Annotated in this window: 60 protein-coding genes, 2 pseudogenes and 1 riboswitch (1 of these 63 cut by a window edge); of the genes and pseudogenes, 18 read left to right on the plus strand and 44 right to left on the minus strand. The window is 34.9% G+C overall.

Annotated features, from left to right (window positions below; translation table 11 throughout):
* Together FS802_RS24025 and FS802_RS24030 are read left to right on the plus strand one after the other, a co-directional pair.
* Positions 1–727: the 3' portion of a YdcF family protein gene (locus FS802_RS24025; protein WP_000273522.1), read on the plus strand. Its footprint begins 308 nt before the window's first position; only the last 727 of its 1,035 coding nucleotides appear in the window; the start codon falls outside the window, past its left edge; the stop codon is at positions 725–727.
* A gap of 188 nt (positions 728–915) precedes the next feature.
* A complete protein-coding gene (locus FS802_RS24030) occupies positions 916–1,788 on the plus strand; it encodes a YitT family protein (RefSeq protein WP_000411242.1) in 873 nt (290 codons plus the stop codon).
* A 95-nt stretch (positions 1,789–1,883) separates the two neighbouring features.
* On the opposite strand, the gene FS802_RS24035 is transcribed toward FS802_RS24030, so the two are convergent.
* The 5 genes from FS802_RS24035 to FS802_RS24055 form a co-directional block, all read right to left on the minus strand.
* Entirely contained in the window at positions 1,884–2,102 is a 219-nt protein-coding gene (locus FS802_RS24035) for a hypothetical protein (RefSeq protein ID WP_088123596.1), read from the minus strand.
* 98 nt (positions 2,103–2,200) lie between these two features.
* Positions 2,201–3,016, minus strand: coding sequence for a DUF4247 domain-containing protein (locus tag FS802_RS24040; protein WP_098654852.1), 816 nt, complete (start codon positions 3,014–3,016; stop codon positions 2,201–2,203).
* A 12-nt stretch (positions 3,017–3,028) separates the two neighbouring features.
* The gene (locus FS802_RS24045; protein WP_000051753.1) at positions 3,029–3,535 is read right to left on the minus strand and encodes a DUF4178 domain-containing protein; all 507 of its coding nucleotides are present in this window, start codon (positions 3,533–3,535) and stop codon (positions 3,029–3,031) included.
* A 21-nt stretch (positions 3,536–3,556) separates the two neighbouring features.
* Positions 3,557–3,961, minus strand: coding sequence for a DUF350 domain-containing protein (locus tag FS802_RS24050; protein WP_000220323.1), 405 nt, complete (start codon positions 3,959–3,961; stop codon positions 3,557–3,559).
* A gap of 79 nt (positions 3,962–4,040) precedes the next feature.
* Positions 4,041–4,706: a PspA/IM30 family protein gene (locus tag FS802_RS24055; protein WP_000110287.1), complete on the minus strand. Its 666-nt coding sequence runs from the start codon at positions 4,704–4,706 to the stop codon at positions 4,041–4,043.
* Between the two features lie 402 nt (positions 4,707–5,108).
* Here FS802_RS24055 and FS802_RS24060 point away from each other — a divergent pair, with 402 nt between their 5' ends.
* The gene (locus FS802_RS24060) at positions 5,109–5,687 is read left to right on the plus strand and encodes a lipoprotein BA_5634 family protein (RefSeq protein ID WP_098654851.1); all 579 of its coding nucleotides are present in this window, start codon (positions 5,109–5,111) and stop codon (positions 5,685–5,687) included.
* Positions 5,688–5,726: 39 nt separating this feature from the next.
* Here FS802_RS24060 and FS802_RS24065 read toward each other — a convergent pair whose 3' ends face one another.
* From FS802_RS24065 to FS802_RS24075, 3 genes are read right to left on the minus strand one after another with little or no spacing between them, the layout of a single operon-like run.
* Positions 5,727–5,894: a FeoB-associated Cys-rich membrane protein gene (locus FS802_RS24065; RefSeq protein ID WP_000989597.1), complete on the minus strand. Its 168-nt coding sequence runs from the start codon at positions 5,892–5,894 to the stop codon at positions 5,727–5,729.
* 16 nt (positions 5,895–5,910) lie between these two features.
* Positions 5,911–7,899: a ferrous iron transport protein B gene (gene feoB / locus FS802_RS24070; RefSeq protein WP_098654850.1), complete on the minus strand. Its 1,989-nt coding sequence runs from the start codon at positions 7,897–7,899 to the stop codon at positions 5,911–5,913.
* Complete coding sequence (locus tag FS802_RS24075; RefSeq protein WP_000060521.1) at positions 7,896–8,123, minus strand: FeoA family protein; 228 nt, start codon at positions 8,121–8,123, stop codon at positions 7,896–7,898. The genes feoB and FS802_RS24075 overlap by 4 nt, the downstream gene beginning before the upstream one ends.
* A gap of 194 nt (positions 8,124–8,317) precedes the next feature.
* A riboswitch (TPP riboswitch) is annotated at positions 8,318–8,419 on the plus strand.
* Between the two features lie 86 nt (positions 8,420–8,505).
* Between FS802_RS24075 and thiT the strand changes: the two genes are divergently transcribed.
* Positions 8,506–9,120: an energy-coupled thiamine transporter ThiT gene (thiT, locus tag FS802_RS24080; protein ID WP_098654849.1), complete on the plus strand. Its 615-nt coding sequence runs from the start codon at positions 8,506–8,508 to the stop codon at positions 9,118–9,120.
* Positions 9,121–9,328: 208 nt separating this feature from the next.
* On the opposite strand, the gene FS802_RS24085 is transcribed toward thiT, so the two are convergent.
* The 6 genes from FS802_RS24085 to FS802_RS24110 all read right to left on the minus strand — a co-directional run bounded on the left by FS802_RS24085 (position 9,329) and on the right by FS802_RS24110 (position 14,014).
* On the minus strand, positions 9,329–11,182 hold the full coding sequence (locus FS802_RS24085; protein ID WP_098654848.1) for a sensor histidine kinase: 1,854 nt from the start codon (positions 11,180–11,182) through the stop codon (positions 9,329–9,331).
* Positions 11,179–11,868: a response regulator transcription factor gene (locus FS802_RS24090; protein ID WP_000041861.1), complete on the minus strand. Its 690-nt coding sequence runs from the start codon at positions 11,866–11,868 to the stop codon at positions 11,179–11,181. The genes FS802_RS24085 and FS802_RS24090 overlap by 4 nt, the downstream gene beginning before the upstream one ends.
* 39 nt (positions 11,869–11,907) lie before the next feature.
* A complete protein-coding gene (locus tag FS802_RS24095) occupies positions 11,908–12,528 on the minus strand; it encodes a class D sortase (protein WP_000771570.1) in 621 nt (206 codons plus the stop codon).
* An 88-nt stretch (positions 12,529–12,616) separates the two neighbouring features.
* On the minus strand, positions 12,617–13,105 hold the full coding sequence (locus tag FS802_RS24100; protein ID WP_098654847.1) for an LPXTG cell wall anchor domain-containing protein: 489 nt from the start codon (positions 13,103–13,105) through the stop codon (positions 12,617–12,619).
* Positions 13,106–13,282: 177 nt separating this feature from the next.
* Entirely contained in the window at positions 13,283–13,615 is a 333-nt protein-coding gene (locus FS802_RS24105) for a hypothetical protein (RefSeq protein ID WP_098654846.1), read from the minus strand.
* 183 nt (positions 13,616–13,798) lie between these two features.
* Complete coding sequence (locus FS802_RS24110; RefSeq protein ID WP_002096247.1) at positions 13,799–14,014, minus strand: hypothetical protein; 216 nt, start codon at positions 14,012–14,014, stop codon at positions 13,799–13,801.
* A 160-nt stretch (positions 14,015–14,174) separates the two neighbouring features.
* Between FS802_RS24110 and hpt the strand changes: the two genes are divergently transcribed.
* Together hpt and FS802_RS24120 are read left to right on the plus strand one after the other, a co-directional pair.
* Positions 14,175–14,702, plus strand: coding sequence for a hypoxanthine phosphoribosyltransferase (gene hpt, locus FS802_RS24115; protein WP_001019292.1), 528 nt, complete (start codon positions 14,175–14,177; stop codon positions 14,700–14,702).
* Positions 14,703–14,784: 82 nt separating this feature from the next.
* Complete coding sequence (locus tag FS802_RS24120; RefSeq protein ID WP_098654845.1) at positions 14,785–15,687, plus strand: diacylglycerol/lipid kinase family protein; 903 nt, start codon at positions 14,785–14,787, stop codon at positions 15,685–15,687.
* 78 nt (positions 15,688–15,765) lie between these two features.
* Here the strand turns inward: FS802_RS24120 and FS802_RS24125 are convergent, their stop codons facing one another.
* The gene (locus FS802_RS24125) at positions 15,766–16,446 is read right to left on the minus strand and encodes a DUF7003 family protein (RefSeq protein WP_098654844.1); all 681 of its coding nucleotides are present in this window, start codon (positions 16,444–16,446) and stop codon (positions 15,766–15,768) included.
* 182 nt (positions 16,447–16,628) lie between these two features.
* Between FS802_RS24125 and FS802_RS24130 the strand changes: the two genes are divergently transcribed.
* Positions 16,629–17,588: an Rpn family recombination-promoting nuclease/putative transposase gene (locus FS802_RS24130; RefSeq protein ID WP_098654843.1), complete on the plus strand. Its 960-nt coding sequence runs from the start codon at positions 16,629–16,631 to the stop codon at positions 17,586–17,588.
* 39 nt (positions 17,589–17,627) lie between these two features.
* Here the strand turns inward: FS802_RS24130 and FS802_RS31900 are convergent, their stop codons facing one another.
* The 3 genes and pseudogenes from FS802_RS31900 to FS802_RS24145 form a co-directional block, all read right to left on the minus strand.
* Positions 17,628–17,846: a hypothetical protein gene (locus FS802_RS31900; protein WP_098654874.1), complete on the minus strand. Its 219-nt coding sequence runs from the start codon at positions 17,844–17,846 to the stop codon at positions 17,628–17,630.
* Between the two features lie 43 nt (positions 17,847–17,889).
* Entirely contained in the window at positions 17,890–18,069 is a 180-nt protein-coding gene (locus tag FS802_RS24140; RefSeq protein WP_002096244.1) for a hypothetical protein, read from the minus strand.
* 74 nt (positions 18,070–18,143) lie between these two features.
* A pseudogene (locus FS802_RS24145) lies at positions 18,144–18,499 on the minus strand (YxeA family protein).
* Between the two features lie 216 nt (positions 18,500–18,715).
* Here FS802_RS24145 and FS802_RS24150 point away from each other — a divergent pair.
* On the plus strand, positions 18,716–19,174 hold the full coding sequence (locus FS802_RS24150) for a helix-turn-helix transcriptional regulator (protein ID WP_048541088.1): 459 nt from the start codon (positions 18,716–18,718) through the stop codon (positions 19,172–19,174).
* 489 nt (positions 19,175–19,663) lie between these two features.
* Positions 19,664–19,843, plus strand: a complete 180-nt coding sequence (locus tag FS802_RS24160) for a cold-inducible protein YdjO-related protein (protein ID WP_000289929.1) — start codon at positions 19,664–19,666, stop codon at positions 19,841–19,843.
* Positions 19,844–20,377: 534 nt separating this feature from the next.
* On the opposite strand, the pseudogene FS802_RS31775 reads toward FS802_RS24160, so the two are convergent.
* The 10 genes and pseudogenes from FS802_RS31775 to FS802_RS24210 form a co-directional block, all read right to left on the minus strand.
* A pseudogene (locus tag FS802_RS31775) lies at positions 20,378–20,491 on the minus strand (LPXTG cell wall anchor domain-containing protein); the annotation flags it as partial.
* 145 nt (positions 20,492–20,636) lie between these two features.
* Positions 20,637–21,293: a YkyA family protein gene (locus FS802_RS24170; RefSeq protein WP_000221147.1), complete on the minus strand. Its 657-nt coding sequence runs from the start codon at positions 21,291–21,293 to the stop codon at positions 20,637–20,639.
* A 17-nt stretch (positions 21,294–21,310) separates the two neighbouring features.
* The gene (locus FS802_RS24175; protein ID WP_098654842.1) at positions 21,311–22,132 is read right to left on the minus strand and encodes a peptidoglycan-N-acetylglucosamine deacetylase; all 822 of its coding nucleotides are present in this window, start codon (positions 22,130–22,132) and stop codon (positions 21,311–21,313) included.
* Positions 22,133–22,215: 83 nt separating this feature from the next.
* Positions 22,216–24,078: an FtsX-like permease family protein gene (locus tag FS802_RS24180; protein ID WP_098708253.1), complete on the minus strand. Its 1,863-nt coding sequence runs from the start codon at positions 24,076–24,078 to the stop codon at positions 22,216–22,218.
* A gap of 640 nt (positions 24,079–24,718) precedes the next feature.
* The gene (gene mreC, locus FS802_RS24185) at positions 24,719–25,480 is read right to left on the minus strand and encodes a rod shape-determining protein MreC (RefSeq protein ID WP_001198151.1); all 762 of its coding nucleotides are present in this window, start codon (positions 25,478–25,480) and stop codon (positions 24,719–24,721) included.
* A 200-nt stretch (positions 25,481–25,680) separates the two neighbouring features.
* Complete coding sequence (locus tag FS802_RS24190) at positions 25,681–26,034, minus strand: YxeA family protein (protein WP_000724320.1); 354 nt, start codon at positions 26,032–26,034, stop codon at positions 25,681–25,683.
* 112 nt (positions 26,035–26,146) lie between these two features.
* Complete coding sequence (locus FS802_RS24195) at positions 26,147–27,655, minus strand: sensor histidine kinase (RefSeq protein WP_001225801.1); 1,509 nt, start codon at positions 27,653–27,655, stop codon at positions 26,147–26,149.
* Positions 27,639–28,340, minus strand: coding sequence for a response regulator transcription factor (locus tag FS802_RS24200; protein ID WP_000033681.1), 702 nt, complete (start codon positions 28,338–28,340; stop codon positions 27,639–27,641). The genes FS802_RS24195 and FS802_RS24200 overlap by 17 nt, the downstream gene beginning before the upstream one ends.
* A gap of 28 nt (positions 28,341–28,368) precedes the next feature.
* Complete coding sequence (locus FS802_RS24205) at positions 28,369–28,983, minus strand: DedA family protein (RefSeq protein ID WP_098654840.1); 615 nt, start codon at positions 28,981–28,983, stop codon at positions 28,369–28,371.
* A complete protein-coding gene (locus tag FS802_RS24210; RefSeq protein WP_001176096.1) occupies positions 28,983–29,561 on the minus strand; it encodes a class I SAM-dependent methyltransferase in 579 nt (192 codons plus the stop codon). The genes FS802_RS24205 and FS802_RS24210 overlap by 1 nt, the downstream gene beginning before the upstream one ends.
* A gap of 308 nt (positions 29,562–29,869) precedes the next feature.
* On the opposite strand from FS802_RS24210, the gene FS802_RS24215 reads away from it, so the two are divergent.
* Positions 29,870–30,328: a hypothetical protein gene (locus FS802_RS24215; protein WP_001064712.1), complete on the plus strand. Its 459-nt coding sequence runs from the start codon at positions 29,870–29,872 to the stop codon at positions 30,326–30,328.
* Between the two features lie 67 nt (positions 30,329–30,395).
* Here the strand turns inward: FS802_RS24215 and FS802_RS24220 are convergent, their stop codons facing one another.
* Both FS802_RS24220 and FS802_RS24225 read right to left on the minus strand, forming a co-directional pair.
* Positions 30,396–32,345: an ABC transporter permease gene (locus tag FS802_RS24220; protein ID WP_000176143.1), complete on the minus strand. Its 1,950-nt coding sequence runs from the start codon at positions 32,343–32,345 to the stop codon at positions 30,396–30,398.
* Positions 32,332–33,102: an ABC transporter ATP-binding protein gene (locus FS802_RS24225; protein ID WP_000859659.1), complete on the minus strand. Its 771-nt coding sequence runs from the start codon at positions 33,100–33,102 to the stop codon at positions 32,332–32,334. The genes FS802_RS24220 and FS802_RS24225 overlap by 14 nt, the downstream gene beginning before the upstream one ends.
* 306 nt (positions 33,103–33,408) lie before the next feature.
* Between FS802_RS24225 and FS802_RS24230 the strand changes: the two genes are divergently transcribed.
* Entirely contained in the window at positions 33,409–34,281 is an 873-nt protein-coding gene (locus FS802_RS24230) for an AraC family transcriptional regulator (RefSeq protein WP_098720515.1), read from the plus strand.
* A 42-nt stretch (positions 34,282–34,323) separates the two neighbouring features.
* Here FS802_RS24230 and FS802_RS24235 read toward each other — a convergent pair whose 3' ends face one another.
* Positions 34,324–34,962 carry an SdpI family protein gene (locus FS802_RS24235; protein ID WP_098654837.1) on the minus strand — a complete coding sequence of 213 codons (639 nt, stop codon included), beginning with the start codon at positions 34,960–34,962 and terminating at the stop codon, positions 34,324–34,326.
* Positions 34,959–35,231 carry an autorepressor SdpR family transcription factor gene (locus FS802_RS24240; protein WP_001070536.1) on the minus strand — a complete coding sequence of 91 codons (273 nt, stop codon included), beginning with the start codon at positions 35,229–35,231 and terminating at the stop codon, positions 34,959–34,961. Before FS802_RS24240 ends, FS802_RS24235 begins: the two co-directional genes overlap by 4 nt.
* A 209-nt stretch (positions 35,232–35,440) precedes the next feature.
* On the opposite strand from FS802_RS24240, the gene FS802_RS24245 reads away from it, so the two are divergent.
* The 6 genes from FS802_RS24245 to FS802_RS24270 all read left to right on the plus strand — a co-directional run bounded on the left by FS802_RS24245 (position 35,441) and on the right by FS802_RS24270 (position 44,002).
* Complete coding sequence (locus tag FS802_RS24245) at positions 35,441–36,136, plus strand: response regulator transcription factor (RefSeq protein WP_000276736.1); 696 nt, start codon at positions 35,441–35,443, stop codon at positions 36,134–36,136.
* A gap of 2 nt (positions 36,137–36,138) precedes the next feature.
* Entirely contained in the window at positions 36,139–37,161 is a 1,023-nt protein-coding gene (locus FS802_RS24250) for a sensor histidine kinase (protein WP_000765339.1), read from the plus strand.
* Between the two features lie 94 nt (positions 37,162–37,255).
* A complete protein-coding gene (locus FS802_RS24255; RefSeq protein WP_000145074.1) occupies positions 37,256–39,235 on the plus strand; it encodes an FtsX-like permease family protein in 1,980 nt (659 codons plus the stop codon).
* 68 nt (positions 39,236–39,303) lie between these two features.
* Entirely contained in the window at positions 39,304–41,259 is a 1,956-nt protein-coding gene (locus tag FS802_RS24260) for an ABC transporter permease (RefSeq protein ID WP_000145019.1), read from the plus strand.
* A gap of 20 nt (positions 41,260–41,279) precedes the next feature.
* Positions 41,280–42,032 carry an ABC transporter ATP-binding protein gene (locus FS802_RS24265; RefSeq protein ID WP_000393250.1) on the plus strand — a complete coding sequence of 251 codons (753 nt, stop codon included), beginning with the start codon at positions 41,280–41,282 and terminating at the stop codon, positions 42,030–42,032.
* Positions 42,029–44,002 carry an FtsX-like permease family protein gene (locus tag FS802_RS24270; RefSeq protein ID WP_070169183.1) on the plus strand — a complete coding sequence of 658 codons (1,974 nt, stop codon included), beginning with the start codon at positions 42,029–42,031 and terminating at the stop codon, positions 44,000–44,002. The genes FS802_RS24265 and FS802_RS24270 overlap by 4 nt, the downstream gene beginning before the upstream one ends.
* A 54-nt stretch (positions 44,003–44,056) precedes the next feature.
* Here FS802_RS24270 and FS802_RS24275 read toward each other — a convergent pair whose 3' ends face one another.
* The 7 genes from FS802_RS24275 to FS802_RS24305 all read right to left on the minus strand — a co-directional run bounded on the left by FS802_RS24275 (position 44,057) and on the right by FS802_RS24305 (position 50,530).
* Entirely contained in the window at positions 44,057–44,248 is a 192-nt protein-coding gene (locus FS802_RS24275) for a YjcZ family sporulation protein (protein WP_001290386.1), read from the minus strand.
* Positions 44,249–44,418: 170 nt separating this feature from the next.
* A complete protein-coding gene (gene gntP / locus FS802_RS24280) occupies positions 44,419–45,744 on the minus strand; it encodes a gluconate permease GntP (RefSeq protein ID WP_000356181.1) in 1,326 nt (441 codons plus the stop codon).
* Between the two features lie 113 nt (positions 45,745–45,857).
* Complete coding sequence (locus tag FS802_RS24285) at positions 45,858–46,583, minus strand: GntR family transcriptional regulator (protein ID WP_000539289.1); 726 nt, start codon at positions 46,581–46,583, stop codon at positions 45,858–45,860.
* A complete protein-coding gene (locus FS802_RS24290; RefSeq protein ID WP_078182833.1) occupies positions 46,583–47,599 on the minus strand; it encodes a sugar kinase in 1,017 nt (338 codons plus the stop codon). The genes FS802_RS24285 and FS802_RS24290 overlap by 1 nt, the downstream gene beginning before the upstream one ends.
* Complete coding sequence (dagF, locus tag FS802_RS24295) at positions 47,592–48,347, minus strand: 2-dehydro-3-deoxy-phosphogluconate aldolase (RefSeq protein WP_000181913.1); 756 nt, start codon at positions 48,345–48,347, stop codon at positions 47,592–47,594. The genes FS802_RS24290 and dagF overlap by 8 nt, the downstream gene beginning before the upstream one ends.
* Position 48,348: 1 nt before the next feature.
* Positions 48,349–49,452, minus strand: a complete 1,104-nt coding sequence (locus FS802_RS24300) for a DgaE family pyridoxal phosphate-dependent ammonia lyase (RefSeq protein ID WP_000510126.1) — start codon at positions 49,450–49,452, stop codon at positions 48,349–48,351.
* The gene (locus tag FS802_RS24305) at positions 49,430–50,530 is read right to left on the minus strand and encodes an amidohydrolase/deacetylase family metallohydrolase (protein WP_078182834.1); all 1,101 of its coding nucleotides are present in this window, start codon (positions 50,528–50,530) and stop codon (positions 49,430–49,432) included. The genes FS802_RS24300 and FS802_RS24305 overlap by 23 nt, the downstream gene beginning before the upstream one ends.
* Positions 50,531–50,725: 195 nt before the next feature.
* Between FS802_RS24305 and FS802_RS24310 the strand changes: the two genes are divergently transcribed.
* Positions 50,726–51,955: a translocation protein TolB gene (locus FS802_RS24310; protein ID WP_144525520.1), complete on the plus strand. Its 1,230-nt coding sequence runs from the start codon at positions 50,726–50,728 to the stop codon at positions 51,953–51,955.
* A gap of 86 nt (positions 51,956–52,041) precedes the next feature.
* On the opposite strand, the gene FS802_RS24315 is transcribed toward FS802_RS24310, so the two are convergent.
* The 5 genes from FS802_RS24315 to FS802_RS24335 all read right to left on the minus strand — a co-directional run bounded on the left by FS802_RS24315 (position 52,042) and on the right by FS802_RS24335 (position 57,530).
* Positions 52,042–52,902 carry a M15 family metallopeptidase gene (locus tag FS802_RS24315; protein ID WP_098708246.1) on the minus strand — a complete coding sequence of 287 codons (861 nt, stop codon included), beginning with the start codon at positions 52,900–52,902 and terminating at the stop codon, positions 52,042–52,044.
* A 91-nt stretch (positions 52,903–52,993) separates the two neighbouring features.
* Entirely contained in the window at positions 52,994–54,091 is a 1,098-nt protein-coding gene (locus FS802_RS24320; RefSeq protein ID WP_001085282.1) for a HAMP domain-containing sensor histidine kinase, read from the minus strand.
* On the minus strand, positions 54,084–54,782 hold the full coding sequence (locus FS802_RS24325) for a response regulator transcription factor (RefSeq protein WP_000790344.1): 699 nt from the start codon (positions 54,780–54,782) through the stop codon (positions 54,084–54,086). The genes FS802_RS24320 and FS802_RS24325 overlap by 8 nt, the downstream gene beginning before the upstream one ends.
* 195 nt (positions 54,783–54,977) lie before the next feature.
* Positions 54,978–56,084 carry an o-succinylbenzoate synthase gene (menC, locus tag FS802_RS24330; protein WP_098654830.1) on the minus strand — a complete coding sequence of 369 codons (1,107 nt, stop codon included), beginning with the start codon at positions 56,082–56,084 and terminating at the stop codon, positions 54,978–54,980.
* Positions 56,085–57,530: an o-succinylbenzoate--CoA ligase gene (locus FS802_RS24335; RefSeq protein WP_141546054.1), complete on the minus strand. Its 1,446-nt coding sequence runs from the start codon at positions 57,528–57,530 to the stop codon at positions 56,085–56,087.
* Positions 57,531–57,671 lie beyond the last annotated feature (141 nt).

The following is a 57,671-nucleotide window of genomic DNA, read 5'->3' on the forward strand; positions in this document are numbered from 1 at the left end:
TGCTTTAGGGATTTTATTCTTTATTATGCTCGCTATCATAAATCCAGCAAATTTATTCTCAGAGCATTTTCAATTTATTTTTACTGCGATTTCGCTTATAACTATGTATTTCTTTGTACATTTGTCTAACTTCTTAAGCGCATATTTTTTATATCAATTCAATAGACCAAGACGTAATCAAGATTTCATCATCGTTCTTGGTAGTGGCTTAATTAATGATAAAGTACCACCTTTACTTGCAAGTCGTATTAATAAAGCAATCGACTTTTATTGGAAACAAGCCTCTGTAAATACACCACCAACAATCATTTTCTCTGGTGGACAAGGTCCAGATGAAGGTCTTCCTGAAGCAGAAGCAATGCAAAAATATGCTGTTGAAAAAGGAATTCCGTTTGAACATACAGTACAGGAAAATCGCTCTGTCAACACATATCAAAACATGTCGTTCTCTAAAGAAATTATGGATTCTTTAAAACCAGAAGGTAAGTATAGAAGTATCTTTACAACGAACAACTTCCATCTTTTCCGCGCTGGTATATATGCAAGACAAGCTGGTCTTAATAGCCAGGGAATTGGATCAAAAACAGCATTTTATTACTGGCCTAACGCAATGATTCGTGAATATGTCGCAATTGTTGTAATAGGACGTAAGCGCCATATGAAAGTGTGCGGGACTATTTTAGGTTTCGCTTTATTCCTAACAGTCCTTAGTTTTATTGTTTCTTAACATTCTCCCATCCTTTCATAAGGATGGGATTTCTTATACTTATTTCAAAAATATTTTAAAGATAATATGGTGATAATATTCCCTGCATACATCCATTAAAGGAGAAATTTTTCAAATTAAATGTTAAAATGAAATTTAGGTGTGAATTACGTAACAAATAAGAAACTAGTTTGAAACGAGGAAATTACATGGAGAAAATTATCAAAAACAAGCCCAATAAGCTAAAAATCGCTTCAAAAGCTTTGATGATTATTATTGGGGCATTTATCACAGCATACGGATTAGAAGCGGTATTAATTCCAAATAACGTATCAGACGGTGGTGTGACTGGTTTAAGTATCGTTAGTTCAAGATTATTTGGATTGCCATTAGGAGCTCTAATCGCAGTTATTAACATTCCTTTCGTTTGGTTAGGATATAAACAAATAGGTAAAAGCTTTGCAATTTATTCTATTATCGGGATTGCTTCATTAGCAATAGGTACCGTTGTTATGCACGGAATACCTACTATTATTGAAGGCGATACACTACTCGTTACAGTTGTTGGTGGTATTATTATCGGTTTCGGTATGGGACTAGCATTACGTAACGGTGGCGCATTAGATGGAATCGATATGCTAGCTGTATTACTTTCTCGTAAGTTACCTTTTGGAACAAGTGACCTTATTTTATTCTTAAACATGTTCGTATTTATTTTCGTATCAACAGTATTCGGTCTTCAAGGAGCTATCCTTTCGGCAATTGCTTACTTTATAGCTTCGAAAGTCATTCATATCGTTGAAGTTGGTTTAAGTGGTTCGAAAACATTTAAAATCATCACGAAAGAACCTGAATTAATGGTAGAAACAATTCGTGATCGTTTAGGCCGAAGCGCAACGTATAACGAAGTATACGGTGGTTATTCAAGAGAGAAATTTAAAGAAATTTCTTGTGTAATTAACCGTTTAGAAGAAAGTAAAATGAAGGATTTGATTAATGAAATCGATCCAAATGCCTTTATTACTGTTTATGACGTAGCAGAAGTAAAAGGCGGTAACTTTAAGAAACGTGATATTCATTAATCATTATGAATAAAGAGGGTGTGCCAACAATTTGGCACACCCTCTTCTTATTATTAAGTTGCGGTCGATATATTCTAATAATCGCTCATATATTTTTACTCTCCCCATCTTCTTCCTCTCTTAATCCATGCTACGTATTTTTGAAAGGCGGGCACTTCTTGTTGAAAACGAAGCGGAACATATAGAAAAAGAGTACATGTACATAGTATCCATAGAATACCTACTACAAAGTGGAATTTCATCGTTGTGCTAATAAACAAACTGAGGAATAAGACGAGGAACATAATCAAACTAAACCTTTTATATATAGTCATACTAATCTCCTCCTTATAACTTAATTGTACCAGCTACAAGGAATTAATTTCCATAATAAAAAGACCGAAAAGCAACTTCCACTTTTCGGTCTTTTTAACTATCTTCTCTTCGTAATTTTTCCTGAACCACCGACCCTCGTTTTCGGAGGAGATGTATTCCTTGGCGGCGTTTTAATAGATGATTTCGGCTTCACATCTGATCCGCTCGAGCCACCTGGTGTTTTTGTAATTTTTCCTTTGCTTCCAGTAGAAGGCGGAGGCGTACTACTTCCTTTTTTCGTAATACTTCCTGTATCTCCTACGGAAGGTTTCGAATCTACATTATCGCCTCGCTTAATGATAGATCCTTTCCCTTCCTTCGTAATTGGAGGAGGGGTTTTCTTTTCTTCTTTCGTAGGCGGTCTCTCTGGAATAATCGGTTTATGATTTTGTCTGTCATTATATCCGCGATAATCACCGTATGATGATTTTCGTGAACCGAATATATCGTTTAAAATACTCCCCATAATATATCCTTGCAGGAAGGATGGTTGGTAATTTTGACGGACAAATTCTTTATTACTTATTTCAATTAACGTATCAGATGGTTTCTCTTTATCCTTTTGAAGATTGTATATTTTATCAGAATAAACGAGGAACATTTGATTTTCGTCTTCTTTAGATGCTTGCTTCGGTTCTCTTTCATTAATGAGTTCCTTTGCGACTTCAGGAACTGACCGATTGGCGGCCCTATACACGTAAGATTCTTGTTTACCTTCTTTTGCGACAGATTCTAGCGGATAACGATCTTGAATCGACTTTGTCTGTCCGCCTTGACAACCTGATAAGGCATATCCAGCAACAACAAGTAATAGAACGATAGCAAGTATAGGGATTACGAACGATTTAATCATGGTAAACAATCGGTTTGACATGATTACGCCCCCTTACGTTGCTCTTATAATTTGTACATCAGCAGGAATAATTGCTTCTCCCTCATACATCATTGTGCGACCATTTTGCCATTCAATACGTAATAATTTTCGGTTATCTGATTGGAATTCCCATACGTACTGTTCCTCTGAAGCAGAGAATGGTGTTTTCCCCATCACAACAACACGTCCGTTATATTGCTCTTCCATATGGTACTCTGTATCATCCATTTCAATTGTCGTCGGAACTTCATCAATTGAATCTAAACGACCATCGATTGGTGTATATAATTTGTAATACGTATTTTCACGGTCTTCAATTTTTAAATAACGAATATCTTTCCCGTCTTGCAGCGTTAAAACAATTTCTTTACGAGAATGCATACTCGTTTTCCCAGTTAATTCATACATGACTAATGAAACTTCAATCATATCGCCAGGAGCTAACGTTAACAAACTTTTCTCTGGTTTCGGCGGTTCTGGGCTCTTCATTATATTTTTAATTCGTTTAAATAAACTCATGATTTACCCCTCCTTCTCTCTTTATAAACAAGCACCTAAAATAAGTGCACCAACGATATGTAATGATCCGGCCAACATCGCATGCGCAACACTGCCTTCTTTCGTACCTTCTTCTAGATCTAAACCAGACATTTTCTTTAACACAAATTCAATAAACATTTCTACTACTAATAAAATAACGAAAGAAACTGCTGATGCAAGTAGTGCTTGCCATAAGTCGTTTGCTTTCGTTATCGATTGAGATAAAATGTACCCTTGCGCGAATAATTTCATAACGAAACGAGTTGTTACAGCTGTATTCCCATTCTTTATTTCTTTTAAATCATTGTATTTAGTAAAAATTGAATCAACCCACATAATTGCAAATAAAAGTACTGCACTTGCTCCAGTCCATACAAGCATGGCTAACACATTTGTCCATGTCATTGCAAAACCTCCTCTAAAAAGTAATAGAAAACCGACATGAATTCTCTTCAGACATGTCGGTTTCTTTGTCTATTCTATATTATTTCTCATACTGCTTCATAATACGAGCTAATTCATCGTCAACAGCAGAATTTTTATTTAAGCTTGCGAATTCATCATCTAATGACTTTTCTTTTTTATAAACTTCGCCACTTGCTTCTGCTTCAGCCTCTAATTGAAGAGCTTTCTCTTCCATACGGCTTAAACCAGCTTTTGCTGAGTTTGAATCAAATCCAGACATCGCCTGATTAATATTCTTTTGTGCTTTCGCCGCATTTACACGTGCTACAAGTGTTTCACGTTTATTTTTCAGCTCTGTTAATTGCTTACGCATTTCTTCTAGCTTCAGGCGAAGATTATCAGCAGCAGCTTTATTTTGCTCATAGCTTGCTTTATATTCATTCATCTTTTGCTCTGCATTTTGTTTTTCTTCAAGAGCACGACGCGCAAGGTCAAGATTGCTTGCTTGAACAGCCATATGAGCTTGCTCTTCACGTTTTTTCACAAGTGCTTCTTGCTCTTCAAATAATATTTTGAATTTCTTCTCAAGTGCAATTTGAGCTGCTACACTTTTCTCAGCTTCTTGTACATCCGCTTGCATATCACGTAAATATTGATCCGTCATCTTAACTGGATCTTCCGCTTTTTCAATTAATGAATATACATTCGACATTGTTAAATCTCTTAATCGTTTAAATACAGACATTCTAATTCCTCCTATGACTTACCTCATATTTCAAATTCACTACTTGGAAAACTGAAAAATCTCCCTTAACAGTAAAGAATATTCATTTTTACAGCCTATGTGTTTATTATAACAAAACTAATATGTCCTTACATGTTATTTCCAAAATACAACCAATATAATATGACATTCTAGATAAAACATTGTATTCCTAATATATTCTCATTAACCCTCTTCAGAATTGACTTATTTTTATACACTTTCACTAAATTACATTATTGTAATGTTACTGTAAGCTAACTCGATAGTTACGTTGCAATATTTCTTATACACTAATACCAGAAGCAACGAACAAGCTTCTCATCATTTCAGAACTAATACAAAAATGTATTTACTATAAAACATATACAGGGAGAAATCATCATGAAAAAATTAGTAGGAATCGGATTAGCAGCAGCAATTTCATTTGGAGCATTATCAGGTTGTTCTTTATTAGGAGAGAAAGCGAACGGCTTTGTACTATATGGAACAGATGAGCAAGTTCAACAAATTACAGATAAAAACAAAAAAGAAGTGAAAGAAAAAGACTTCTATAAAATGAAAATGACAACGTTAGAAGGTAAAAAAGTTCTTGTCATGGATAAGAAAACTGGTGAAGAACTGGTGAAGAAAGAGTTACTTAGCAAAGTTAATGAAAAAGACGACACGAAACCACTTGATAAATTACCAGCTGTAACAGCAGAGCAAGGTGTATTATTTGCTAAAGAAAAGGTAGAAAATACTACACTTGATGGAGCAAAATTAAAATACGAAGGCAACACAATTATCGGAAGTGGCCGTGCATATGCCGACATGTTCGCAATCGTTGATGATGCAACTTACGGAAATGTAAAAGGCGATGAAAAATCTGTTGGAGTATTAAAATTCGATAAAGACCCTAGTAAAGAATTCCCTGGCTACAACGGCGTAGAAGCTTCTCAACTTGTAAAAATTAAAAAGTAAAACAAAAAAAGCTTTGCGAAATTTCGCAAAGCTTTTTTGCTATTTGTGAGCGATTTGCTCCATATCCGGACTACAAGTTTGAGACTGACATGACTTATTTAAAGAACATGCTGCGCATTTTCCTTTTTTACTTCTCTTTACAAAATTAACTAACGTGTATGCTGCATAACCAAAAATGATAGCTCCAATTATAATATTGACCATCACTCTAATACATCTCCTTCTAGAATCCGAGTAAGGATCCAACTTGGTATATAATGAACGTTAATACATAAGCAACAACGAGTGGATAAACGACAGAGAAAATCGTCCACTTCGCTGATCCTGTTTCACGTTTAATAACAGCTACTGTCGCTAAACACGGAACATATAATAAAATAAAGAACATAAATGCATATGCTGATAACGCAGTATAATGTGCTCCCATAACATTTCCTAGCACATCTTCTTTCACCGCATAAATAATTGCCATTGTAGAAACGACAACTTCTTTCGCTAAAAATCCTGTTAAAAGAGATGCTGCAGCTTGCCATGTTCCAAAGCCGAGCGGTGCAAATAGTGGTGCGATAAACCCACCAATCATCGCTAAGTAACTGTCTCCCATATCAACACCAAATCCTGATGGACCTGCATAGTTTAATAACCAAATGACAACAGAACCACCGAAGATGAATGTACCTGCTTTACGAACAAATCCTTTCCCTTTCTCCCACGTGCTTAGCCATAACGTTTTCGCTTGTGGCACGCGGTAAGGAGGTAGTTCAATGACGAAAATAGACTTTTCCGCTTTTAAAATAGTAAGAGACATAATTTTTGTAACTAATAACGCAAGAACAATACCTGCAACATATAAAGAAAATACAACAGTTGCCTGACTATTAGGGAAGAACACTCCCGCAAATAATGCATATACAGGTAAACGCGCTGAACAAGACATAAATGGTGTTACAAGAACTGTAAGTAAACGTTCTTTTTCTTGTTCAATCGTTCTCGCTGCCATAATACCTGGAACATTACATCCAAAACCGATAATCATCGGAATGAACGCTTTTCCGTTTAAACCGAAGAACTCCATAATTCGATCCATAACAACTGCAATTCGCGCCATATATCCTGAGTCTTCTAATAATGAAATGAAAAAGAATAGTGCAAAGATTTGTGGAACGAATACTAATACTGCACCAACACCGGCAATAATACCTTCTGTAACGAGTGCTTGAATAAAATCAGAAGCTCCAACACTTGTGAGACCAGCCGTCACCCAATCTGTAAGCTGTCCACCAAAAAAGCCATCTAACATATCCGATAAAGGTGTACCAATCCACGTAAACGTAACTTGAAAAATAAAAAACATAACTGCTAAAAAGATTGGAAGTCCTAAAATTTTATGTGTAATTAATCTATCAATTTTTTCCGAAAAAGGAATTTTTCCTTCTTTCTCATGCTTCATAACATTTGTTTTTAACTTTTCAATATACGCTTCACGAGTTTTGTAAATGTGCTCTTCCAACGTACAATCAAGTTTTCCTTCTAAGCGAGATCGAATGGCTACAAGTTCCTTATAAATTGGTAATGCTTTCATTTCTTTTTCTACTACTTCGTTATTGCTTAAAAATTGCAGGGCTAACCATCTTGGATGCTTATAATTCGCTGTCTCTAAAAGAGCTATTACCTCTCCAATTCCTTCATCCATTTGTACACCATATGAAATAATGAATGGCTTTTTCTCGTTTTTGTCATTTTCTTTAAGAGTAGCAAGTAGTTCTTCACAGCCTTTTCCACTTCTTGCAACGACAGGAACGACTGTTACACCTAATAGTTCTGATAATCGTTTTACATCAATTACAATACCTCGTTGCTTTGCCACATCGACCATATTTAATCCAATTGAAACCGGCTTTCCAAATTCAAGTAATTGCAACGTTAAATGCATATTTCTCTCGAATTGCGAAGAATCCACTATATTTAACATATGATGAAATTCGTCTGTTAGTAGAAAATTTGTAACGACACCTTCATCACGCGAAACTGGATTCAAATCATAAACACCTGGTAAATCAATTAATGTCCCTTGCTTATCTTTTAATTTACCAACCTTCTTTTCTACTGTTACACCGCTCCAGTTCCCTACATACTCATAAGAACCAGTAAGTGCATTAAATAATGATGTCTTTCCTGTATTCGGATTCCCTAGCAAAGCTACCTTATTCACGCTAATTCCACCTTTATCATTTTCGCGTCACAATGACGAATACTAATTAACTGTCCACGACACTCCAATGTACAAGGACCTTTGAACATCGCTTTTTGCTTCATGCGAAGTTCGCTTCCTTCAGAAAGACCGAAAGCAGCCAATCTTCTCTTTAGTAAATAATCTAAAGACTGAACACTTTTTACTAGCACTTTCTCACCGATTTTAATATCTACTAAGCTCATAACCTTCCCCCTCAGAAGAGAATGATAATTATTTTCAGAAAAATTATAGCACAATCTATTTCTCTTGTACTATACCCTTTTGCTTCATATTTATTAACATTTCACTACAATTCTATTTCAATAATTGTCATACCGTATTTATTTGCCATTCTCATCCATTTCGCTTACAATAAACAATAGCAAATAAAGAATCTCGTTATCACAGGGGGAGCCATGCCGCTGAGAGGGAACACTTCGTTCCGACCCTTCGAACCTGTTAGTTAATGCTAACGCAGGGATTGTGCAAACGTCCGAAATACATACCTCCTTTTTATTTACGTATTTCGTATCCTCCTATGATATCTATTCTTTTTTGTACAACTTGGATTTAGGGGGAGACAACATGCGTAACACCAATTTACAAGCGATGATCGAATCTGCTATTCTTGCAGCCTTCGCCATGACTATCGACATTTTACCACTATCACTTAAACTTCCAACAGGCGGTTCCATTTCATTTGCTATGATTCCTATTTTTATTATTGCATATCGCTGGGGCTTTAAATCTGCTTTCTTAGGTGGCTTAATTTGGGGATTATTACAAATTGTTGTAGGTGATGCTTACATTTTAACACCTGTTCAAGCATTTATTGAGTACTTCATTGCCTTTGCTTTTATTGGATTTGCTGGTTTATTCTATCGACCAATTCAAAAAGCACTTTTAACTTCCAATGAAAATAACGAAAGAAAGAAAGTTATTGGTTACATTATTCTTGCTACATTTGTTGGTAGCTTTGCACGCTATTTCTGTCATTTTATTGCCGGTATTATTTTCTTTGGGCAATATGCACCGAAAGGTCAATCAGCTGTGCTATATTCATTAATCGTAAATGGTACCACAATGCTTGGTTCTTTTATTTTATGTACAGTTTTACTTATATTTTTATTCCTTACTTCACCACGCTTATTCAAAAGCATCAGTGCTTATCAAATGAATACACAAAAAAAGGGCGCTTAATGAGCGCTCTTTTTTTCATATCGTAATATCAATTAAAAATACAATAAATGCACAAAAGAAAATAAATACCATTATACTTAGCCACTTGCTATGCACGGTTCATCGACTCCTTACATAACCTCATTTTCTAACCAGATTATATCGCTTAAAAATAAAGATTAGGTAAAGATAATATGAAAATAAATTAAAAAAGCGTAGCATGTACCATCTACGCTTTTTTTGGTAAGTAGAAGTAAAATAATACACCGTCTTCTGTATTCTTCACCCCATATTCAGCATCGTGTAGTTCTAAAATATTTTTAGAAATAGCTAGCCCAAGACCCGTTCCACCTTGTGAACGCTGACGAGCTGCATCCACACGATAAAAACGATCCCAAATTTTATCTAATTGTTCTTCTTCAATGTGAGTACCTTTATTTTCAATACACACTTTTATACGATCCTGCTCATCTATTGTGGAAATCATAATATCCTCTTTATTTGGTGTATAACGTATGGCATTCGTAATGAAGTTTACGATGACTTGTTCAATCCGACTTTGATTTGCCATCACTTCAACTGAACATATATTTTTATGCACACGAAGTTCTTTTTTCTCTATCTCCACAGAAAGGTATTCACATATATCTTCAATTACTGAATCAATATAAAATAAATCCTTTTTCATTTTATATGTACCTGACTCAAATTTAGCTAACTCAAGCATATCCAAAATTAAAGTATCCATTTTATCTACTTCTCGTTCCATCGCCTGAAAATAGTACTCTTTTTTATGTTCAGCTACTCCATCTTTTAAAATAGAAATACAACTTTTCATAATACTCAGCGGTGTTTTCAATTCATGCGACACACCAGAAATAAATTCTTTCCGCGTATTTTCTAACTTTCTTTCCTTTTCAATATCTTGTTCTAGCTGTCCAATATGCGAATGAAGTTTATTAGATAGTACATTAATATTATTCGATAAATCACCAATTTCATCTTTTGAAGTAATCGGAATTTTTTCGGTGAAATCTAAATGCGCTATTTTCTTCGTGGTATCATTTATTTTTAATAACGGCTTTGCAATTTGTTTTGAATAATAAAACGAAGCTAGAAAAATGAGAACGACTACAAATGCAATGATGTAAATGTAGTAATCTTGCACCATTTGTACTGCTTCATCTACAGGCTGTAAAGAAGCCATTGCATATATATATGCTACTGATCCGTCTTTTTCTTTTATTGGCTTAATTAATAATTTATATTTTATATCATTCTTTTCATAATCCATTGTTTGTGTTGTATATCGTATTTTATTGCTTTCTTTTAATAATAAATCAGTTTGAAAAACCTTAATATTATCTAAAAATATGCTATTTTTATAAATTGGATTCACAGGACCGTTTACATCTGGTAACTGTACTTTTGTAACACGTCCTCCTATGTAAAAATCTGGTTCTTGGGCAGCTTGCTCCTGAACGGCCGGCCTCTTCTCCTTAACAACTTGTTCCCCGACTGCTTTCTTTTTCTCCTCATATAATTTACTCATTTTCTCATTAAATGCTTTTTCTAACGGTTTATTAGATCCGCTTAAATTCTGCTTAGATAAAGAAAAAGAGAATGGAATAAAACTATCTTCTTTTCTCACTCCAGAAAAATAAATTTCTTGTCCTAAAAACTGCTCTGATGATTTATTATCAATCTCCTCTATATTGACGAGATTACCTAAGGGAATCTTGAATATTTGTTGTCCAAAGCTCTTTTGTTGCATACGATTTATTGTTACTTCAAAATAAAAATCATCCGCATGTTTTAAATTCCCATTCTGATCTAACGTTGTAATCCACGTATTATTTTCTCTTAAAAAATCTTGCTCCAGCTTCTGAATTCCTTCTGCACTTCCTGCATAATTCAAATAATTCTTCTCAAAAGAATTTAAATTCACTTTAATATCTTCTACTTTTCGATTCGCATAATATTGTTTGAAAAATATCGTTTGTCCAATAAATATCGTCGCTAAAATTAACATGCATAATGCTGTTGTGAGGGTAAATAATTTTAGTACAATCCCTTTTCTCATACATTTCCCTCAAATTTATAACCTGTTCGTACTACAGTTGTAATACACTTTGCTTTCTCTCCTAATTTATTTCTTAAATTACGAATATGACTATTAACCGTTCGATCATCACCAGCAAATTCATATCCCCAAATTCTTGAAATTAATTGTTCCCTTGTTAGTACAATTCCTTGGTTTTTCATGAAATACACTAATATTTCAAACTCCGTATGCGTTAAACTAACATCTGCCTCATCAACAGTAACAGTACGTGACGGAAAATGGACGTGGATGCCATGAATCGATAAAGTATCATCTTCGTTCTCTAAAGGTTTCTTCGATGCTTTTCTACTTTCTAATAATCGGTTCGCTCTTGCTAATAAAATTGGTGGGCTATACGGCTTCGTCACATAGTCATCCGCCCCAAGTTCAAATCCAAGTAACGTATCATCTTCATCTACACGTGCCGTCAGCATAATAATAGGAACCTCAGATGTTTTACGAATTCTTCGGCAAACAGACCATCCATCAAGTTCTGGCAACATAATATCTAAAATAACTAAATCAACCTCTTCTTCCTCAAATACAACTAAAGCTTCTTTCCCATCTCTTGCTTCAAACACTACATATTGCTCGCTCAAAAAATAATCTTTTAAAATTTCACGCAAAATATCTTCATCTTCCACAATTAAAATGTTTTTTGACATAACTTGTGTATCCCCCTTCCGTTTTCAGAAACTATCACTTCATTTTGAATAACTAGCCGTTAACTTCGCCTCGATAATATATCTATCTGGTGCATCCCCTATATAATCAAATGGATAGCAAGTCGTCAGTGTTAATATCGGTTCTTCTTTTTTTATAATAACAGTACGATCATCTGCATGGGTAATCCATGTCTTTTGAATTTCATATGTGTAAATTTTATTATCATACTCTAAAACAAGAGTATCTTTTTCTTTTAACTCCCCTAAATCGGTAAATACAGTATCCCGGTGCCCACTCAAAACAGTATGTCCACCTCCAGATGGCGTTGTCGTTAAATCACTAACGAACATTCCAACTCCTTTCTTCAACGTTGTCTCATCTGCTCCCCAATATATAGAAAACTTCTTCTTTATTTTCGGTATATGTAACAGTGCAACCTTTTCTCCTTCTTTATGTTCTGTTTGAGAAGAAGGTACTTGGGAAGTTACAGGCGTTTCATAAGAAAGTTGATTATCTTGTATATTTTCAAGGCTCTTTAATTCTTCTTTTGTTAATTGTTGAGCAGAGCTTTTTCCTTTATACCATTCCATAGCGTAATATGATCCCATAAATAGTCCTATGGCCATCAATATGATACCGATATAATTGAGTAACTTCATGTTCATCCCTCCATGCCAAAAATGGTAGGAATAACCTACCATTTTTAATATATGAAATTATTCCATTCTTTATAGGACAATATTTTACTTACGCCTTAACTTTATTGCGACGATTCAAACCAAATAATGTCCCTATCCCTACAAGACATGCGCTTAGTGCCATCATTGCTACATTATTGGATGCTGTGTTTGGTAATTTTTCACCTTGTACAACTGGCTTTGCTACTTCTTTTTTTACTGCACCATTTTTTTGTTGTACTTGTGCTGCTTCTTTTTTTGCCATATCATTTTTCAACTGTTCTTGTGCTATTCTCTTTTTCTCTTCTTCACTTTTTTGCTGTTCCTTAATCGCTGCTTCTTTTTTCGCTTTATCGTTTTTCAACTGCTCTTGCGCTATTCTCTTTTTCTCTTCTTCACTTTTTTGCTGTTCTTTAATCACTGCTTCTTTTTTCACTTTATCTTGCTGCAGTTGCGCCTGTTCTTCCTTCGTTACTGTTCCAGTATCCGCGCTTGCTACTGAAGAATATCCTACTGTTAAAAGTGCCATTGCACAAATTGGTAATAGTTTCTTTTTCATTTTATTTCTCCCTTTTTATACTTTTTACATCACTTCGCATCGGATGTATCACTAGAATAAACAAGAGATATAAATATAAAATGCAGATGAAATATATTTCATTTAAAGATTTCATTGTAGAAAAATAAAAAAACATCGCAATATATACGATGTTTTTTCGGGTGTGTGTCTCAATATTTACATGTTACTTTCGCATGATTTAGAAGTAGAACGGGCCGGAGCGATAACTAATTGTCTCGGCTCAGTTTTCTTTAAGTGATTTTTGACGTTACACTTACGACGTTGAACAACCCACACTTTAATAGGGTTTGTCAAAATAATCTTTTGCTCTTCATTAGGGGCCTCTTCTTCAAACCTACAACTTTCGCTCCATTTATTCCATTTCATTGTAAATTTAGAAGAAGAATGATCGTCTTCTCGATCAAACAAGTGCAAAAAGTCCATTTCGCCAGCTAGCATTACGGTGTTGCTAGTTGCTAAAAAAGAAAAGGTCGTCCAACGTTTCTCCATGCCCTCCTACTCCTTTTTCACATATAGAGTGCCTAAAACTTAATTTACCTAAAATATGCTTGCCTTTTACCTTACACCTATAGTTTATCCAAAACACTACTATGCAACTATCGATTTGCCTTACAACTACCTTACATTTTTGTAAGAAACAAAAAACCTTCACTCTCTATACGTGAAGGTTTCTCAGTTCTCATCTATATGATCTTTCATATGATCGACTCCAGCTTCTTGCAGCTGCGACATCATACCGTGGGAAATTGCGCCTAATACTAAAGTCATTCCAATTAGTGAAATCCGAATCGCTGGTACATCAATTATGTAAGCCAAACTGCCAAGAACAATTGTTAAAAACAATGCTTTTATAAATGTTGCACTTGTATACTCTTTCTTTCTCATCATAATCACCCTTTTGGAAGCGTTTTCTTTATATAATCAGTATATCATATCATCTGACTATATTGTGGGGATTTCTGTAAAAAACTTATATCTTCTTTGACTTTTCCCTTTCTTTCCTTTACAGTCGAAATGTTCACAAGTTTTACACTGTAGGAGGACTCCAATGAATATTGAAATAAAAGATACTTTAATTTCTGAAGAAAAATTACAAGAAAAAGTAAAAGAACTAGCACTTCAAATCGAACGTGACTTTGAAGGAGAAGAAATCGTAGTAATCGCTGTATTAAAAGGATCTTTCGTATTCGCTGCCGATTTAATTCGTCACATTAAAAACGATGTAACAATCGACTTTATTTCTGCATCTAGCTACGGAAATCAAACAGAAACAACTGGAAAAGTAAAACTATTAAAAGATATTGATGTAAACATTACTGGAAAAAACGTAATTGTCGTAGAAGACATTATCGATTCTGGTTTAACACTTCACTTCTTAAAAGATCACTTCTTTATGCATAAACCGAAAGCATTGAAATTCTGTACATTACTTGATAAACCTGAGCGTCGTAAAGTAGACTTAAAAGCTGAATATGTTGGCTTCCAAATTCCAGACGAATTTATCGTTGGCTACGGTATCGACTGTGCAGAAAAATATCGTAACTTACCATTTATCGCTTCAGTTGTAACGGAATAATATAATAGAATAAACTTTCATCAATTATTGGTGGAAGTTTATTTTCTATCACGATTCGTAAAAGACAAAGGGAGAGAAAAAAATGACAAAGACAAAATTTGAAAAAGTACTCCTCATCGTAAATCCAAAAGCAGGGCAAGGCGATTTACATACGAACTTAACGAAAATCGTACCACCTCTTGCCGCAGCTTTTCCTGACTTACATATCCTTCATACGAAAAAGCAAGGTGATGCAACAAAATATTGTCAGGAGTTTGCTAGTAAAGTAGATTTAATTATCGTCTTTGGTGGTGACGGCACTGTATTTGAATGCACAAACGGCTTAGCACCTCTTGAAACTAGACCTACACTTGCAATCATTCCAGGCGGAACTTGCAACGACTTCTCTCGCACACTCGGTGTTCCGCAAAATATTGCAGAAGCAGCAAAACTTATCACAAAGGAACATGTAAAACCAGTTGACGTTGCAAAAGCAAACGGACAACACTTCTTAAACTTTTGGGGCATTGGACTTGTCTCTGAAGTATCAAACAATATTGATGCAGAAGAAAAAGCAAAGCTTGGGAAAATTGGTTACTACTTAAGTACCATTCGAACTGTCAAAAACGCTGAAACATTTCCAGTAAAAATTACGTACGATGGACAAGTATATGAAGACGAAGCTGTCCTTGTTATGGTTGGAAACGGTGAATATCTTGGCGGTATCCCGTCCTTTATTCCGAACGTAAAGTGCGACGACGGAACACTTGATATTTTCGTAGTTAAATCAACTGGTATTCAAGCGTTTAAAGATTATATCGGAAAGAAACTATTTGAAGACTCAAATGAAAATGACATCTTCCACGTAAAGGCGAAATCCATTCATATTGAAACAGAAGAAGAAAAAGAAGTAGATACAGATGGAGAAAGCTCGCTTCATACACCTTGTCATATTGAACTATTACAAGGACACTTTACGATGATTTATAATCCTGCGATTGTATAATATAAAAAGACGAGCTAAAGTTCCAACACTTCGGCTCGTCTTTTTATTAGCAATTCATTTTGATTTACTCTTTAATTTTTAATATAAATTTTCGTAATCAAACTCCGCCCAATCTTTCCAGTGCGTATTAGAATCCTTATTCACAATAATGGTTAGATCTTTCTGCTCTATTGCAGCGGCTACTGATTGGAAAAATTCATTTTCACTTACTTTCTCGTCTTCAACATGTTGCCATTTTTCCGTTTCATATGCTACTTCCCAATCACCTTCTAAGCCGAACTCTTCTAAAATTTCTTCTTTTTCCCACCATAATAAATTTCTAGCTTCATCATTAGTCGCAAGCATACGCATGAAATCTCTTGGATAAGACTCTATCGTTTGTACCTCTATTTCATTATTCATATAATCTTCTTCTGTAAATTGATATTCAAAATGATGTTCGCGAATTTTTACACTACCGCTATGTATATTAGGTATAAATTCACCTTCATCATCAAATAATTCATAATCTCCATCATTTAATTGCAAAATACCATCATCACCAATTGTATGATTTATTCTATCACCGTATACGTGGATATCATTGCATACACCTAATGAACCTACACCGACAACTTGAAATACCATTAACCAATCCTTATTGTCTTTAAAGAAAAGAGAGAATTTCACTTGTGAAATATCCATATATTCATTATCAAAGGTAGGAAATTCATAGTTATTTTGCTTTTTATCTAATAGTTTCAAAATATCTTTTTGCATCTGTATCATCTTCACCTCTATATAAAACTTTCAATTTCACCAGAGTATAGCATAGACATAACTGCCTTTCATTTTCTAATAATACTTCTAATAAAATAGCAAAATGGCCTGTTTGCATACCCTAGTTCTTTTTAGATACAATGAAGGAAAGAAGCAACCTGACACAAGGGAGAGGAAAAGCTGTGTTCAGCCAACAGTTAGTTAATTTACGCATTGATTTTGCATTTAAACAATTGTTTGGTACGAATGGTAGTGAAGATATTCTAATTGCATTTTTAAACGCTATGTTACAAGAGTCTTTAGATTCACCCATTACTTCTCTTCAACTAGAAGATCCGCATTTACATCGGGAATATGAAGAGGATAAGTTATCTATTTTAGACATTTCAGCAACATTAAACACAGGTACAAAAGTAAATGTAGAAATACAGCTCAATAATAATCACGATATGATGAAACGTAGTTTATATTATTGGGGAAAATTATACACATCTCAATTACAAAAAGGAATGCCATACAGCGCTCTTCGTAAAACCATCACCATTAATTTATTGAACTTCATAATGTTTTTAGATCACAAAGAATTTCATACAACAGGCACATTATGGAATACACAACAACAAAAATTCTTGAGTGATGACATAGAAATTCACATTGTAGAAATTCCAAAGTTAACAAAACAATGGCATGAAGAAAAAGTAAATCCGTGGAAAAATCCATTTGTTCGTTGGCTTTTATTGCTTTCAGCAAATGAGGATGAGCACTTAACTAAAACATTGGAGGATATTACTATGAACCAAGATCCTATTTTACAAAAAGCGATAAATAAATGGGAACGTATGAGTCAAGATTCTTCTTTCCGACAAGCCTATGACGCAAGGGAGAAAGTTTTAATGGATGAAGCAGCAAAATTCGCCCACGCAGAGACAGAAGGAATAAAAAGAGGAATGGAACAAGGAATAGAACAAGGAATGAAACGAGGGCTTGAAAAAGGTATTGAAAAAGGGCGAAAAGAAGGGGTTCAACAAGGAAAAATTCAAATGATTAAAGGTATGCATGATCTTGGTATACCACTTGAAACAATTGCTAAGGCAAGTAAATTAAGTGTGCATGAGGTTGAGCATATTTTAAAACATAAATAGTAATAAAAAAGGGCTTGAGTTGTTTCAAGCTCTTTTTTATCAACTTTCCTCAATATTATCCAATTTAGTCTTATAACATTCATTACACTCTAGCATAGTAGAAAGAATCCCTCTTTCGTCAGGTAATAACATCCTCAAAACTTCTCGATCTATCTCTACGAAATACTTCATAATAATGGGATATCCTTCAATAATATTCGTATACTCAATTCCTTTTTCAAATTTTTTTCCGCTCTTTATTTCTTCTATTTTCAACATAAAAAATCCGAAACCATACAAAATGACTTCGGATTTCCTATAGTTAAAATATTAAATTACATTTCGAACAAAAAGGAGCAGAATTTCCTCTCCGAATTTTCGCATCACATTTTGGACAATATACATATCGCTCTTCTATCCTTTGTCGTTCTATCATCTGTAAAGATACGACTCTCATACTACACATAATCCCAATTAATATAAGGCTAACGATGAGTAGCATAACCCTCACTCCCCTCTTTATATTTTACCATAAAATAACAAAACCGATTTCCTTATTGAGAATCGGTTTTATCTTTATAATCCTAACTTCGCCTTCGCGCCATCAGCAATTTTATCTACCTCTATTTCTACTTTATCATGTAAAAACTTACCTCTCGTAATGACATGCCAGTATGAGCCTTTTTGTAATTTATCTACTCCATCAATTGTTACTTCTTTCTTATCTCCATTCTCATCATAAGCTGTAACTGTATATTCAAACCCTTTATTTCCACCTAACTCTTTTTCATCTGTATCAATAATTGCGTAACGATATTCTAAATCAAGGAATGGATGGATGGATTCATTCTATCAATCGCAGCACTCCCGTTTAATAAATATGCCGCTCCTGCGACGATAACAAGTAATGCTCCAAAAATAAACCTTTTCATCTATATTCCGCCTTTCATTATGTTTTCTTTAAGATGTTTCTAAGTATAGAGCGTATTTCTTAATAAAAACTCATACGGTTTCTTAACATCTCCTTAAACTAAAAGTGAAATATTAATTAGAAAGATCCAAACAGCAAAAAGTAACTTTTCACACTACCATTGACAAAATCACACCCATAGTGTAATTTTACACCACAAGAAAAAAGGAGCTGCATTATGGATAAACAAGAATTTATTGAACTCGTTAATTCAAAATTAAAACTCATTCGTGTTGAGAACGATTTGTCACAAGAAAAAATGTCAGAAGTTATTGGTTTATCGAAGAAAACATTAGTAGAAATTGAAAAAGGAAGACGCACGCTAACATGGTCAGGTGCAGTTTGCGTCGTAACACTCTTCGAACAGAGCGATACAGTCCAGATGACATTCGGGGATGATGTGAATGAAATTATAAAAACAATCGCTTTTACACATTACAATACGACCTTCCCGAAGACGTTAGGAGGAAAAATGTGGTGGCGACAAATAAAAGAATTAAATGGTTACCAAATACAACAAAATATTTTATCTCAACATTATAGAATTTTAGATAAAGAAGACCGCAGAATATGCCATTCATTCGAATTGGATGAAATTGAAAAGCGATTTATGGAAATGGCAAAAACATCTCAATAAAGTTCAACTAATCGGGCTTTTACGGGCAGCCCGACTCCCACCTAACTTCTTCGCTCCAACCAAATTTTGAGGTGGGGTCCCTACTTACCCATTTATGCCGGATAAATTTATTAAACTTCATAATGTTTTCAAAACAAAAAGTCTTCCATGCAACGAGCATACTATGGAAGACACAACAGCAGAAACGCCTAAGTGATGACATAGAAATTCCAAATTTAACAAAACAATGGCATGAAGAAGATGTAGAAAAACACCGAGAAGGTTGCCGGTATACACTGTATCAAATTGAATGATTACCAAAGCTTTCAACGATGATTTATAATCCTCAGCTTATATAATCCTTATTTTGCTATACTTTAACAATTACTAACCTTCGCATTTTTTCAAAAAATAAAGTATAATGAACTAATATAAAAAAGGTTGTTAACAAAATCGTTAACAACCTTTTTTGTTTTTCTGAAAAACTTTTCAATTTAAGGGAGCGATCACATGTATTGGAGAAAAAATGATAAACCTGTAGTAGAACCAGAAGCAATTGCTGTATGGGAATGCCTAGAAGAAAACTGCCGTGGATGGATGCGTAAAAACTTTGCATTAGAAGCAGAACCGAAATGTCCGTTATGCAAAAGCGATATGGAAAGCGGCGAACGCTTATTACAAAAGATATAATAAATTCTCTTCTTCACCTTTTATAAACTGAAACATAGAGGATTCTCTTTCTCCTTATTTACAATGTGCATCGAAAGCAAATAAACTATACAAAAAGTTTTGCGTATCCTCGCAAAGCTTTTTCAATATCTCAAACTCATTCCAACTATCATTCTTTACTAAAAAAATAAATTACATTTTGAATAAAAAGGAGCAGAATTCCCATTTCCAGTTCTCCCATTACACTTCGGACAATACATATACAAACCTTTGTCTCTCTACTATCCCAAAAACTACTACTTTCATCCCGATCATAATTCCTATCAAAATGATGCTAAAAATCAATAACATAGTGTATCCTCACTTACAAAAAAAGTGAAATATTAGGAAATCTTATGTCATATTTTATACCCCTATATTCATTAGATCAATTCGCTACAATCATTTCTATATGGTTTCAAAACAATCTAATATAAACTTTTACTAGATTTATATCTAGGATTACATACTACACCTCTTTCGGAAGGACAATTTTTTATAGGCTCATACAAAATTTTATGCTTGAATCTTAAGACGAGTAAATCCAAATACAGATCCTAACGCTACAAGACATGCACTTAGCATCATCATTGTTACGCTATTTGATGCTGTATTTGGTAGTTTTTCTCCTTAAGAATATTAAAAAGCCCCAAACTATAATAGTTTGAGACCCTTGAATTCTATATTCTATTTTTGAGTAAGAAACAAACTTTTATTTTTGATTTTTTCCTTTTGTACTTAATAAATAAGATTAAATGATATAGGAATAAAGTATTTACTTCTCATCTTTAATTTTAATTTTCGCTTGTTTATAAAAATCTAATTTCTCTTTGTTATATTCTTTTGTATATCCATTAAATTTCTCTTTTTCTCGTTGAATGTCCTCATTCATTTGATTTACACCTTTAATCTTTTCACTAATCTTTTTTAAGTTCGTTTCTTTTTCGCCTAAGCTTTTATATACTTCTCTTTCAAATCCCATTAATTTTTGATACGAATCATTTATCTTATTAAAAGATGCATAGCGCTTTTTATAAATATCCTGTATGTTTTTTGCTTGTTTTTGAAGAGCAGCATCTTCCATTTTATCTATAGTTTTATGAACTGATTTTATTTCTTCCTGTGCTTTTTCAAAAGCTTCTTTTTCTTTGTTCCATACTTTTTCACGTTCGTCCATGCTTTTTGTAGCTTGCTCTATCTTCGGCATAATTGCTTGGTTACTATCTTTACCATCATTTATAATTTGATTGTATAACTCTTGACCTTGTTTTTCTAAACCCTCTAGTTTTTTCGCATCTTCAGAAACCGCCTTTTCTTGCTTCGTTGCATTTTCAAATGCGACGTACAATTCTGCTTCTGGCTTTGCGCCAAAACACCCTGTCAATAAGCTTATAGATATAATTCCGGTAATCGTTAACGCTTTATAAGTCAATGTCAATTCCTCCTATGTTACATTCGTTTATCATGCATAAAGTTCAAGGGGAAATGATCATCTTCATGATATGCTTCAAATTCATACCCTTTTTCTTTTAAACCTTTAATAATAGCCGGTACTGCAGCGATAGTTTGCGGATGAATATCGTGCATTAAAATAACTTCTTTGGGATTTGTCGCACTAGCAAGTACATTTTGAACAATTTTCGCTTTCGCAGTATCAATTGGTATACTATTATATTCCCAATCTAATGAATCAATTGTCCAATCCCATACTCTAAGACCATTTTCTACAACTTTATTACGAAGTTCTTCGTGTAATCCTGGCTTTGAACCATATGGTGGGCGTGTTAGTTTTGGGGCATGTCCGAGAATACTAGCAATTAAGCCTTGATCCTCTTTCATTTCATCTACGTAGCCACCTTGGGCATATAATTTTCTATTATTGTGCGTCATACTATGCATACCAACATAGTGTCCTTCCGCTTCTTCTCGTTTTACTAAATCAGGGTATGATTTTACATTTTGACCGATTAGAAAAAATGTTGCTTTTGCATCATTTTCCTTTAATATGTCTAGTAACTGTGCCGTATATTTTCCTGGTCCGTCATCAAAAGTAAGATAGGCAATTTTCCTAGTTTGACCATTAAATTGCGTTGGTGCAACCTTATTCATCTCCACTTTTATTTGTTCATTTGCATTTTGAACTGGATTCTCTTGATTTGCTATCGCTTTTGCAGGTGAAGTTATCGCTTGAAATACAAAAAAAGCCCCTCCCACTACAACTATAGCTACCATCATTACAACTATATTCTTTACCTTTAACAGTTTCCCCATTCTATTAATTCCTTTCTACGTCCATTACTTACTTATACTAAAAATATTACTCTAGTTTTTTACCCCTTCCCCCGGCATCCATTCTATTTTTCCTTTGGAAGCACAATCCTCTTATATAATTGAACAGTGATCAAATAGTAGACACCGTAAATGATTAAAAATATACAAATCGGAAGTCCAATATTCACATATGGATTTACAAAAAACTTAACAAATGTAAATATATTCATTCCTACCAAAACGTGTATAAGACCCAATATGGCTGGAAATAAAAATACAATGCCTAATTCTTTATACATAGATTGTATAAGTAATTCTTTACGTACCCCAATTTTCCGAAGCATCTCATACCGCCCTATATCTTTCGTAGCTCCAGAAAGGATCTTAAACATTAAACAACTTGCCATCATAGCTAAAAAAGCAAGACCTAAAAAGAATCCCATAAAGGAAGTTCCTTTTGAAAAGACGAGCATAGATTCATAATCACCATAGTTTGTTGGTAAATATACGTCTTCCTTAGGCTTATTAATAGCAGCGGCTATTTTTTCGATTTGACGATTATCCATCTCTTTCAACTCTGTCTTATACCGTAAAATATTATCGATTTTAGCAATAAAAAACGTATGCTCATTACCTTGAATTGCTTCATACCGGTTTTCGTCGACGATATAGACAGGTATTCGATCATATACAGAAATATTCGATCTAAAATCACTATCCATACTCTTATCCCAATTCAGCGGTAACGTAGAACTAGATGGATCAACTTCCTCCCCCTTAAACATCCTATAGCTCGAAGATGGAAGTTGTTCAAAAATATGTGTTGTCTCTTTCTTTCCGAACAACAGTGGAGGATTCGCTAATAATTCCTCTTTTAAATAGTAAACAGCCTCATTATCAACTTTATATTTATATTGTTTTTTATCTACAATTTTCATTTTTTCCATAGCTTTATAATCCGCTGCTTCTGGATCATGAATTGTAATATCATACCCTGACATTCTTTCTGCTGAAAGGATTACATTTTTCTGTAAAGACATGCCACCAGCCATTGCCCCCACGCCAAGACCAATTAACATCGTTACCGTTCCTAATATTTTCGCCAAACTACTTACACGGAACTGCAATTGTGCAAATGTAAATGCATTTAATTTCTTCTCATTTAAATAGTGCGTTTTCTTTAGCCTATTAACAATCATAGGTAAGAGTGAAATAAATATAAGGTATGTTCCAATTGTAATCGTGAATAATGGAAGCATAATGGCGCCAGCACCTTTTATTCCTACGAAGATTACGAAATAATATCCTACACCTAGTCCTAGCAAACTACATAAGAGTAACAATATCGTGGCTGGTCCTTTCATTCGTATGCGCTCCGTTTGCTGCTCTGTACGAATTAAATCTAGTTCTGTTTTAAGTGCTATACGAATGGCATTCACAACGGATGTAAGTAGAAATAACGCACTAAAGAATATAAATGTTATTTTGAATGCAGGACCATAAAATGCTTGATAACCTTCCGCTGAAATTTCCAATTGTTTCGTTAGAAATTTGCTAACGAAATTGGAAAGAATAGCTCCGAACACACTCCCTAATGCTAGTGAAATCATTCCCATAGACAATGTCTCAAAAAATAAAAGTTGGCTGATTTTACTCTTTTTGGCCCCTAAAACAAGATACATGCCGAGTTCCTTCCGCCGGAGTGAGAGAAGAAATGAGTTTGCATAAAAAATATAAAAGAATGTAATAAACGCCACCAAAATCGATCCTATTTGAAATACAAATACGATTGAACCAATAATACTGTTATTCATTGTAAACTCTTTATTTAACGCAAGCGTTTGAAACATATAAAAAATAGAAATTGAGATGACAAGACCTATTAATAAAACGATATAATCCTTAATCATTTTTTTCATACTAGAAATAGAAAGTTTTAATAACACACTCTACACCCACGCTTCTCTACAGTGTGGTGTACTACATTCATCTTTTTACTATAACCTCTTTGTACAATGTTCTCTTCAAATATTAAAGTTTTCATATTGCCTCCTGTCATTTGGCTAGTGCTGCGATCATGCTATTTTCATAGCCACTAGCTATCATTTTATCTTTTCCCTACAAACAGCAATATTGATTCCTCTTACATTATCCTTACATTTTTGTAATGTACACTTCCGAAAAAAACATTACAATATGCAAATCAAACATTTTATAATCCGATTCATATACCTTTTGACATCAATATTCTCACGCTCAAATAATATATTTACACATATAAAGTCGAAGGATATTATATAGGTTTTCTAGCCTATTTGAGAGGTTATATAAATAATTAATATTAAAAATGTACAAAAAAAAGCCCCACTGTAATACTTAATAACTTTGCACTTATCATCAGTTTACCTCTTCATTATAATTGTCCGAGATAAAGATAAGATAAAGATAAAATAAAAACATTATAAATATATAAGCATATATTATTAAATTTAGTACCGTTTTACTTTTCCTTATCCCTCTTACTCTTTATTTTACGTTCATTCTCTTCGTTTCTAATTCACCTCTCAAAGGCACTACATAAAACTATTATTTAGGTTCTATTAAAATTACATCTTCTAAATCATATAAATTCGCCTTTGGTTTTGCATAAATAATATAAGCAAGACCATATTGATCCGGTTCTTGCTCTATCACCTCTGCTACTTCAAGGCCAGGTGGTATTTTCTGACTCAATTCAGAGGTAATAATACTATCACCTATTTTTATTTCTTTCGCTTTATCTGATGGAATATTATCAATTCGAAGAGCCTGTTTTTTCTTATCATACCCTGTAACAAATCCTAAAATGGATGAATTATTTTGAAGGGTGATTGCTAAACGATTCGTTCGTTCATCATTCGTAATTAATTTCACAACAGATGTATATTGATCTACACTCTCTACCTTTCCAATAAAACCTTCCACTGTAATAACAGCCATACCAACCTTTACACCATGTTGTGCTCCTCTATCAATAGTGACTTCTCCATACCACTCTTCTGCTACACGAGTTACTACTGTAGCTTGAATTAAATTGTATTTTCCTTGTTCCTTTAATTCTTTCGTTTTGTTGATAAGTTTAGTAAGGTTTTCTTTCTCCTCACTTAATATTTGCACTTTACTCTTTAACGATTCTTGATGTTCAATTTTCCCTTTCAATACCTGATTCTCTCTATATACTTTATAGATGTCTTCTATATTATGAACAATATTTTGGACATGCTTATTATTTGTACATACATACACCATCAATAAAGCCAAAAGAATAATTGAAAGAAATAATAATATTTTCTTCTTAGAAACCTGCATAATTATCCTGCTACTCCCTACTATTTTTTATCTACATACTATAGAATACTAGTCATTGTACACAGAAGAAATGCAGTTTAAATAAAGTTAAGATAAACTTTATCTTCTTCATAAAAAATTTAGAACTTATCATATACTGCTACAATCTTCGAAGTTTGCTCGTTACCTTATCCATGGAATACCACTTATAATTTCTATAACTAATTATGTTGTATTTGTACTTTCTTAGGTATTTCATCTATTTGTACTTCTTCCCATTCCATACCATAACTTCCTTTAGATCTAATCTTTAAATATGCTCCTATTCTTAAATGTTTTGAAGCAGTCATCGCAATCTTTTGCTCTTGACCAGATTCATTATATCCTTTGAATTTATATTCCCATCTAGCAAAACCTTTGTTTTCAGCTCCATATTTACCATCATTATCAACAACAGCATAATAAATATCTTCTTTAATAAATGGATTGAATTGATCTACAATCGGTCCCCCCTTTCCTATAAGTAATGTAACTCCAACTATAATCAATACGATAAACGAACTTATTTTTTTCATGAAACTTTCTATTCTCCTCTTCTCAGATACTTCCCCTTAAAGGACTTCCTCTAAATCCATCGCAGCGCTATTACGTATTAAAATGTAACCAAATTTCCTAGTGCTCTTCTAATTAAATTGGCAATAAGATAATAAATTGAATAACCCCATTTTCATATTCTGCTCGAATTTCTCCTTTGTGCAATTCAACAATGCTTTTTGCAATTGCAAGTCCCAAACCTGAACCTTCTACAGCTCTACTTCTCGATTGATCTTTTTTATAAAAACGCTCAAACAAATTCTCTAATTCTATTTTTGTAAATTCTTCACTATGATTCGCTATAGAAATTTTGATATGCTGTTCTTCTCTTTGAAGTAAAACCCGAATTTCTGCTTTATCTATACTGTATTTAATTGCATTTATTAAAAGATTTTCAAACACACGTACCATTTTTTCTGAGTCCACAACAGCATATATACGATCTTCTTGAAATTCTTTTACAAAAGAAATATTATGCTCCTCCGCTTGTGGTACTAGCTCTTCTATTAATTGATCAAGTAGTTCATTTATACACACTTCTTGCGAATCTAACGCCATATTTTCATCTGTTAGTTTTGTATACTCAAACAAATCTTCTATTAACATCTTCAACTGCTCTGATTTTGAAAAGGCAATTTTTATATACTCATCATGCTGTTCTTTATTTTCATATTTCGCATCACCTAGTAAACGTAAATACCCCATAATAGAAGTAAGTGGTGTTCTTAAATCATGTGATACATTTGTAATCAATTCACTTTTTTGCTTCTCTATTTGTTTTTCCTTTTCTATATTAGCCAAAAGCTTTTCTGCCATTTGATTAATATTAGAAGTTAATAAACCTATTTCATCTTGACCCGCCTGTTTGATTTTATATTGTAAATTACCTTTCGAAAACTCCCTTACTCCTTCTGCCATCGCTTCAATCTGATTCATCTTCCTTTTCGTTATATAAAAGAAAGATAGTATAAAAGTGATAAAACCTAGTAAAGATGGAAATGGGCTGCTATCATTCACTATATACTTCACATTTCCTTGTGGTATACCACTTGCAATGATATACATATTTTCCGTATTAACAGTAACCGGATAAAAAGTTGTAAACTCCTTACGCTTTTGTTCAGTTCCATCTTGAATTAAATTTTGCGCCTCTACATATCGTACTTGATCCATTTTAAAATCCATCACATTACGCATCGTCTCATGAAGATTGATTTGTTCTTCCGGCGCTCCCTTTGTTTTATAAACGACTTTCCCATTCTCATCTATTATTAAAATCTTCAGTTGATTTTGGTGATTCAATTGATCAAGCAATTCTTGTATATTAATTTCCTTACCTTCCTCGGTTATACTTTCAACAAGCCTTTGTGTCTGTCCATCAATGGCTTCCATACCTGATGCATAATCAATGATAGAAATTTTATTCGCATCCTCGAAAAAAGAAGATGAAGACCATCCTACTAATACCCCGAGTAACGTACAAAAAGTAAATGTAGCCATTAGCTGTATCCGTATGCTCTTTTCCAAATAACTCACTATTTTACCTATCATTTTTTTAAAAACTTGATTCATCCATATTATCGGTTCAAATATCTTTCTCAATCTTATAGCCAACTCCCCATACCGTTTTAATGTACCGAGGCTTCCTTGGAATCGCCTCTATCTTTTCACGTATTTTCCGAATATGTACCATCACAGTATTATCGGATTGGAAAGCTTGCTCTTTCCATACTCTTTCATAAATTTGTGCTGCATTTAATACCATTCCTTGATTTCGTGCAAGCAATTCTAATACCTCAAACTCTCTCGGTGTCAATTTCGCCTCTTTATTTGCAATAATGACCTGCCGTGTTACTATATTAATTTTCATATCTCCAATTTCTATTTCATTTTCATCCTGTACACTTGTCCCGCTCATTTTCATATATCTCCGAAGTTGTGATTTAATACGAGCAATGAGTTCCAGTGGATTAAATGGTTTGGCTACGTAATCATCTGCCCCAGTTGTTAATCCTAAAATCTTGTCCATATCTTGCGTTTTTGCCGAAAGCATAATAATAGGCATTTCCGCTATTTCTCTCACTTTCATACACATATGAATACCATCTATTTTCGGCATCATAATATCAAGGACGATTAGATGCACGTCTCTTTTCTTTACTATTTCTAAACCCTCTTCACCATCTCCAGCTTGTAATACTTCGTAACCCTCATTCTTCAAATAGATAGTGATAAGTTTTCTAATTTCCTTCTCATCGTCCACGATAAGTATCGTTCCTTTACTCACAAAATCTCCTCCAGCATCATTTACCAAACTATGAATGTTGCTTTACTTCACTCACTACTGCATTCCTCTTTTGAATGTACACATAAGAAATGATAGTAATGATCATAATGCCCCCACCTAAATACATCCCATATTTCGTCGCAAGTGCTACAATCGTTTCTATCTGTTTTCCGAATAGAGAGCCCAGCATAAAATAAGCTAGCGTCCAAACAAGTCCTGCCATATAGGAATACAATGCATACGTTTTAAATGACATATTATTCATTCCAACCAAATACGGTACGATATGTCTCACAACGGGGATAAAATAACTTATTACTAATGCATAATGACCATATTTCCCTACTATTTCTTGTGATTTTAAAAGGTACTTCGCCTTTTTCTTTTTCATCAATTTATTAAGCACTTTTATGCCAAATATTTTCCCCAGTATATACCCTAAAGAAAGACCTGATACAACACCTAAATACGTTAATAAAAAGGCTGGAATCATACTTAATATCCCCATTGATGATACAAATCCACCGCTCATGACAATCATTTCATCTGGAATCGGCATACCGATAATACCAAGCCATAAACAAAAAAATAGTGCCCAATAACCATACTGCTCAATGTATGACATTAATTCATGTAACTCCATTATGCATATGCTCTCCTTAGCTCTTTTCTACAACTAAAGACGTAAGCTGGTGGGAAATTAAGCCACACCTTTTCTAGTGTAATTTCAGGAAAGAAATTCTGTATAAATCCTTTTTTCACAAGTGAATATTGAAATGTAATAAATTCCCCGTTCTCATGTATCGTTTCCATTACACTGTTTAAAATGCGCTTTGAAACCTCTTCTCGTAAAGAAGTAAAAGGCAATCCTGATAAGACGTAATCAATACATTCTATATTTAATTGTTCCATATACTTCTTTATATTTTCAGCTGAACCGTGTATAACAATCACGTTCTGCTCATCTTTAAATTTTCTCTTTAACTCTTTAAAAAATACTTCATTAATTTCAACAAGGAGAAATATTGTCTCCTTCTTCTTTCTCTTCATAATCTCTTTCGTAAAAGCTCCTGTACCAGGCCCTAGCTCTACAATGCATTTCGCTCTATTAAAATCAATTACATCTACCATTTTCCTTGCTAATATTTTTGAGCTCGGTACAACCGCACCAATATGTTTCGGATGTTTTATAAATTCAGTTAAGAATGTTATGAGCTGCATATACTCCCTCTCCATTCGTTCAATAGTTTTTAACTTGTGTTTAAGTATAACTATCGTTTCTTAACAAATATTGAGGAGATTTCTTAAGATTTTATGAAGATGAAGGAAATCTTCATCTTTACTATAAACAAACATAAAAAATTGAATTCCAAAGATAAGCGCATCAAACATATACAAATAAGTCAGCTTGTTTATTTACCATGAATGATCATGATCCTACTCCGATTTTGTATAGCGAAGTTACTATTTTTATGTTAAAATCCTCTAAGATATTTGGAATTAGTATAGAAATCATTTTTGGAGGCTTTATGAATAATCAAAACGATAATAAATCAAATGCATTATTTGCAGCTATACAAATAGTGCTACCACTTTTATTACCTATTCTTGTCCCTACCTTTTTAATAGTGGGAATGAAAAAGTGGATGCCCGATGAAGTTAAGTATCCAAGCATAATATCATTGTTCGCATTATGTATGGGATTTTTCATAGTAGGAATTCTCTTCTCTATTGTTTTACGTTTATGTAAATTATCTGAGGAAAAATTAAAGGAATTAGGATTTTTAGGATTTACACTTTCGGCTGTTAGCACATTTCTAAGTTTTTATGTAGGTTACTTTTGGTTGGCAGACCTTAACTTCACATCAGTTGAATTATCACCTCATGCCGTATTAATTTTCGCTATTTTATGTACCTTGCTATTGGAAGGTATTTTTAAAGTAATGGACATGTTTGATAGTTCGGACGAAAATAAAGCTCACGTATAGACAAAAAAAGCATTCGACTAACATGTTAGTCGGATGCTTTTTTACTAAGATAAAAACAACTCTTGCATTACTTCGCACTCACAATCTTATAATAAGAACGAACTGTTAAGAAGTAATATCCGATATAAATAACGCTATATACTCCGATACTAATTAGAAGCGGAACCATAATTTCAAATGGTAGTATGTTTCCTAAACCTTTTAATGCAAACAAACTGTGTAGAATTCCGATTACTAGTGGAATTGCAAAGATAAAGCTCACTTGTTTTGCAATAGCTTTCTTCATCTCTTGTTTCGTTACACCAACTTTATGAAGGACAATGTAACGATCACGGTCAGCACTTGCTTCTGTAAGCTGCTTGAAGTAAATAATGGAGCCTGTCGCTAATAGGAAGACTAAGCCTAAGAATAGTCCGATGAACATCATTAGTCCAGTTGCTTCAAGTCCCATATGGAAACCAGTGTAGAAGTCTCTAAATGGTGGTGCCATTTCTGATTCACCAGCTGGCATCACTTTTGTTAATTTTTCTGTTAATACTTTACTGTTTCTTTCATCTTTTACATCAATATTTTTTACAACACGTGTTCCAAATGCTTGCTTCGCTTGTTCATACATTTCATCTGGAACGACAACAACTAATTCACCTAAGTTCGTAATTGCAGTATTATTTACACCTTGGATCGTCAATGTCTTCGTTTCATTTCCAATTTGGAATACCGCTTTATTTCCTTTATATTCAGGGCTGAACTCATACCCTTCCATATAAGAACTATCATATATAAATGCTTCGCCAGTAGCTACATTCACTGTTTCCGCATCGATTTTTTTCGCAATTTTGTTGAATTCAGATTGAGATATAAACTGATATTTCTCTGAGATCGTGTAATTCATATTAAGAATGAAATCAACTTTATCTCCTTCGAACTTCCCTTTGACAGGAACCGTTTCAATTTCAAATTGATCTTTAACAGGGTGATCCTGCTTCTCCTCCACAAGAATTGCATTTACTTTCTTATCCAATTCTGCATCTTTTTTTTCATAAGAGTAACTGTATGGCATGGATGTTTTTGATTGCGTAAATGTGTTGTAATACATCGTAACTGACGTACCAACCGCTGTTAATGTCACTGCACTTAAAATAGATATTGTCGCAAGTGACTTTGCATTTCCTTTAATACGGTATAGTAACTGTGACGTCGTTATCATATTCATACCATTATAAAACGCTGACTTATTATTTCTTGCACGTTTCAATACGAATACTGTAAAGAACATAAATAGTAAATACGTACCTAATACTGTTGCAAGTAATATATAAAGTGCAACTACCATAAAGTTTGCATACATAACTGCCTTCATAAACATTAACGCTAAGAAATAACCTGAGCCGATTAAGAAAACTGAAATTAACGCCATAATGACAGAGCCTTTTGGCATTGCTTCTCCTTCACGTTCTGCTCGGAAAAGTTCAATTAGCTTAAATCGATAAATTAAACGATATCCTTGAAGTGATGTATACAAAATAATTACAAAGAAAATAATTGCTGTATCAATAACTGCAGCCATCGGTACTTCAAAATGAACATTTAAGTTTATTCCCATCATATTTATTAGTAGTTCAAGGAATAGTTTTGAAAGAACGCTACCGATGGCAATACCGATTACTAATGACATTAATCCCATTAACATATTTTCATAAAAGAGCATTTTACCAATCTGTCTTTTACGAATACCTAATAAAGAATATAACCCAACTTCCTTTTTTCGCTTTCGTGTAAAGAAACCGTTCGAATATATAATGAACACTGCTACGAAAATAATAAGCATCACGCTTGAAACTTGGAACGCTCCACTAATCTTTTTAGAAGCTTCCGCTGCTTTTTCCATTTGTGAATTGTATTGCAGTGCTTTAAATGTAAAATAAATTACAATACTAAAAATCATAGATGCAAAATATACAAAGTAGTCTTTAAAGTTCCGCTGTATGTTGCGGAGGGCAATGCTAGATAAGGTCATCAGCCATACCTCCAGAAATGGAAGACATTACGTCAACGACTTTTTGGAAGAACTGTTTACGTGTTGATTCACCGCGGTGCAATTCTTTATATAACTCACCATCTTTAATGAAAATAACTCGTTTACAATAACTCGCCGCAAACGCATCGTGCGTTACCATTAAAATTGTAGAGTTATCATATTCATTTAACGACTTCATACTTTCTAATAAATCTGTCGCTGATTTAGAATCAAGTGCTCCCGTCGGCTCGTCACCAAATATCATACTAGGACTTGTAACAATCGCACGCGATGCTGCGCAGCGCTGCTTCTGTCCGCCCGACACTTGATATGGGAACTGACTTAAAATATGATCAATACCGAATTTCTTTGAGATTTCAAGAACGCGGCGATCAATCTCACTTGCTTTCACCTTTGATAACGCAAGAGGTAACGCAATGTTCTCTTTTACCGTTAACGTATCTAATAAATTATAATCTTGGAAAATGAACCCTAAATGATCGCGGCGGAATAAAGCTAACTTATCATCGTTCATCTTCACGATATCTTTTCCATCAATTAAAATTTCACCGTTCGTCGCATTATCAATTGTAGAAAGAACGTTTAGTAAAGTAGTCTTACCCGAACCAGAAGGTCCCATAATTCCAACGAACTCACCTTCTTTTACTTGTAAGTTAATACCTTTTAACGCTGCAAATTTATTACCACCCGTGTCATACACTTTTTCAATATTCTTTGCTTCTAACACTGTTTTCATCTCGACATCCCTCATTTCTTCTATTCTCTATTTTCAACTATATACACTCTCTACTCTTGCCACTATCGATGTTTCTTACACAAACATGACAGTTATGTAAGGCCGGTAAGTAGAGAAATCAAAATTTAACCTACTGAACAAAAGTACTTTGTTACTATAACATTGGGATATCATGCCATCCATTCATTCTCCTTACAGGAACATTACAATTTTGTAAGGTTAAAAATGTACCCTACAAAGTTGTGCATAAAATGTCGGATGGACCTATTTTTTTCCTGCTATTCTATTTAACAAGGAGGTCATCGTATGGATTCACTTAAAAACATGAATGCGGCAATGCAGTATATTGAAAACAACCTTACAAACGAAATTGATTTTAAAGAAGTCGCAAAAATAGCTTTCTGCTCCGAATATCATTTTAAAAGAATGTTTTCTTTCCTAGCCGGCATATCACTGTCAGAATATATTCGCTGTAGACGTCTTACTCTCGCTGCTTTTGAGCTAAAAGATAGTGATGCGAAAGTCATTGATGTTGCTATAAAATATGGGTACAACTCGCCAGATTCTTTTACACGTGCTTTTCAAAACTTGCACGGCATAACACCTTCAGAGGCCCGAAATAGTAGTCATTCTTTGAAAGCTTATTCACCAATGACCTTCCAGTTATCGATTCAAGGAGGAAATGAAATGAACTATCGAATTGAAGAAAAAGAGCCATTTCAAATCATTGGTATTACAAAACGCGTACCGATTGTATTTAACGGTGTAAATGAAGAAATTGCTTCTATGTGGAAAAGTTTAAACCTAGAGTCCATTCAAACATTAAAAATGCTTTCAAATGTGGAACCGAATGGAATCATTAGTGCTTCTACTAACTTTTCTGAAGGAAGAATGGAGGGAAAGGGAGAACTCGATCACTACATTGGAGTAGCCTCAACGAAAGATTGTCCAGAACAATTCGCACAACTTGAAGTCGCAGCTTCAACGTGGTCCGTATTTGAAGCTGTCGGTCCATTTCCTGAAACATTACAAAATGTATGGGGACGCATTTATTCCGAATGGTTTCCTTCCTCAAACTATGAACTAGCAGAAGGACCAGAAATATTGTGGAATGAACAGAAAGATACATCCTCTCCAAACTTTAAAAGTGAGATTTGGATACCGGTTTTGAAGAAATAAAAAATAAAGCTGCTCCTCCTTAAAAGGAAAAGCAGCTTTTATTTATATTTTTAGTTCTTTTTTATAAGCGACGTAGGAATATCCCATTGTTAATCCTACTGCACCGATAATAATGCCAATGATTAGGAAAGCTTTCCACTCTACCGGTGCAACAATACTTAACATCATAATAACTCCTAATACAACAAACACCTTTCCGCTAAAACGGTGCGTTTTTCTCCATACTTCTTCGTTACTTAACGTCCACGGTGTTTTTATACCTACAAAGTAGTTTGGTTTACATTGTGGTAAATAGTTGCCGATGACTATAAATAAAAGACCAACAAGAATATGCGGTGTACTATTCATTGGAATGTCATAACCTAATCCAGCCCCAATTCCAATGATATTTACTAAAAATAATAAGATTAATACGCTATAATTTATTACATTATATCCTTTAGAAAACTTATCATAGTTTTTATGCTTCGGATCTATCTTAGGCAATACGGTTAATAAAGAATATATAAAAATCATAATTGCTACATCAAAAATCATCCCTCCCATTTTAGACATATGTCCATCTACCTCCCCAGCAACATTCCAATGGCTCGGAACTTCACCTGGTAAATGCGGCCACGCGACACACCATGCAATAATCGTTAAAGCAATTAATAGTAACGGAAATATATGCTTCCTCATTTCCCCTCTTCCCCCTTATTCGTAAATGTAAACACCCACGTTAATAAATCTTGAAAGACAGTTGTGTTTAAAGAGTACACAACAAATTGACCTTTCTTTTCATCTTGAATAAGTTCAGCATTTTTCAGTGCGTTTAAGTGGTGTGAAATACTTGGTTTTGTCATATTAAATTGTTCAGCAATCTCACCAGCGGTTAGATCGCCTTCTTTTAATAAGTCTAAAATTTTTCGCCTTGTTGGATCTGCTAATGCTTTGAATGCTTGATTCAATGTCTTTCTTCCTTTCACTAATTAGACATTTAGATATTTATCTAAATGTTAAAATGATTTCAGTTAATTGTCAATTATATACGAGGCCTTTTTTAATTTTTCCGCTTTTGACCTATACTGTTTACTAGCTTATCTTTCAACATAATGAAAAGACTTGAAACACATGATACACTATAGCTACAATTGTTTTTTTGAGGAGGAATATACATATGTATAAAATTTTAATCGTTGAAGACGATCCAAATATTTCATCATTACTGCAATCTCACATTCAGAAGTACGGTTATGAGGCTGTGGTAGCGGAGAATTTCGATGATATTATGGAATCGTTTAACGCTGTGAAACCACATCTTGTTTTACTTGATGTAAACTTACCGAAATTCGATGGTTTCTACTGGTGCCGTCAAATTCGTCATGAATCTACTTGTCCAATTATTTTCATTTCAGCGCGTGCTGGTGAGATGGAACAAATTATGGCAATTGAAAGCGGTGCGGATGATTACATTACAAAACCGTTCCACTACGACGTTGTAATGGCGAAAATTAAAGGTCAATTACGTCGTATTTACGGTGATTATGCCCCAAATATTTCTGAACGTATCGTTGAAGTAGAAGGACTAAAATTATTCCCGGAACGTCCAGAAATTCATTTCGGTGCTGAGCAAGTTCTTTTAACGAAAAAAGAAGCTATTTTAGCAGAAATGTTATTATCTAAATTCCCTCGTACAGCGAGCCGTGAAGATTTATTAGCTGCCCTATGGGATGACGAAAGTTTCGTTGAGGAAAATACATTAAACGTAAACATTACGCGTCTTCGTAAAAAGTTCAATGAGCTTGGTATTGAAAATGCTATTGAAACAGTACGTGGACTTGGGTATCGTTTTAACGCAACTTGGAGTGAATAAGCATGAAGCTATTTTTACGTGATCATTTTGCATTTTTTCTACTATATGTATTAAACTTCGGCATCATTTTCGTTCTTTATGATGCAGTAGATGGATTTCAAAATAATAAATTTTACTTCGTCGTTTTAAGTTTATATTTATTCATTTGTTTCCTCGCTTATCGTTACGTCCGCAATCGTAGAATGTACCATAGATTAAGTGAGCAACCAGAGAAAATGGAAGATGCGTTTATTGAAAGAGCAACTGCTCCGATGCCTCACGGTGTAAATGAACTCGTGCGCACGCAGTATCGTCTATTCCAAAAAGAACTACAATCGTATGAAGTAAAACAACAAGAACATCAATTATTCATTAACCACTGGGTGCATCAAATGAAGACACCTGTTTCTGTTATGCAGCTTATGGTGCTCGAAATGGAAGATGAACATTTGATTCCGAAATTCAAAAAAGAATTAGAACGATTAAATCAAGGGCTCGATATGGCTTTATATATGGCAAGGTTAAATAACTTCCATGAAGATTTCCATGTTGAGACGATTTCATTAAAAGATGCGGTAACAAAAAATATTAACGGATTAAAAGAACTATTCATTCGAAACGGGGTCTTCCCTGTTTTAGAAGTTCATTCCGATTTAAAAGTTGCTTCTGATGCGAAATGGCTAAAGTTCATCATTTATCAGTTAATGACAAATGCAGTTCGTTACTCTGGTGAGCGCGGAAAGAAAGTATTCCTATCTGCTTACCGAAACGGAAAAGATATTATTTTAGAAGTTCGCGATGAAGGTGTTGGTATTCCGCAAGAAGATATTCGAAGAGTATTTGAACCGTTTTACACTGGGAAAAATGGTCGCGCATTCGGAGAATCTACTGGTATGGGACTTTATATTGTAAGTAAAATTTGTGATTATTTAGGTCACTCTGTCAAACTAGATTCTGAAGTTGGTAAAGGAACGACGATTAAAATCATCTTCCACAACGCTGCAAATAATCAAGCAGAAACTACGGAGAAGGTGACCGAAGCATGATCGGAACATATGCTAGCAAAATGTATGAGAACTTACTCTCATACATTTTTTGCAATAAAACTACATATTTGCCTTCTAGCGAGAGGTACATATTATGACATTTTGGCAATTTGCATTTAAAAATGTAACGCGCAACTCGAGAGCTTATTTTGCTTACTTTGTAAGTAGTTCCTTTTCCATTGCTGTTTTCTTTTCGTTTGCTGTTTACTTATTCCATCCGAAATTACAAAACTTTAGCATGAACGCTGAAATTTCAGGATTAATGATATTTTCAGAAGTTGTAATTGTATTTTTCTCTTTCTTCTTTTTACTATATTCCATTGGTACTTTTTTAAAAGTTAGAAAAAAACAATTCGGAGTTTTGACCGTTTTAGGTATATCGAGAAAGCAATTACATCGTCTCGTTTTTATGGAAAATATGTTAATCGGTATTTTATCTATCTTTTTCGGTATGCAGTTTGGACTTGTATTTTCACAATTTTTCTTATTAGTCACAGCAAAAATTACGCACGTCCCAGGCATATATTTATACTTGCCTATTAACGCCTTTATTTTAACGACTATCGTCTTCCTTAGTCTTTTTATCATTGTATCTACATTCACACCAATGCTTATTCGTACAAAAAAAGCGGTACGCCTTTTAAAAACAAATGGCGGAAAACAAAAAGAAAAAAAACCGTCCATACTTGTTTCCTTATTTGGTGCGATTTGTTTATTAGGTGGTTATGCTTTAGCTGGAAATCCTAAATATTTCGTATCAGTAAGCCCGCAAATAGGTGTTATATATATGGTTTCAAGTATTTTTGTTATCCCAACGCTTGTTACAATCGGGACATATTTTTTCTTTTCACAAATTAGTTTCTTACTCATTTATATTTTAAAGAAAAGAAGAAAGTTTTATATGAAGCGGGTGAATATGCTTTGGATTTCTGATTTAGCAAACCGTATTCGAACGAATATTAATATGCTTTTTATTGTAGCGATGCTCTCTACAATTGCTTTCACAATGATTACGTTCCTATATGGATCTGGGAAGTTTATTAAACTAGAGGTTAATAGAACTTCTCCTTTCCCAATTTCTTATTTTTCTTATGATGCAAATCCTTTTGTTACTGAGCATTTAAATTGGCTTGAACAACAGTTACAAAAAGAGCATTTTCCTTATGAGAAAATCAAAACTGATATATATGAAACACCACTAAGAGAAGATAAAGATGTAGCTATTTATAATGACGTATACGCAATTAAGCAAAGTGACTATAACAAACTTGCTGCTTCTTTACGAATGAAACAACTATTTATGGATGATAACGAAGCATACGTGTTAACGGGGACCTCTTATATCACTATATTTAATGAATTTGAGCAAAGCTACAAAAGAGATTACATTACACTCTCTAGTACAAATACGAAATTAAAAGTAAAAGGCTATGAGCATGTTAATGCAATTCCATCTGGCTTTTCATATCAAACGATAGTTTTACCTGATATTCTCGTAAATAACTTACCCAACACGGTAAAACATATATCAGCATACAATTACAAAATTCAAAACTGGGAACAGACATATAAAATTGCGGATGATTTTATAGAAAAGGTGCAAAAAGATCGAAATAATTCCCAGTATGAAGGGCCTCTTATTCGATCCTTTGAATCAGCAGGAACGTTATATAAAATAACGTCTGGTAGTGCCGCATTCTTCCTAATCGGAACATTTTTAGGAGTTATTTTCTTCATTGGAGCTGGTAGCGTTCTTTACTTTAGAATGTATACAGATTTGACGAATGAACAAGAGAAGTATATAACAATCTCTAAGATCGGTGTGACAGATAAAGAGATGAAACGATCTGCAACCATTCAGCTTAGTATTTTATTTTTCGTTCCTTACATTATGGCATCCATTCATACAATGTTTGCAACGAAAATGCTACAAGATGTAATAGATCTATCTTTGTTCAAAGAAGTTGCAGCCGTTCTTATTATTTTTGGAGTCGTTGAAATTGTATTTTTCTTATTCATTCGTTCACTTTACATGCAAAAATTATCACAATATACGAATGGACAAATTATTTAAGACAAACGTGATAAAAAGAGTATCTTTCATACTCTTTTTATCTTCACTTTATTAGGAGGTTCAGGTGAATGACATTTTGGCAGTTTGCATTCAAAAACGTAACCCGGAACGCCAGAGCTTATTTCGCCTATTTTGTAAGTAGTGCGTTTTCCATTGCAATTTTTTTCTCGTTTGCGGTTTATTTATTTCATCCTAAATTGCATATGACAGGCGTGAATGCTGCTCTGAACATATTAATGACAATTTCAGAAGTTGTCATTGTATTCTTTTCTTTTTTCTTTTTACTATATTCAATCGGTACTTTCTTAAAAGTACGAAAAAAACAATTTGGGATTTTAACAGTACTTGGTATATCTCAAAAACAATTAAAAAGACTTGTATTTCTAGAAAACATGTTAATTGGTGTTCTTTCCATATTTTTCGGCATTCAACTTGGACTTGTCTTTTCACAGTTCTTTCTACTAGTTACCGCCAAAATTACACATGTACCTGGTTTATATTTATATTGGCCAACGAGTGCTATTATTTTAACTATGATCATCTTTCTTGGACTCTTCATTCTCGTTTCATCTTTTACGCCGATGCTCATTCGGACGAGAAAGGCTGTACGTCTTTTAAAAGAAGGAACAAAGCAAAAAGAAAGAAAAGCATCCGTGCTCATCTCTCTATTTGGTGCGACATGTTTAATAACTGGATATGTATTAGCAGCAAATCCGTTATATTTTATGTCCCTAGGTGATATGATTGGAATCTTATATGCCGTCTCTAGCATATTTGTTATTCCTTCACTTGTCGCAGCTGGAACATATTTTTTCTTTTCACAAATTAGTTTTTTACTCATTCGTATATTAAAAACGCGAAGAACATTTTATATGAAGCGTACGAATATGCTTTGGATTTCTGATTTAGCAGCGCGCATTCGGACAAACATTAACATGCTCTTTATTGTAGCGATGCTATCAACACTCGCTTTTACTATGATTACATTCTTATACGGTTTTGGGAAATTTACAAAGTTTGATGCAATAAGACAAAACCCTTTCCCTTTTACGTATTTATCACATACTGAAAATACGTTAGCGGATGAACATTTAAATTGGTTAGAACAAAAATTTAATGAAGAGCACTTTACTTATAAAAAACTTAAAACGGATATATATGAAGTATCTTCGGCTGAAGAAAACCCAAAGCTCTATTATGCAATTAAACAAAGTGATTACAATATACTTGCTAAGGCGTTAAATTGGGAACATCTCAACGTGAAAAATAATGAATCTTATATCCTTATAAAAGACATAGATGATCAATTCATTGGCACAATTTATGATACAGAAAGGAAAGATATTCTTACACTTACTCAAAACAGTCTACAGCTCCAAGTGAAAGAATATAAAAATTATAATCCTTTCCCAAACAGCTTAATCTCACAATTACTCATACTATCTGATGAAAATGTAGAAGCATTATCATCAGTTTCAAAACAGATGAGTGTGTATAGCTTTACAGTTAACGATTGGGAAAAAGCTAATAACATCGGTTCGGCATTTATAACAAAAATTGATAATGATAATGAAGCGATTAAGGCTGAGCACCCACCATTCCATGCAAGTGAAGCGAGCGATTCTCTATACACAACTAAACTAAATGTCGCTTCATTCTTCTTAATTGGAACTTTCTTAGGTGTTATTTTCTTTATCGGTGCTGGCAGTGTTCTTTATTTCCGGATGTATACAGATTTAACAAATGAGCAAGAAAAGTATGTAACGATTACAAAAATTGGTTTAACAGAAGCCGAAATGAAACGATCTGCTACCATTCAACTTGCTATTTTATTCTTTGTTCCTTACATTATGGCATCGATTCATACGATGTTTGCGACAAAGATGCTACAAGAAATATTACATCTCTCGTTCTTCGCTGAGATTACAGTCGTACTGATGATTTTTGGAACAGTTGAAGTTATATTTTTCCTTTTAATTCGTTCCTTCTATATGCAAAAATTATCACAACACATTAAGTTCTAAAGGATAGAAAGGTGATTACTATGGAAGAAGTATTACACATAAAAAACGTCTCAAAAGTGTATGAAGGAAAAGTCCCTCATACTGCTTTAAAAAATATAAATTTACATGTAGATAAAGGAGAATTTGTCGCTATCATGGGACCATCTGGTAGTGGTAAATCTACATTTTTAAACGTTATCTCTACAATTGATTCACCTACTTCTGGTGATGTCGTTATTAACGGAAAAAAACCGCACACATTTCGTAGAGAGAAGTTAGCTATTTTCCGCCGACAAGAGTTAGGATTTGTTTTCCAAAACTTTAACCTACTAGATACACTAACAATCGGTGAAAATATCGTACTACCTTTAACATTAGATAATGTTCCATTAAAAGAAATGGACGAAAAGCTTGATAACATTTCAAAAAAGCTTGGCATTGATCATATTTTAGACAAACGTATTTTTGAAGTTTCTGGGGGCCAAGCACAGCGTACCGCAGTAGCACGTGCTGTTATTCATCATCCGTCACTTCTACTTGCCGATGAACCAACAGGAAACTTAGATTCGAAAGCAGCGATCGATGTAATGGAGTTATTTACGAAGTTAAATAAAGAAGAAGATGCAACAATTTTAATGGTTACGCACGATCCATTTGCAGCAAGTTATTGTAACCGCGTCATTTTCATTAAAGATGGTGAGCTTTACAACGAACTACACCGCGGACTATATCGCGAGAAATTTTATCAAGAAATATTAGATGTTTTAGCATTATTAGGAGGGAGACGTGGATGACATTTTGGCAATTCGCATTTAAAAATGTCTCGCGTAATTCGAAAGCATATTTCGCCTACTTTGTAAGTAGTGCGTTTTCTATCATGGTTTTCTTTTCATTTACTGTATACGCGTATCACCCGCGGTTACAGAGTGTACAAAGCTTTCAAGAACGTGATCCTCTAATGAACTTAGCTAGTACGGCACAGCTTGTGATTGTTATGTTCTCGTTCTTCTTTCTCTTATATTCAATTGGAACATTTTTAAATGTACGGAAGCAGCAATTCGGGATACTCACAATTCTCGGTATCTCACAGAGACAATTAAAAAGACTGTTATTTACTGAAAACATGATGATCGGGATATTGTCCATCTTTATCGGTATACAAGGTGGCCTCGTGTTTTCTAACTTTTTCTTATTAGTCACTTCGAAATTAACAAGTGCGAAAGGCCTTTATTTATATTGGCCAACAGAGGCGATTATCGTTACAACCGTAACGTTTATCATTTTATTTTTAATCGTTTCTACGTTTACACCAATGTTTATTCGTACTCGAAAAACAGCCCACCTCATTAAAGGGAACAAGAAAATGCCAGCTGAAAAAAGACCATCTATACTCATCTCTTTATTCGCTTTAATTTGTTTAGGGCTATGCTATTATATCGCTGGTTATCCGCGAGGCTACGTAACGGAAAAAAATGTGCAAAATGGATCTGTCTTTTTTATTATGTTATCTATTTTACCACTCGTAGTAGTCGGGACATATTTATTCTTTTCACAAACATTTCTTCTTTTTATCTATATTTTAAAGAAGCGTAGAAAGTTTTATTTGAAACAAATAAATATGTTATGGATTTCGGACTTAGTTGCTCGTACCCGTAGTAATATTAACGTACTCTTTATCGTTTCTATGCTATCTGCACTTGCATTTACAATTATTATTGGGTTATTCGCCGCTAATAACAATACGAAGGCATCAGTACTAGAGCGATATCCCGTCCCCTTCACTTATACATCAGAAGGTGAAAATTCCCTTGAGCAAAAGCATATTTCTACAATTGAAACGGAGCTTACAACTAGTAATTTTCAGTACAACAAATATAAGTTTACAGTCTTAAAAGATACAGCTTCAAAAGAAGATATTATGCTTATGAAGATGAGCGATTATAACGCAATCGCTCAACAATTGAAAAGACCGGAAATAACAATCGATTCTACAGAAGTGTATATTATTTCTCGCCACTCACCAGAACTTCTCGATCTCGTATCTAATCCATTTGCAAAGCAAAATACGATTACACTCGGATCTAATAAAAAAGAATTTCATATTAAAGGGTTTATTAATAAGGGAATAGAACCATCCTTTGCATTCCCACATTTAGCTGTCGTACAAGATTATGTATTTGATAATATGATTCCTCATATTGAAACAACCGTAATCTATAACTACTTCGTAGAAAACTGGGAAAATGCAATAGTTCCAACCAGAAATATGTTACGCGTTATTAGTGGTGATGCACGTGCGTTCTACGAAAAGCATACAGAAGAGAACGCTCAAGTTCCTTTCTTCATACATACGGCTACGGATGAACTCATTTACGGTAAAGGAAATGCAGTTGCTCAATTCTTTATTTGGGCATTTCTTGGTTTTATCTTCTTTATCGGTGCGGCTAGTGTCTTATATTTCCGTATGTATAATGACTTAACAACTGAAAAACAAAAGTATATTACGATTACAAAGCTTGGCTTAACTGAATTAGAAATGTTTCGCTCTGCAACCATTCAATTAGGAATTTTATTTTTTGTTCCGTATATCGTTGCTGGTGTTCACACGTTATTTGCGGTTAAGTTTTTACAAAGCATGTTTTCTTTCTCCTTACTAAAAGAGACATGTATCGTACTCACCTTTTTCGGGATTATCGAGATTATTTTCTTCTTCTTAATCCGTTCTCTGTATATTAATAAATTATCACAGCATATAAAAATATGAATAAAATGGCCTTGTGCGTATTGCACAAGGCCATTTTCAATAGTTTTTAAAAAATTAGCAGCAATATCCACCATAGCCGCCTGCGTAACCGCCATAACCACCATAGCCACAACCGCCGCCTCCGCCGAAGCAGCTAGCACCGATGATAATTAATAAAATAAACAATACGATTAGAAGCGCAAAACCGCCTCCGCATCCACGTCTACGGTCGCAATCATCATGTCTGTGTTCACACTTTTCGCTCATTACCCTATTCCTCCTTTAGTATCATTCATAACAAGTTCCTCTTGTTCTAAATGAGGGGATTCCATTTATAGTATGTTTTCAGGGCGAATAGGAAGCTTGGCTCACCTAAAAAAGGGCTTGTTTTCGGAAATGGGCTTCATCAAAAAAAAAGATACCAATTAAGGTATCTTCTAAATAAACATATTCAATAAAAGTGCAAAACCAAATGCGATAAATGATAACAATGTCTCCAGTACCGTCCATGTCTTAAATGTTTCCTTCACCGTTAATCCTAAATACTCTTTTACAAGCCAGAAACCTGCATCATTTACGTGAGAAAACATTAATGATCCTGCACCCGTTGCAATAACGAGTAATTCTAAATTCACTCCAGACATGTGCTGAATAACTGGTGAAACAATTCCAGCTGCTGTCGTTAATGCTACTGTCGCTGAACCTGTTGCAATTCGAATTAATCCAGCTACCATGAACGCTAATACAATTGGTGATAACGATATATGTTCTGCCATTTGTGCAATCGCCGTTCCAACGCCGCTTTCAATTAATATTTGTTTAAATCCACCACCTGCACCGATAATTAAAATAATGGAACCGACCGGTAATAAACTTTCATCCGTTAATTTTTTAATGACCTTTTTATTAATTCCTTGTCTTATTCCAAGTAAATAGAATGCTGCGAAACATGAAATAAGTAAAGCAATTACTGGACTTCCTATAAAAACAAAAAATTCAGTTATTTTTTTCGGTAATGAAATATATGGTGCAACTACTGATAAAATCATTAATACAACCGGTAATAAAATAATAAAGAATGAAACTTTACGACTTGGTAAATCAGTTGATACTGTCGTAACTCGAACAAGCTCTGGTTCATTTTCAGGTATAACCCTTTTATGTACCCACTTTGCAAATATAGGTCCTGCGATAATGGCTGTTGGTAACGCGATAATTAATGAATATAAAAGTACTTTTCCTAAGTTCGCGTTATAAATACCGATTGCTGTCATCGCCCCTGGATGTGGCGGTACGAGCCCATGCACAATAGATAATCCAGCAATAACAGGTACCGCAATTAATAATATATTTTGCTTCGTCGTTTTTCGAATGGAAATAACAAGTGGTAATAAAATGACAATCCCCACTTCAAAAAATACCGGAATCCCTATAACAAATCCTGCAAATAACATAGCCCAAGGTAGTTTCTTCACACCGAAAAATCGAATAAAGAAATCTGCCACTTGCATGCCGGCCCCTGAATCGGACATCATTTTTCCTAAAATTGTTCCGAGAGCTAAAATACCAACTAAATGCCCTAGTACACTACCAACACCAGTTTCATAGGCAGTCACTATTTTCGTTAAATTCAGTCCAGACATGATGGCTAAAAATAAACTCGCAACTGTTAAACTAATAAATGCATGCCATTTCCACCATGATACCCCTAAAATAACAATCGCGATTGCAAGTAACGTGACGATTAATAAGTATATATCCATCTCTCATTCCCCTTACTTTTCCCCCGTATTTGTGGACAGTAAACACCTAATTGGTGCGGGATGAACCCAATTAAAGTTTCACTTTATAAAAAAAGAGGGCGAATACCCTCTTTTTATACGTCATAATTCACTACATAATGCTGCATTTCTGTGTTGTAGTAGCCTTCGCTATATTCAATTACTTCGCCAACTTCATCGTAAGAATAACGCATACGTTTTAATAGCGCTGTCCCCTCTTTTTCACCTAACGCTTCTGCAACGAAACTAGGCGCGAGTCCAACTGCGAATTCATCTCTGAAGTTTTCTAAATGTATACCTCGGTCTTCAACTAAATCATAAAGCGATTGTAAATCAAAGTCCGATAAATCTGTACTTGCCATGTGTGCTGAGAAATAGTGCGTATAATGAATGTACGGTGCATCATTTAACGTATATAAACGTTCGATACGAAAACTCTCCTTACCGAATAATCGAAATGGCACTGTTCCTTCTTCATTATGAACGACTTCTGCTTTTAGTAATTTCTTTTGTACTTTATATCCTTCTTCCACTAACACTTCTGTAAATTTCTTTCCCTTTGACAACTTTGTCGCAGAAGTATTACGGATGACTTTCGTTCCTTTACCGCTTTTCTTTTCCAAATATCCTTCTTGAGCAAGTTCTTTAATCGCATTACGCACTGTAATTTTACTCACTTTGAACTCTTCTTCTAACTGCGGTTCGGAAGGAATATTCGTATGAATCGCATATACACCATGCAATATTCGATCACGAATAATATTTTTTATTTGTAAATATAATGGTCCTTTTTTCCTCGTTACGTTCACCGTTACACCCACTACCTTTCTACATCACCTACTGATGCCGTCATTGCCCGAAGTATATCCTTCTCTGATGACATTGGCGTATCACCGACGATTGTATGTGCAAGCATTCCAGCTGCTGACGCAAATGAAACAGCTTTCTCTGGTGCAAACTCTTCTATCTCGCCATGAATAATCCCGCTCGTATAAGCATCTCCAGCACCTATTCTATCATATACAGAAAACGTAAGTGTTTTTGCAAAAGTGAACGCACCATCTTTACATATAAACCCGCGAAGCGAGTGTGTATTATCGCTATTAATAGAGCGATGTGTACCAGCAATTGTAGCAATATGATATGTTTCAGCCACTTTCGGAATAAGATCAACAAGTTGCGCCTCTCGCTCAGTCTCTTCTGTTTTCATTCCAAGAACGAACATTGCATCTTTTTCATTCATCATAACGATATCAGCAAGAGCCAGCATTTCTTCATAATGCGGTTTCGCCTGCTCATATCCATCCTCTCCCCAAAGAGATGGACGATAATTGCAATCAAAAACGACAGTGCCTCCGTTTTCTTTAACTGCTTTCGCCAAAGATTTCATATGATGGCGCACCGTATCATTCATCGCAAGTGTAATTCCACAAAAATGAACGATATCAATTCCCTTGGAAATTTCTTCAAATTGATACATCTCTTTATATGCCGTATTAAAGCTACTTTCTAGGCGATTTGAATATGTAACGCGGCTTGCACGTGCTCCAAATCCATTTTCTAAAAAGTACATGCCGACATATTTACCACCTCTTGAAATAAACGGTGCCTGAATCCCTAACTTTTGAATGTGCGATATCGCAGCATCTCCAACCGAGTTTTCCGGTAAAGTTGAAATAAGAAAACCTTCATGCCCGAGATGAGAAATCGCCGCTGCAACGTTCACACCTGTACCAGAAAATGAGTAATTTAATGTGTTAGCTTGTGACAACAATTCATATCCTGGTACTTGCAGGCGCATCATTACTTCGCCAAATGCTGCAATTTTCTTACGCATATTGATCAACTAGCTTCTTCACTACCGCTAATAACTCACGAACATCTTCTGTTTTCGTATTACCAGTTTCTTTATCAATAATAGAAGAGTACACGTGCGGGATAACTTGCTCTACATTTGCCTCTAATGCGATACGTACAATTGTTTCAAAGTTTTCTTTATCAATTCCGCCTGTTGGCTCTAATGCAAAGCCTTCTTCCGCACATGCTTTCGCAACTGCGCGATATTCTTCTTCATGCGCTAATCCTTTCATTGGGAAGTATTTCAATGAATTTCCGCCCATATCACGTACAAGTGCGATTGCTGTTTTAATTGGAACGATTGCTTTTTCTTCTCCAGCTGCACTAATTGGACCAGTAGAAATGTTTACGTACCCTACTTTTCCTGTTGGTGATACTAAACTATTAATCCAGCTATCTTTTCCGCCAAGATTTGCACGTGTCGCTCCAACTGAAGGGAACACTTGGTTAATATGGCTACCAGGATAATGCTTCGCAATTTCAGCTACAACTGCCGCTTGGCGATTATCCCCTGCTCCTAGTCCGATTGATACAGCGTCATCAATTTCTTTTCCGTATGCTTTCATTGCAGTTACTGCTTCTTCTACTGTTGGATAGTCTTTTGATAACACTCCCACTACTACATAACCTTCTGCCGCTTCAAAAATGTCTTTTGCATTTTCGATATTGTTTGCTAATACATTTAATGCTACACGGCCTTTATAAAAACGTTTTTGAATGTTTGTCATTTTAGTTTCCCCCTACGATTTCTCTCATTTTTTCTTCAATTACATGTATGTCATCACCTTGAAGTGGACGTGGGTCAATGTCAAAGAATCCTTGTCTTACTCCATAATCACGTGTGTAAATTGCGATTTCCCCTTCGCGTAATGCTGTTACAACGTCTTTTGCTGATTTATTTAACTCTTTCTCGTTAATATGAATACGCGCTCTAAAGATTGCTCTTCCTGCTTCATCTTGAACGATCGTTACATTTACACCATTTAATTCTTTTAGCGGCATAAGTACTTGTAATAACTCTTTTTCTTGCTCACTCTTATCTTCTTTTACTCCGTACTCATCAAGCGCTTGAAGTAAGCCGAAAGTTGTTTCTTTCCCAACTTTCATACTTCTACCACTGCAATGTAATTGTACTTTCAGCCACTCGATATATTTTCGTTTACCGCCGACAATACCAGAAGTAGGTCCTTCAATTGCCTTTGAACCGCTATAAATGGCAAGGTCTGAATACTTTACATACTTTTGAATATCCTCTTCAGCTGCCGCATCGACGATAAGTGGTACTTTATTTCGCTGCGCAACTTCCCATGCTTCTTCAACAGAAATCATATTTTTTTGCACGGCATGATGGGATTTCACATATAGAATCGCTGCTGTATTTTCACCAATCGCATCTTCAATATGCTCTGCTTTCCCTTCATTTGCGTAACCCACTTCAACAAGCTTACCGCCGCCTAAATAAATCATCGTTTCAACAGGAGCACCATATTGAACGTTATGACCTTTTAACATAATCACTTCGTTTTTCGCGATGACCTCTTGATGAAGTCTTTCACTTTTACGGCGATTTCCTTCTGTAACGATACCAGCGATAGAAAGCGCAATTCCGCTCGATGCTGAATTCACAACGACTGCTGCCTCTGAATCTAGAATTCTCGCAATATGATCTCCTGCTTTATCTACTAAATCTGCAATTTCCACATAATTTTGTCCACCATGTTTCATCGCATCCATAACTGTATTTGTAGGAGCGGATACACCTAAAATACTCATTCTACCGCTCGCATTAATTACTCTTTTTAATCCATACTTAGCATTCAATGAATGACCCATTGATTACAACCCCTTTCGTATCAATTCTTCTTTCAGCAATGCGCTGTTCCCCTTCTGAATCAATTAACGTAATCGGTTCATCTTTCACCGTAAATAAAGTTAAGTTTGCAATATCGCCTTCTTGAATACGGCCAAGCTCTGGTTTCTTCAGCCACTCTACCGCATGTTTCGTCACCGCATCAATTACTTCTTCTAGCGGATACCCTAAGTAAAGGAATTTCGAAAGAACGTGAGCCATACTATACACTGGACCGTGTATACGATTCTTCCGGTAAATGTCTGTACTAATTGTATTAAAGGCAATACCGTGACGCTTCGCCGCTTCTGCTACTTTAAAAGAAAAACTAGCATTACCGTGACCAACATCTAAATGAACACCGCGCTTCACTGCATCTATTAATACAGGTAGCGGTTTGCCTTCTTCATCAAATAAATTATTTTCTTTCCCGTTTAAGTAATGTGTAATCACATCATCTTTTTCTAAAAGAGGTACAACTTCCTCAATGCGAGGAGGCGCTGAACCGATATGTACCATAATCGGTAATGATGTTTCACGAGATAAAGAGCGTGCAACATGAAGCGGTTCAATTCCGCTATCACAAACGACACTTTTACTCATTCTCGCCTTTAACCCAACGATTACATCTTTATACTTTTCTACTGCTTCTATTACTTTCTCTTTATCTATCCATTCCATATTGGATAATTCATCAATTCGTTTCAAACCGATGCGAGAAATATTTAAAAAGGCAAATAAATTCGTTTTCGCCTGCTCTCTACTTTGTACTAAATCTGCAATACGATCAGCTCCGCAGCTACCCGCATCAACAATTGTCGTTACCCCTTGCTTAACGCCAATTTTATCTACCTCATCGCCATACGGATCAAACTCTGGAAAAGCATGAACGTGTAAATCAATCCAGCCACTCGATACGTAAGTACCAGAGTAATCAAGAACCGTTCCACCTTCACCAACACCAGCTTTCGTCACCTGTGCGATTTTATTATTTTCAATTACAATGTCAATCTCTTCCCCGTTCACACGTTTCACATTACGTAGTACGAATCGTTCTGTCATTGTATTTCCACCCTTTTCTATAAGAAGCCATAAGAATACGCTTACATTAAAGTTTCATTTTTTACGTCTCTTTCACACGTTTAGCGTAACACACAAAAAAGAAGAAGTAAATATAACGTTATAATGTTTGATTTTATATTAAAAATGAGAGTTTCCATTACATATTCGGACAACCTATAAGCAGGAGGGATATTCATGGGATTTCGAATTTTATTATTTATAATTTTAATCACTTTGTCTATATCAACAACGGTTAGCGCAGCCCCTCCATCACTCACGGCTGCATTTATCCGGGACCATCAGCTATGGATAAAGACAGGAAATCAAGAAATACAAATCACAAAAAATCGATATGTGTATTCTCCAAAATGGTCTTATGACGGTAGGTTTATTGGCTATATTGATAGTGTTGAAGCGGGTAAAGAATCTAACTTATTCATTTATGATACGGAAGATAAAATAAACTATCAGCCTTATGTAAGAGTCGTAACATCTGACTTTAAGTGGTCACCAAACAAAAATCAATTGGCTTACACTGATCAAGGTTTATTAAACGTTACAAAAATTAAAAACGGTCGCCCACAAGATTTTGAAAATGTATCACTTGGGGTTAGTGATTTCGAATGGTTCCCGAACGGAAAGGAATTTATCGTCTCCTCACAATCCTGCTTGCGTCCGACCGGATGGGGCAAGATTCCACTTTATAAAATACCAGTCGATGCAAATCTTGCTAAAGATAAAATAAAGCCTTTTTATACGATTCAAACAAATGAAACTGATTTATTTGCGATTAACACTAACTATTTCAAGTGGAGTTCTGATGGAAAGTGGCTTAGTTTTTTGGCTAGTCCTACTGCCTCCTTAGCAATGGATAGCAATACATTATGTGTTATCTCATCAAAAGGGAAACACTTTCGAACGATTGGTAACATGCTATGGTTCAAAGACTGGATGAAGTGGGCTCCATCAGCCAATCAACTGGCCTATATTTCAGGAGAAGGAAGATTTTTTGTAGAAAATAAAAAATTTACAGTTGCAGACATGGTAATAGCAAAACAACAAAAGGTCTACACACCTGTCGGTTATGTAGACCTTGATTTAGAATGGTTTTCACCAAACAAAGTGGTTGTGGCTCGTGCAAAAGAAAATAAGGCATGGAAAGAAGGCCTTGTTCCGACGATGTTTACAACACTTTATATGATTAATATAAAAACAGAAGAACAGAAACAAATCTCGTTCCCAAAACAGAATGAACGTGATGAAGACCCTCAAGTTATTCGCCCTTATCTTACTTGGCTTCGCAAGAAAACAAATGAATATAAAGGCGATGTCTGGGTGAAGGATAGCTTACATAGTCAGGAGTATATATGGCTGAAGAATGTTGATGAGGCTCCGACTTTTTTTACTCTGACTAAACTTCATTGAAAATATGTTAATTACAATCCTAGTCATATAAAAATTTGTACCTGTTCCTCTATTTTGATTCTCCCGCATGGGAGAATCAAAATGATCTATTCCTGAACCGTCACAATAACCCCATCCATATTGTTGCCCGAAATTTCATACTGCTTATCCGCTGGAACATTCACTTTCCTATTCCCGGACACTTTATAATAAGAAACCGTATATTTCTTACCTTCCACATCGGTTGTGATTTCTTTTTTCTCTTTTAAGAAGTCCAAATATTCCTCTAATGTAATTTTCTCTTTTTGCATAATGGCACTATGAGGTAAGCCGACGTAACGTATATGCCACGGCTCATATTGAATGCCTGTAATATGACTTTTATTTTTCGGATAACGTAAAACAAATCCGTGTTTCCACACGTTCTCTTCAATCCATTTTCCTTCAGGCGCTTTCTCCATTTTCTTTTGCGTAGATCCAACATCCAGTGATAATCCTAAATTATGTTCACTATATCCTGCTGGAAGTGCATAATCAGAGCCCATTTTTTCATATAACTTTTCTTGCTCATTAAAATCTCGATATCCGCTATTCATTAAAAAATGCTGTACGCCATCTTTCCCAGCTGCATCGACAACGTTCAAAAACTTGCTCACAACATCCTTTGATAAACGAAGATTTCTATCAAATATCACATAGCCTCTTACTAATTCACTATTGTGATTTACATTTATAATATCGGATCTAATACTATCTTTTTTAACGGGGTAATCTTTATTAACTAATAATAGATTACCTTTATAAACTTGTTCTTTTGTAACCTCTACCTTTTCAATATTCGCCGATTTTACCTTATTATCTTTTCCCGCAATTTTAACATCGATCTCCTTTTGAAATAACGGTGATATATAAAAGCCTACACAGACTGTACATAATATAAAAAGAGAAATAAATACCCACTTTTTCATTTCTAGTTCCTCCTTAACGTGACTTACGTATAGAATAGAAAAAACTATTAAAATAAAAAGTGGGGTAAAGTTTAAATTTTTATTAAATTGCTTAGCTTTCTTCTTTTGGTAATCTTACTTCAAATATCGTTCTAATTACATTACTTTCAGCAGAAATCTTCCCATCATGCTGTTCAACAATATTTTTCGCGATAAATAAACCAAGGCCTGTACTACCTTGTTGCTCTGACCTTGCTTTATCACCTGTATAAAACATATCAAAAAGATACGGTAAATCTTCTTCCGGAATGCTATCTCCGTAATTAATAATTTGTACGACTACCTCTTCACTCTCAATATATGCGTTCACATCGACAAACTTTCCATCATACCCGTAACGAATCGCGTTCGTTAAAAGATTTTCAAATACCCTCGCTAATAATTTTCCATCACCGCTAATAGGTAAATAAGAATCCATGTTCAATCTCGCTTCTAAACCCTTTTTCTCTAATAACGGATACAATTCTTCCTCTAACTGTATAAGCAATTCACTTATATCAATTGGTCTTTTGTCCAGCTGCAACATCCCATAATTCATTCTCGTAATTTCAAATAATTCATCAATTAAACTTTCCAGCCTTTCGGATTTCGTAAAAGCGATTGTGGAAAAATGTTTAATTTGTTCTTTCGTCAAATTTTCATCTTTAAGAATTAAATCTAAATAACCTAAAACAGATGTTAACGGCGTTCTTAAATCGTGAGCTAAGTTAACAATAAGCTGGTCTTTACTACTTTCCGCAAAGTCTCCTCGTTCCACTGCTTCCTTTAATTTTTCACTCGCTACATTTATTTCACGTGCGATATATCCAAACTCATCATTTGATGAAACGTGCACTTCATTTGTAAAATCTCCGTTCGCCAAATGGTGAATCCCATTTGAAATCTCATCAAAATATTTTACATAAGGCCTAGTAAGGAAGAAGAAAAACATAATAGACAGAGGGATAAAAATAATTAAAAAGAAATTAACATCCCCAATTTGTCTTACCATTGAACGGAATTGGGCTAATGGATCTTCAAAACGAACGACTAATTTATAGTAGATCCGTAAGCCTTCATAAATGATATACGTTACCCCACCAGCTAATATCATACTTAACGCAAATAGCATAACCATCTTCGAGCGAAAGCTTCTCATCTTTTTAGCCATTGAAAGTATACCCTACTCCCCACACTGTTTTTATTAACTTATTCTTTCTTTTATCTTCTCCAAGTTTTTTCCGCAGTGTACGAATATGTACCATAACTGTATTTCCACTTTCATAATAACCTTCAGCCCATACTTGCTGAAAAATATTTTCCACATTGTACACTTTCTTCGGATGGCTCGCTAATAAATATAAAATATCAAACTCTTTCGGTGTTAATTCAACTTGTTCTCCGTACACATTTACTGTTCTTCGCTCAGGATCAATAACAACTCCGCCTACCTCTAAAGCAGATTTATTCTCCGCTACTTTCGGCTGATTTAACGTAAGAAATCGGCGTAATTGTGCATTTACACGTGCAACTAATTCAATCGGTGTAAAAGGTTTCGTCATATAATCATCTGCACCTAATACTAAACCTGTCACCTTATCAAAATCAGACGTTTTCGCACTTAAGAAAATGATTGGCATATGATGCTTCGCGCGAATTTGGCGCGTCACTTCATAACCATCCATTTTTGGCATCATAATATCTAAAACCACTAAGTCGATTGGCTGCGTTTTAATAACATGAATTGCCTCTTCTCCATCAGCTGCCTTCACGACGTGGTAACCTTCTTTTTCTAAATGTATCTCAATTAAATCAGCAATTTCTGCCTCATCATCCGCTATTAAAATTGAAATGTTCTTCATTTTACTCCCCCTGTTTCTCGTTCCCTTTTTATACGATCGATTGTAAACTAGTCTATCCAATTTGTACAATACGAAAAGGTTACTCGCGGGAGTAACCTTAATAAATAAAATTATATCAGCGATTATTGAAATATATCGACTTACCGACCATTAACAACAAAATCCTACCGTTATTTGCGGGCATCCTGATTAAATTCACCGCTCCAAAACTATCCGCTGCTTCGTGATTTGCGCCAGCCTTCCTCGATTTACTTCATACTCAGTGTCAACACTTTGCGGTACAATCACCTTTCCGCCCTCAAGCATCACTTCCGGCGAAATAATATCCTTCTCCCAATGTCGGCTAGAGGCAGATATATCACCTGGAATCGTAAAATTCGGCAATGAAGCAAGCGCAACATTTTGTGCTCGTGAAATCCCCATCTCTACCATACCACCGCACCAAACTGGTATGGTATGCTCCATGCAGTAATCATGAATTTGAATGGATTCTGTTAATCCACCCACTCGCCCTGGTTTAATATTAACGATGCGGCAACTACCAAGCGTAATCGCAACGCGCGTGTCTTCTAAACTATGGATGCTTTCGTCTAAACAAATTGGCGTTTCTATTTTCTTTTGCAGCTCTGCATGATCAAGAAAATCGTAGTCCGCTAGCGGTTGTTCAATCATCATCAATTGAAAATCATCTAGTCGTTTCAGCTTCTCCGTATCCGCTAATGTATAAGCTGAATTTGCATCAGCCATTAACGGGATATGCGGGAATTCTTTACGAATTTCTTTCAATAATTCGTAATCATGCTCTGGCTTTATTTTCACTTTAAAACGCTCGTATCCTTCCTCTACATACTTCTCGATTTGTTTTAACATAACCGGAATTGTATTGATACCAATCACAACGCCTACTTCAATTTCAGTCCTAGTTCCGCCAAGTAATGTCGCTAATGACTTCTTTTGACGCTTTGCATATAAATCCCAAACAGCCCCTTCAATTCCGGCCTTTGCCATTCTGTTTCTCTTTATATGCTGGAACAAACCAGGTATTTCATTCGGATGAGAAATTTCAGCTTTCAATAAATCAGGTAATAAAAAATCTTGAAGTACATGTAGCGCTGTCTTTACTGTTTCTTCTGTATACCACGGCTCAGAGAATGCAACGACTTCACCAAATCCAATGTATCCGTCCGTATCTTCTAATTCAATGACGATACTCTCACGCTTTTCGTAAGTCCCGTAGCTCGCAGCAAACGGGATTACGAGTGGCATTTCCGTTATATAAAGTGTAGCTTTTTTTATTTCCACTTACATCTCCTCCACTAATTGTCTTAACTCTCGTCTTAACAATTTTTTCGAAGCATTTCGTGGTAATTCCTCTAAGAAACACGCTTTCTTCGGCACTTTATATTTCGCTAATTTCTCCTCGCAAAAATGAAGGATTTCTTCTTCTGTTACCTCTCCACTTTTTACAACAAAAGCAGCTGGTACTTGTCCCCATTTATCGTCAGTCATACCGACAACACCTGCTTCCGCTACCATCGGATGAGAAAGCAACACTTCTTCAATTTGAGCCGGATATATATTCTCTCCGCCAGAAATGATTAAATCACTGCGGCGATCTAGTACGTATAAAAATCCTTCTTCGTCTAAATAACCGAGGTCACCAGTATGAAGCCAGCCGTTTTGAATCGTTTCGCGCGTCGCATCTTCACGGTTAAAATAACCGCCTGTTACGTTTGGTCCTTTTACTACGATCTCGCCTTCCGCAAATGGCGGCACTACTACGCCATCTTTTTCAATACGAAGTTGGCACTGAAATAGTGGTTTCCCGGCAGATCCTACTTTCGTTAACATGTAATCTGCGGATAACGTACAAATTTGCGACGACGTTTCTGTCATACCGTACGTTTGATACACAGGAATTCCTTTTTCTACACATGTTTCGAGTAACGGTTTCGGCGCTGGTCCCCCGCCAAGTAACATGCATCGTAAAGAAGATGGATATGTCTCTTCTCCAAGTCTCTCTAATAAATCAGTTAACATTTTTGAAACGACAGAAATAATCGTAACACCTCTCGTTTGAAGTGATTTATGAATAAAATCAGCATCGTATTTCGGAACGAGTAAAATGCGCATGCCGTACATAATATTTTTCATTAGAAGAGATAACCCGCCAACGTGGAACATTGGCATACAAGCTAACCAGCAATCATCATCACGAAGTCCTAAATTAAACGAAGAACCAACTGCGCTCGCCCAATGATTGCCGTACGTTAAAATAACGCCTTTCGGTTTCCCTGTCGTCCCAGACGTATAAATAATTGTCATCGCTTCTTCTAAAGAGAATTCTTCTTGTATAAATGCTTCCGCCTTTGGCCCATTCATCACTTCGGCGAACGAATATACAGGAACATCTTTAGCCTCGAAATCTTGATCCGTCACTAAGCATACAACTTCAGCATCATCCATTTGCCAAAGTAGCTCTTCTCTTGAAAGACGCGTATTTAAAAGCACAGCTACTGCACCTACGTAAGATAGGGCGTGAATAACTGTAATCATCTCCATACCATTTTTCATCAGAACAGCCACCTTTTGCCCACGCTTCACTCCTACATGCGTGAGGTGTTCACAAACAGATACTACTTTTTCATGCAGCTGCATAAAAGTAACTTTCTCTTCCTCAATTTCAATTGCAGTGCGATCTGGTGTTAAAAATGCACGTTGCTTTAACCAATTCGGCATCGTCGTCATCATTCATTCTCCTTTCATGAAAGAAAGAGACTTGATATGACATCAAGTCTCTTAGTTGTTTTGTTTCCGGTTTAATCTCATCTAGCTGCGCCTCCTAGCCCTTTCCGTCTAAGAACCTTCCGCACGAGAAAGTAAAAAACA

The sequence above is a fragment of the Bacillus sp. DE0042 genome, from assembly GCF_007680225.1.
In the GTDB taxonomy this organism is placed as follows: domain Bacteria; phylum Bacillota; class Bacilli; order Bacillales; family Bacillaceae_G; genus Bacillus_A; species Bacillus_A wiedmannii.

Excerpts from the sequence above, each read along its gene's own strand:
- FS802_RS24060 (WP_098654851.1), top strand. The coding sequence starts at position 5,109 with ATGAAAAAATTAGTAGGAATCGGATTAGCAGCAGCAATTTCATTTGGA.
- FS802_RS24075 (WP_000060521.1), bottom strand. The coding sequence starts at position 8,123 with ATGAGCTTAGTAGATATTAAAATCGGTGAGAAAGTGCTAGTAAAAAGT.
- FS802_RS24255 (WP_000145074.1), top strand. The coding sequence starts at position 37,256 with ATGACATTTTGGCAATTTGCATTTAAAAATGTAACGCGCAACTCGAGA.
- dagF (WP_000181913.1), bottom strand. The coding sequence starts at position 48,347 with ATGACAAACATTCAAAAACGTTTTTATAAAGGCCGTGTAGCATTAAAT.
- FS802_RS24040 (WP_098654852.1), bottom strand. The coding sequence starts at position 3,016 with ATGTCAAACCGATTGTTTACCATGATTAAATCGTTCGTAATCCCTATA.
- FS802_RS24335 (WP_141546054.1), bottom strand. The coding sequence starts at position 57,530 with ATGACGACGATGCCGAATTGGTTAAAGCAACGTGCATTTTTAACACCA.
- FS802_RS24100 (WP_098654847.1), bottom strand. The coding sequence starts at position 13,105 with ATGAAAAAGAAACTATTACCAATTTGTGCAATGGCACTTTTAACAGTA.
- FS802_RS24245 (WP_000276736.1), top strand. The coding sequence starts at position 35,441 with ATGTATAAAATTTTAATCGTTGAAGACGATCCAAATATTTCATCATTA.
- FS802_RS24090 (WP_000041861.1), bottom strand. The coding sequence starts at position 11,868 with ATGTCAAAAAACATTTTAATTGTGGAAGATGAAGATATTTTGCGTGAA.
- FS802_RS24050 (WP_000220323.1), bottom strand. The coding sequence starts at position 3,961 with ATGACATGGACAAATGTGTTAGCCATGCTTGTATGGACTGGAGCAAGT.
- FS802_RS24260 (WP_000145019.1), top strand. The coding sequence starts at position 39,304 with ATGACATTTTGGCAGTTTGCATTCAAAAACGTAACCCGGAACGCCAGA.
- FS802_RS24310 (WP_144525520.1), top strand. The coding sequence starts at position 50,726 with ATGGGATTTCGAATTTTATTATTTATAATTTTAATCACTTTGTCTATA.
- FS802_RS24315 (WP_098708246.1), bottom strand. The coding sequence starts at position 52,902 with ATGAAAAAGTGGGTATTTATTTCTCTTTTTATATTATGTACAGTCTGT.
- FS802_RS24320 (WP_001085282.1), bottom strand. The coding sequence starts at position 54,091 with ATGGCTAAAAAGATGAGAAGCTTTCGCTCGAAGATGGTTATGCTATTT.
- FS802_RS24190 (WP_000724320.1), bottom strand. The coding sequence starts at position 26,034 with ATGAAAAAAATAAGTTCGTTTATCGTATTGATTATAGTTGGAGTTACA.
- thiT (WP_098654849.1), top strand. The coding sequence starts at position 8,506 with ATGCGTAACACCAATTTACAAGCGATGATCGAATCTGCTATTCTTGCA.
- FS802_RS24085 (WP_098654848.1), bottom strand. The coding sequence starts at position 11,182 with ATGAGAAAAGGGATTGTACTAAAATTATTTACCCTCACAACAGCATTA.
- FS802_RS24250 (WP_000765339.1), top strand. The coding sequence starts at position 36,139 with ATGAAGCTATTTTTACGTGATCATTTTGCATTTTTTCTACTATATGTA.
- FS802_RS24175 (WP_098654842.1), bottom strand. The coding sequence starts at position 22,132 with ATGGGGAAACTGTTAAAGGTAAAGAATATAGTTGTAATGATGGTAGCT.
- FS802_RS24110 (WP_002096247.1), bottom strand. The coding sequence starts at position 14,014 with ATGATGAGAAAGAAAGAGTATACAAGTGCAACATTTATAAAAGCATTG.
- FS802_RS24105 (WP_098654846.1), bottom strand. The coding sequence starts at position 13,615 with ATGGAGAAACGTTGGACGACCTTTTCTTTTTTAGCAACTAGCAACACC.
- FS802_RS24225 (WP_000859659.1), bottom strand. The coding sequence starts at position 33,102 with ATGAAAACAGTGTTAGAAGCAAAGAATATTGAAAAAGTGTATGACACG.
- FS802_RS24205 (WP_098654840.1), bottom strand. The coding sequence starts at position 28,983 with ATGGAGTTACATGAATTAATGTCATACATTGAGCAGTATGGTTATTGG.
- FS802_RS24215 (WP_001064712.1), top strand. The coding sequence starts at position 29,870 with ATGAATAATCAAAACGATAATAAATCAAATGCATTATTTGCAGCTATA.
- FS802_RS24035 (WP_088123596.1), bottom strand. The coding sequence starts at position 2,102 with ATGACTATATATAAAAGGTTTAGTTTGATTATGTTCCTCGTCTTATTC.
- FS802_RS24275 (WP_001290386.1), bottom strand. The coding sequence starts at position 44,248 with ATGAGCGAAAAGTGTGAACACAGACATGATGATTGCGACCGTAGACGT.
- FS802_RS24120 (WP_098654845.1), top strand. The coding sequence starts at position 14,785 with ATGACAAAGACAAAATTTGAAAAAGTACTCCTCATCGTAAATCCAAAA.
- FS802_RS24290 (WP_078182833.1), bottom strand. The coding sequence starts at position 47,599 with ATGCGTAAGAAAATTGCAGCATTTGGCGAAGTAATGATGCGCCTGCAA.
- hpt (WP_001019292.1), top strand. The coding sequence starts at position 14,175 with ATGAATATTGAAATAAAAGATACTTTAATTTCTGAAGAAAAATTACAA.
- FS802_RS24160 (WP_000289929.1), top strand. The coding sequence starts at position 19,664 with ATGTATTGGAGAAAAAATGATAAACCTGTAGTAGAACCAGAAGCAATT.
- gntP (WP_000356181.1), bottom strand. The coding sequence starts at position 45,744 with ATGGATATATACTTATTAATCGTCACGTTACTTGCAATCGCGATTGTT.
- FS802_RS24235 (WP_098654837.1), bottom strand. The coding sequence starts at position 34,962 with ATGAGGAAGCATATATTTCCGTTACTATTAATTGCTTTAACGATTATT.
- FS802_RS24030 (WP_000411242.1), top strand. The coding sequence starts at position 916 with ATGGAGAAAATTATCAAAAACAAGCCCAATAAGCTAAAAATCGCTTCA.
- FS802_RS24055 (WP_000110287.1), bottom strand. The coding sequence starts at position 4,706 with ATGTCTGTATTTAAACGATTAAGAGATTTAACAATGTCGAATGTATAT.
- FS802_RS24265 (WP_000393250.1), top strand. The coding sequence starts at position 41,280 with ATGGAAGAAGTATTACACATAAAAAACGTCTCAAAAGTGTATGAAGGA.
- FS802_RS24325 (WP_000790344.1), bottom strand. The coding sequence starts at position 54,782 with ATGAAGAACATTTCAATTTTAATAGCGGATGATGAGGCAGAAATTGCT.
- FS802_RS24300 (WP_000510126.1), bottom strand. The coding sequence starts at position 49,452 with ATGGGTCATTCATTGAATGCTAAGTATGGATTAAAAAGAGTAATTAAT.
- FS802_RS24270 (WP_070169183.1), top strand. The coding sequence starts at position 42,029 with ATGACATTTTGGCAATTCGCATTTAAAAATGTCTCGCGTAATTCGAAA.
- FS802_RS24305 (WP_078182834.1), bottom strand. The coding sequence starts at position 50,530 with ATGACAGAACGATTCGTACTACGTAATGTGAAACGTGTGAACGGGGAA.
- FS802_RS24125 (WP_098654844.1), bottom strand. The coding sequence starts at position 16,446 with ATGCAAAAAGATATTTTGAAACTATTAGATAAAAAGCAAAATAACTAT.
- FS802_RS24210 (WP_001176096.1), bottom strand. The coding sequence starts at position 29,561 with ATGCAGCTCATAACATTCTTAACTGAATTTATAAAACATCCGAAACAT.
- mreC (WP_001198151.1), bottom strand. The coding sequence starts at position 25,480 with ATGCAGGTTTCTAAGAAGAAAATATTATTATTTCTTTCAATTATTCTT.
- FS802_RS31900 (WP_098654874.1), bottom strand. The coding sequence starts at position 17,846 with ATGTTGAAAATAGAAGAAATAAAGAGCGGAAAAAAATTTGAAAAAGGA.
- FS802_RS24095 (WP_000771570.1), bottom strand. The coding sequence starts at position 12,528 with ATGAAGTTACTCAATTATATCGGTATCATATTGATGGCCATAGGACTA.
- FS802_RS24140 (WP_002096244.1), bottom strand. The coding sequence starts at position 18,069 with ATGCTACTCATCGTTAGCCTTATATTAATTGGGATTATGTGTAGTATG.
- FS802_RS24230 (WP_098720515.1), top strand. The coding sequence starts at position 33,409 with ATGGATTCACTTAAAAACATGAATGCGGCAATGCAGTATATTGAAAAC.
- FS802_RS24220 (WP_000176143.1), bottom strand. The coding sequence starts at position 32,345 with ATGACCTTATCTAGCATTGCCCTCCGCAACATACAGCGGAACTTTAAA.
- FS802_RS24045 (WP_000051753.1), bottom strand. The coding sequence starts at position 3,535 with ATGAGTTTATTTAAACGAATTAAAAATATAATGAAGAGCCCAGAACCG.
- FS802_RS24150 (WP_048541088.1), top strand. The coding sequence starts at position 18,716 with ATGGATAAACAAGAATTTATTGAACTCGTTAATTCAAAATTAAAACTC.